This window comes from Mycobacterium interjectum, from assembly GCF_900078675.2.
GTDB lineage: Bacteria > Actinomycetota > Actinomycetes > Mycobacteriales > Mycobacteriaceae > Mycobacterium > Mycobacterium interjectum.
On record NZ_LT546236.1, the window covers coordinates 540123 to 595362 of the forward strand.

General features: G+C 69.0%; 50 protein-coding genes, 2 tRNA genes and 19 pseudogenes (1 of these 71 running past the window's edge). 49 read left to right on the plus strand and 22 right to left on the minus strand.

Features of this window, described 5'->3' with window-relative positions; all coding sequences use genetic code 11:
• The 3 genes from BN4348_RS32475 to BN4348_RS32480 form a co-directional block, all read left to right on the plus strand.
• Positions 1–339 (plus strand): HRDC domain-containing protein (locus BN4348_RS32475; protein WP_211145647.1); only part of this gene is annotated, 339 nt, incomplete at its 5' end.
• A gap of 98 nt (positions 340–437) precedes the next feature.
• The gene (locus BN4348_RS60315; RefSeq protein ID WP_167670436.1) at positions 438–578 is read left to right on the plus strand and encodes a hypothetical protein; all 141 of its coding nucleotides are present in this window, start codon (positions 438–440) and stop codon (positions 576–578) included.
• Positions 579–712: 134 nt separating this feature from the next.
• Positions 713–982 carry a WhiB family transcriptional regulator gene (locus tag BN4348_RS32480; RefSeq protein ID WP_066908385.1) on the plus strand — a complete coding sequence of 90 codons (270 nt, stop codon included), beginning with the start codon at positions 713–715 and terminating at the stop codon, positions 980–982.
• Positions 983–1079: 97 nt separating this feature from the next.
• Here BN4348_RS32480 and BN4348_RS32485 read toward each other — a convergent pair whose 3' ends face one another.
• Positions 1080–2423, minus strand: a complete 1344-nt coding sequence (locus BN4348_RS32485; RefSeq protein ID WP_066908388.1) for a macrolide-binding ATPase MABP-1 — start codon at positions 2421–2423, stop codon at positions 1080–1082.
• Positions 2424–2509: 86 nt separating this feature from the next.
• Between BN4348_RS32485 and BN4348_RS60320 the strand changes: the two genes are divergently transcribed.
• Complete coding sequence (locus tag BN4348_RS60320) at positions 2510–2683, plus strand: hypothetical protein (protein WP_096866053.1); 174 nt, start codon at positions 2510–2512, stop codon at positions 2681–2683.
• A 1-nt stretch (position 2684) separates the two neighbouring features.
• On the opposite strand, the pseudogene BN4348_RS32495 reads toward BN4348_RS60320, so the two are convergent.
• Positions 2685–3386, minus strand: a pseudogene (locus BN4348_RS32495) (TOMM precursor leader peptide-binding protein); the annotation flags it as partial.
• 2 nt (positions 3387–3388) lie between these two features.
• Positions 3389–4423: pseudogene (locus tag BN4348_RS32500) on the minus strand (zinc-dependent metalloprotease); the annotation flags it as partial.
• Between the two features lie 97 nt (positions 4424–4520).
• On the opposite strand from BN4348_RS32500, the gene BN4348_RS32505 reads away from it, so the two are divergent.
• The gene (locus BN4348_RS32505) at positions 4521–5543 is read left to right on the plus strand and encodes a YlbL family protein (protein WP_066908391.1); all 1023 of its coding nucleotides are present in this window, start codon (positions 4521–4523) and stop codon (positions 5541–5543) included.
• A 93-nt stretch (positions 5544–5636) separates the two neighbouring features.
• Positions 5637–8387, plus strand: a pseudogene (locus BN4348_RS32510) (UPF0182 family protein); the annotation flags it as partial.
• A gap of 187 nt (positions 8388–8574) precedes the next feature.
• Here BN4348_RS32510 and BN4348_RS32515 read toward each other — a convergent pair.
• A pseudogene (locus BN4348_RS32515) lies at positions 8575–9453 on the minus strand (TIGR03617 family F420-dependent LLM class oxidoreductase); the annotation flags it as partial.
• A gap of 147 nt (positions 9454–9600) precedes the next feature.
• Here BN4348_RS32515 and BN4348_RS32520 point away from each other — a divergent pair.
• Positions 9601–9677 (plus strand) — tRNA-Met (locus BN4348_RS32520).
• Positions 9678–9721: 44 nt separating this feature from the next.
• On the opposite strand, the gene BN4348_RS32525 is transcribed toward BN4348_RS32520, so the two are convergent.
• Complete coding sequence (locus tag BN4348_RS32525) at positions 9722–10303, minus strand: TetR/AcrR family transcriptional regulator (protein WP_066908397.1); 582 nt, start codon at positions 10301–10303, stop codon at positions 9722–9724.
• A gap of 99 nt (positions 10304–10402) precedes the next feature.
• Between BN4348_RS32525 and BN4348_RS62660 the strand changes: the two are divergent.
• Positions 10403–10684, plus strand: a pseudogene (locus BN4348_RS62660) (DUF1772 domain-containing protein); the annotation flags it as partial.
• Positions 10685–10789: 105 nt separating this feature from the next.
• Here BN4348_RS62660 and BN4348_RS61040 read toward each other — a convergent pair.
• Positions 10790–10891, minus strand: a pseudogene (locus BN4348_RS61040) (AraC family transcriptional regulator); the annotation flags it as partial.
• A 95-nt stretch (positions 10892–10986) separates the two neighbouring features.
• Between BN4348_RS61040 and BN4348_RS32540 the strand changes: the two are divergent.
• The 3 genes and pseudogenes from BN4348_RS32540 to BN4348_RS32550 form a co-directional block, all read left to right on the plus strand.
• A pseudogene (locus BN4348_RS32540) lies at positions 10987–11118 on the plus strand (nitroreductase family protein); the annotation flags it as partial.
• A gap of 83 nt (positions 11119–11201) precedes the next feature.
• Positions 11202–11852 (plus strand): HD domain-containing protein, encoded by a 651-nt coding sequence (locus BN4348_RS32545; protein ID WP_066908404.1) that lies wholly within the window; start codon positions 11202–11204, stop codon positions 11850–11852.
• 83 nt (positions 11853–11935) lie between these two features.
• On the plus strand, positions 11936–12076 hold the full coding sequence (locus tag BN4348_RS32550; protein WP_235852623.1) for a hypothetical protein: 141 nt from the start codon (positions 11936–11938) through the stop codon (positions 12074–12076).
• 9 nt (positions 12077–12085) lie between these two features.
• On the opposite strand, the gene BN4348_RS62665 is transcribed toward BN4348_RS32550, so the two are convergent.
• Positions 12086–12379: a hypothetical protein gene (locus tag BN4348_RS62665; RefSeq protein WP_066908407.1), complete on the minus strand. Its 294-nt coding sequence runs from the start codon at positions 12377–12379 to the stop codon at positions 12086–12088.
• 41 nt (positions 12380–12420) lie between these two features.
• On the opposite strand from BN4348_RS62665, the gene BN4348_RS62110 reads away from it, so the two are divergent.
• Positions 12421–12546, plus strand: coding sequence for a hypothetical protein (locus tag BN4348_RS62110; RefSeq protein WP_264034237.1), 126 nt, complete (start codon positions 12421–12423; stop codon positions 12544–12546).
• A gap of 66 nt (positions 12547–12612) precedes the next feature.
• Positions 12613–12689 (plus strand) — tRNA-Met (locus tag BN4348_RS32560).
• A 44-nt stretch (positions 12690–12733) separates the two neighbouring features.
• Here BN4348_RS32560 and BN4348_RS32565 read toward each other — a convergent pair.
• Positions 12734–13315, minus strand: coding sequence for a TetR/AcrR family transcriptional regulator (locus BN4348_RS32565; protein WP_066908397.1), 582 nt, complete (start codon positions 13313–13315; stop codon positions 12734–12736).
• A gap of 99 nt (positions 13316–13414) precedes the next feature.
• Between BN4348_RS32565 and BN4348_RS32570 the strand changes: the two genes are divergently transcribed.
• From BN4348_RS32570 to BN4348_RS32585, 4 genes are all read left to right on the plus strand, one after another.
• Positions 13415–13891 (plus strand): DUF1772 domain-containing protein, encoded by a 477-nt coding sequence (locus BN4348_RS32570; RefSeq protein WP_066908409.1) that lies wholly within the window; start codon positions 13415–13417, stop codon positions 13889–13891.
• 40 nt (positions 13892–13931) lie between these two features.
• On the plus strand, positions 13932–14249 hold the full coding sequence (locus BN4348_RS32575; protein WP_066908412.1) for an NIPSNAP family protein: 318 nt from the start codon (positions 13932–13934) through the stop codon (positions 14247–14249).
• 22 nt (positions 14250–14271) lie between these two features.
• Positions 14272–14658, plus strand: coding sequence for a DUF4267 domain-containing protein (locus BN4348_RS32580; protein WP_066908583.1), 387 nt, complete (start codon positions 14272–14274; stop codon positions 14656–14658).
• A gap of 254 nt (positions 14659–14912) precedes the next feature.
• Positions 14913–15203 carry a hypothetical protein gene (locus BN4348_RS32585; protein WP_066908415.1) on the plus strand — a complete coding sequence of 97 codons (291 nt, stop codon included), beginning with the start codon at positions 14913–14915 and terminating at the stop codon, positions 15201–15203.
• An 11-nt stretch (positions 15204–15214) separates the two neighbouring features.
• Here the strand turns inward: BN4348_RS32585 and BN4348_RS32590 are convergent, their stop codons facing one another.
• Complete coding sequence (locus BN4348_RS32590) at positions 15215–15514, minus strand: hypothetical protein (RefSeq protein WP_084453932.1); 300 nt, start codon at positions 15512–15514, stop codon at positions 15215–15217.
• Positions 15515–15542: 28 nt separating this feature from the next.
• Positions 15543–15929 (minus strand): heme-binding protein, encoded by a 387-nt coding sequence (locus BN4348_RS32595; RefSeq protein ID WP_066908421.1) that lies wholly within the window; start codon positions 15927–15929, stop codon positions 15543–15545.
• Between the two features lie 189 nt (positions 15930–16118).
• Between BN4348_RS32595 and BN4348_RS32600 the strand changes: the two are divergent.
• The 13 genes and pseudogenes from BN4348_RS32600 to BN4348_RS32655 all read left to right on the plus strand — a co-directional run.
• Positions 16119–16577 (plus strand): annotated as a pseudogene (locus BN4348_RS32600) (cation:proton antiporter domain-containing protein); the annotation flags it as partial.
• 5 nt (positions 16578–16582) lie between these two features.
• Positions 16583–16840, plus strand: a pseudogene (locus tag BN4348_RS32605) (Acg family FMN-binding oxidoreductase); the annotation flags it as partial.
• Position 16841: 1 nt separating this feature from the next.
• Positions 16842–17975 (plus strand): 4Fe-4S dicluster domain-containing protein, encoded by a 1134-nt coding sequence (locus tag BN4348_RS32610; RefSeq protein ID WP_084453927.1) that lies wholly within the window; start codon positions 16842–16844, stop codon positions 17973–17975.
• Positions 17968–18357 (plus strand): annotated as a pseudogene (locus BN4348_RS61050) (oxidoreductase); the annotation flags it as partial. The gene BN4348_RS32610 and the pseudogene BN4348_RS61050, both read left to right, overlap by 8 nt.
• Positions 18297–18599: pseudogene (locus BN4348_RS32620) on the plus strand (Ni/Fe hydrogenase subunit alpha); the annotation flags it as partial. The pseudogenes BN4348_RS61050 and BN4348_RS32620, both read left to right, overlap by 61 nt.
• A gap of 205 nt (positions 18600–18804) precedes the next feature.
• Positions 18805–19500 (plus strand): annotated as a pseudogene (locus BN4348_RS32625) (cation:proton antiporter); the annotation flags it as partial.
• Between the two features lie 105 nt (positions 19501–19605).
• The gene (locus tag BN4348_RS32630) at positions 19606–20616 is read left to right on the plus strand and encodes an Acg family FMN-binding oxidoreductase (RefSeq protein WP_066908589.1); all 1011 of its coding nucleotides are present in this window, start codon (positions 19606–19608) and stop codon (positions 20614–20616) included.
• Between the two features lies 1 nt (position 20617).
• Positions 20618–21604, plus strand: a pseudogene (locus tag BN4348_RS60685) (4Fe-4S dicluster domain-containing protein); the annotation flags it as partial.
• 24 nt (positions 21605–21628) lie between these two features.
• A pseudogene (locus BN4348_RS32635) lies at positions 21629–22663 on the plus strand (Ni/Fe hydrogenase subunit alpha); the annotation flags it as partial.
• Between the two features lie 13 nt (positions 22664–22676).
• Positions 22677–23000 (plus strand): annotated as a pseudogene (locus BN4348_RS32640) (iron-sulfur cluster-binding protein); the annotation flags it as partial.
• The gene (locus BN4348_RS32645) at positions 23001–23759 is read left to right on the plus strand and encodes an NADH-quinone oxidoreductase subunit B family protein (RefSeq protein ID WP_066908430.1); all 759 of its coding nucleotides are present in this window, start codon (positions 23001–23003) and stop codon (positions 23757–23759) included. It abuts the pseudogene before it with no gap.
• A pseudogene (locus BN4348_RS32650) lies at positions 23756–24187 on the plus strand (nickel-dependent hydrogenase large subunit); the annotation flags it as partial. The gene BN4348_RS32645 and the pseudogene BN4348_RS32650, both read left to right, overlap by 4 nt.
• A 32-nt stretch (positions 24188–24219) precedes the next feature.
• Positions 24220–25461 (plus strand): annotated as a pseudogene (locus BN4348_RS32655) (bifunctional lysylphosphatidylglycerol flippase/synthetase MprF); the annotation flags it as partial.
• A 1-nt stretch (position 25462) separates the two neighbouring features.
• Here the strand turns inward: BN4348_RS32655 and BN4348_RS32660 are convergent.
• Positions 25463–25897: a pyridoxamine 5'-phosphate oxidase family protein gene (locus tag BN4348_RS32660; RefSeq protein ID WP_066908437.1), complete on the minus strand. Its 435-nt coding sequence runs from the start codon at positions 25895–25897 to the stop codon at positions 25463–25465.
• Positions 25898–25958: 61 nt separating this feature from the next.
• Positions 25959–26087, minus strand: coding sequence for a hypothetical protein (locus tag BN4348_RS61055; protein ID WP_407937887.1), 129 nt, complete (start codon positions 26085–26087; stop codon positions 25959–25961).
• Between the two features lie 178 nt (positions 26088–26265).
• On the opposite strand from BN4348_RS61055, the gene BN4348_RS32665 reads away from it, so the two are divergent.
• The 3 genes and pseudogenes from BN4348_RS32665 to BN4348_RS61060 all read left to right on the plus strand — a co-directional run.
• Positions 26266–27117 carry a slipin family protein gene (locus tag BN4348_RS32665; RefSeq protein WP_066908440.1) on the plus strand — a complete coding sequence of 284 codons (852 nt, stop codon included), beginning with the start codon at positions 26266–26268 and terminating at the stop codon, positions 27115–27117.
• A gap of 1 nt (position 27118) precedes the next feature.
• Positions 27119–27601, plus strand: coding sequence for a TspO/MBR family protein (locus BN4348_RS32670; protein WP_066908443.1), 483 nt, complete (start codon positions 27119–27121; stop codon positions 27599–27601).
• Positions 27602–27943: 342 nt separating this feature from the next.
• A pseudogene (locus BN4348_RS61060) lies at positions 27944–28294 on the plus strand (phosphatidylglycerol lysyltransferase domain-containing protein); the annotation flags it as partial.
• Between the two features lies 1 nt (position 28295).
• On the opposite strand, the gene BN4348_RS32680 reads toward BN4348_RS61060, so the two are convergent.
• The 8 genes and pseudogenes from BN4348_RS32680 to acsA all read right to left on the minus strand — a co-directional run bounded on the left by BN4348_RS32680 (position 28296) and on the right by acsA (position 35189).
• Positions 28296–28730 (minus strand): pyridoxamine 5'-phosphate oxidase family protein, encoded by a 435-nt coding sequence (locus BN4348_RS32680; RefSeq protein WP_066908437.1) that lies wholly within the window; start codon positions 28728–28730, stop codon positions 28296–28298.
• A 61-nt stretch (positions 28731–28791) separates the two neighbouring features.
• Positions 28792–29769: an Acg family FMN-binding oxidoreductase gene (locus tag BN4348_RS32685; protein WP_066908454.1), complete on the minus strand. Its 978-nt coding sequence runs from the start codon at positions 29767–29769 to the stop codon at positions 28792–28794.
• An 82-nt stretch (positions 29770–29851) separates the two neighbouring features.
• On the minus strand, positions 29852–30106 hold the full coding sequence (locus tag BN4348_RS32690) for an acyl carrier protein (RefSeq protein ID WP_066908457.1): 255 nt from the start codon (positions 30104–30106) through the stop codon (positions 29852–29854).
• Between the two features lie 7 nt (positions 30107–30113).
• Positions 30114–31349 carry a dihydrolipoamide acetyltransferase family protein gene (locus BN4348_RS32695; RefSeq protein WP_066908460.1) on the minus strand — a complete coding sequence of 412 codons (1236 nt, stop codon included), beginning with the start codon at positions 31347–31349 and terminating at the stop codon, positions 30114–30116.
• On the minus strand, positions 31346–32323 hold the full coding sequence (locus BN4348_RS32700; RefSeq protein WP_066908592.1) for an alpha-ketoacid dehydrogenase subunit beta: 978 nt from the start codon (positions 32321–32323) through the stop codon (positions 31346–31348). The genes BN4348_RS32695 and BN4348_RS32700 overlap by 4 nt, the downstream gene beginning before the upstream one ends.
• A gap of 5 nt (positions 32324–32328) precedes the next feature.
• Positions 32329–33291 carry a pyruvate dehydrogenase (acetyl-transferring) E1 component subunit alpha gene (gene pdhA, locus BN4348_RS32705; RefSeq protein WP_084453933.1) on the minus strand — a complete coding sequence of 321 codons (963 nt, stop codon included), beginning with the start codon at positions 33289–33291 and terminating at the stop codon, positions 32329–32331.
• Between the two features lie 18 nt (positions 33292–33309).
• A pseudogene (locus tag BN4348_RS62670) lies at positions 33310–33387 on the minus strand (hypothetical protein); the annotation flags it as partial.
• A gap of 2 nt (positions 33388–33389) precedes the next feature.
• Positions 33390–35189 carry an acetate--CoA ligase gene (acsA, locus tag BN4348_RS32710; protein WP_066908463.1) on the minus strand — a complete coding sequence of 600 codons (1800 nt, stop codon included), beginning with the start codon at positions 35187–35189 and terminating at the stop codon, positions 33390–33392.
• 180 nt (positions 35190–35369) lie between these two features.
• Here acsA and BN4348_RS32715 point away from each other — a divergent pair, with 180 nt between their 5' ends.
• The 12 genes from BN4348_RS32715 (at position 35370) to BN4348_RS32770 (ending at position 46237) form a co-directional block, all read left to right on the plus strand.
• Entirely contained in the window at positions 35370–36359 is a 990-nt protein-coding gene (locus BN4348_RS32715) for an Acg family FMN-binding oxidoreductase (protein ID WP_066908466.1), read from the plus strand.
• On the plus strand, positions 36356–36628 hold the full coding sequence (locus tag BN4348_RS32720) for a DUF1918 domain-containing protein (RefSeq protein ID WP_066908470.1): 273 nt from the start codon (positions 36356–36358) through the stop codon (positions 36626–36628). Before BN4348_RS32715 ends, BN4348_RS32720 begins: the two co-directional genes overlap by 4 nt.
• The gene (locus BN4348_RS32725) at positions 36625–36867 is read left to right on the plus strand and encodes a hypothetical protein (RefSeq protein WP_066908473.1); all 243 of its coding nucleotides are present in this window, start codon (positions 36625–36627) and stop codon (positions 36865–36867) included. The genes BN4348_RS32720 and BN4348_RS32725 overlap by 4 nt, the downstream gene beginning before the upstream one ends.
• Positions 36868–36946: 79 nt before the next feature.
• The gene (locus BN4348_RS32730; RefSeq protein WP_066908476.1) at positions 36947–38986 is read left to right on the plus strand and encodes an erythromycin esterase family protein; all 2040 of its coding nucleotides are present in this window, start codon (positions 36947–36949) and stop codon (positions 38984–38986) included.
• A gap of 24 nt (positions 38987–39010) precedes the next feature.
• Positions 39011–40003 carry a 1-phosphofructokinase family hexose kinase gene (locus BN4348_RS32735; protein WP_066908598.1) on the plus strand — a complete coding sequence of 331 codons (993 nt, stop codon included), beginning with the start codon at positions 39011–39013 and terminating at the stop codon, positions 40001–40003.
• 76 nt (positions 40004–40079) lie between these two features.
• Positions 40080–40844, plus strand: coding sequence for a universal stress protein (locus BN4348_RS32740; RefSeq protein ID WP_066908479.1), 765 nt, complete (start codon positions 40080–40082; stop codon positions 40842–40844).
• 15 nt (positions 40845–40859) lie between these two features.
• Entirely contained in the window at positions 40860–41690 is an 831-nt protein-coding gene (locus tag BN4348_RS32745) for a universal stress protein (RefSeq protein ID WP_066908483.1), read from the plus strand.
• Between the two features lie 82 nt (positions 41691–41772).
• On the plus strand, positions 41773–42435 hold the full coding sequence (dosR, locus tag BN4348_RS32750; RefSeq protein ID WP_066908486.1) for a hypoxia response regulator transcription factor DosR/DevR: 663 nt from the start codon (positions 41773–41775) through the stop codon (positions 42433–42435).
• Positions 42436–42706: 271 nt separating this feature from the next.
• Entirely contained in the window at positions 42707–44359 is a 1653-nt protein-coding gene (locus BN4348_RS32755; RefSeq protein ID WP_211145665.1) for a sensor histidine kinase, read from the plus strand.
• Between the two features lie 85 nt (positions 44360–44444).
• Positions 44445–44993, plus strand: a complete 549-nt coding sequence (locus BN4348_RS32760) for a GNAT family N-acetyltransferase (RefSeq protein WP_066908492.1) — start codon at positions 44445–44447, stop codon at positions 44991–44993.
• On the plus strand, positions 44981–45859 hold the full coding sequence (locus tag BN4348_RS32765) for a universal stress protein (RefSeq protein WP_066908495.1): 879 nt from the start codon (positions 44981–44983) through the stop codon (positions 45857–45859). Before BN4348_RS32760 ends, BN4348_RS32765 begins: the two co-directional genes overlap by 13 nt.
• Positions 45860–45868: 9 nt before the next feature.
• Positions 45869–46237 (plus strand): SpoIIAA family protein, encoded by a 369-nt coding sequence (locus BN4348_RS32770; RefSeq protein WP_066908498.1) that lies wholly within the window; start codon positions 45869–45871, stop codon positions 46235–46237.
• A 10-nt stretch (positions 46238–46247) separates the two neighbouring features.
• Here BN4348_RS32770 and BN4348_RS32775 read toward each other — a convergent pair whose 3' ends face one another.
• Both BN4348_RS32775 and otsB read right to left on the minus strand, forming a co-directional pair.
• The gene (locus tag BN4348_RS32775; protein WP_066908501.1) at positions 46248–47066 is read right to left on the minus strand and encodes a universal stress protein; all 819 of its coding nucleotides are present in this window, start codon (positions 47064–47066) and stop codon (positions 46248–46250) included.
• A gap of 150 nt (positions 47067–47216) precedes the next feature.
• A complete protein-coding gene (otsB, locus tag BN4348_RS32780; protein WP_066908504.1) occupies positions 47217–50876 on the minus strand; it encodes a trehalose-phosphatase in 3660 nt (1219 codons plus the stop codon).
• Positions 50877–51002: 126 nt separating this feature from the next.
• Between otsB and BN4348_RS32785 the strand changes: the two genes are divergently transcribed.
• The 4 genes from BN4348_RS32785 to BN4348_RS32800 form a co-directional block, all read left to right on the plus strand.
• Positions 51003–51890, plus strand: coding sequence for a universal stress protein (locus BN4348_RS32785; protein ID WP_066908507.1), 888 nt, complete (start codon positions 51003–51005; stop codon positions 51888–51890).
• A 90-nt stretch (positions 51891–51980) separates the two neighbouring features.
• Positions 51981–53390 carry a bifunctional aminoglycoside phosphotransferase/ATP-binding protein gene (locus tag BN4348_RS32790; RefSeq protein WP_066908601.1) on the plus strand — a complete coding sequence of 470 codons (1410 nt, stop codon included), beginning with the start codon at positions 51981–51983 and terminating at the stop codon, positions 53388–53390.
• 95 nt (positions 53391–53485) lie between these two features.
• Positions 53486–54475, plus strand: coding sequence for an Acg family FMN-binding oxidoreductase (locus BN4348_RS32795; protein ID WP_066908510.1), 990 nt, complete (start codon positions 53486–53488; stop codon positions 54473–54475).
• Between the two features lie 28 nt (positions 54476–54503).
• On the plus strand, positions 54504–55240 hold the 5' portion of the coding sequence (locus BN4348_RS32800; protein ID WP_066908604.1) for a 3-oxoacyl-ACP synthase III family protein. The gene runs 367 nt beyond the window's last position; the window shows 737 of its 1104 coding nt (coding positions 1–737); it begins with the start codon at positions 54504–54506; its stop codon lies beyond the right edge, outside the window.

The window sequence follows — 55240 nt, forward strand, 5'->3', positions numbered from 1 at the left end:
GCGCCGGCCAAGTCCCGGCGCGCCCGGGGCGCCGCGACGCGCTGCCGGATCTGCAACAACAGCCTGACCACCCCGGCGGCCATCATGCTGCGGCGGTGCGAGACGTGCGCGGCCGACATCGACGAGGAGTTGTTGCTGCGGCTCAAGGCCTGGCGGCTGGACGTGGCCAAGGAACAGAAGGTACCCGCGTACGTCGTCTTCAGCGACAACACCCTGATCGCGATCGCCGAGCTGCTGCCCGGCGACGAATCGGCGCTGATCGCGATCCCGGGCATCGGTGCGCGCAAGCTCGAACAGTACGGGCCCGACGTCCTGGAGCTGGTCCGCGCGGCCCGCTGAGTAAAAACCGCAGGTCAGAAAATCGGTTGTGGGGACGGGCCGCTACCCTTTACCCTCGAAACCGCACATTGCTGCCAGCTGAGAGAAGGGTCGCCACGATGATCACCAACGCGTTCGGTGTAGGCGTGGCCGCCGCGGTGCTCACCGCGGCCACCTCCCACGCCGCCGTGCCGGCGGCAGCGGTCAAGCACCGTGTCGCCGCCGCGACCGACGCGTCCGTGCCTGGGGGCCATACCTAGCTAGCCCCCGTTGAAGAGGGCCACGGACCCGAAGTCAGCAGGATCCGTGGCCACAGTTATTTGGGTCGAGCGCCTCCCAACCTGGTCTGGATCACGAAGGACAACCACCCGACCAGGAAGCAGGTGAGCAGGACATGTCGGCATTGCCCGTCCGAAGACCGACGCTGCCGGAGTTGCCTTGTCACGTCGACGATCCCGACCTGTGGTTCGCCGAGGCCCCGGCCGACCTCGAGCGCGCCAAGGCGCTGTGCGCGGCCTGCCCAGTGCGCCGGCAGTGCCTGGCCGCGGCGCTGGAACGGGCCGAACCGTGGGGCGTGTGGGGCGGCGAGATCTTCGAGCGCGGCTCGATCGTGAGCCGCAAGCGCCCGCGGGGGCGTCCCCGCAAGGACGCCGTCGCCGCCTAGAAAAAACTCGGAAACCTAAGCCGCGAAAGTGCAACTGCCGACGCGTCTGCCGAGAGGGACCGTCGGTAGTTGCACCCTCGCGGCGCCAGAGAGCCGCCTAGACGACCGCGGTGTCGGGCTCGGCGAAACCGGGGATCAGTTCCTCCGACAGCGCCTTGATCGGCACATGCGCGTCCAGCTGGCACAGGATCGCGGCCACCGAGGCGATGACGCGCATCGGGATCGCCAGCTTGGGCGGCAGGTCCATCTGCCGGGCCGTCTTGATCTGCGACACCGACCGATCGATCTGCACCACGGTCATCTTCTGCAGCCACTTGCGCGTGTAGTGGAAGACGTCGACCTCGATGGGCTCGACGTACTGGCGCAGCATCTCGTCGATGTCGCGCACCGAGACCTGCTGGCCCTTCTGGATGAAGCCGACCTTCTCCATCGTCGGCAACAGCAGGTCGTAGTTCTTGTCGCGGGCCAACCGGATCGTCATGCCCAGCTCGACGGGGTAGCCGCCGGGCAGGGGCGCGACGGCACCGAAGTCGATGACGCCCATCCGGCCGTCGGGCATCAGCATGAAGTTCCCGGGGTGGGCGTCGCCGTGCAGCATTTCCAGCCGGCGGGGCGCGTCGAAGGTGAGCTCGAGCAGGCGGGTGCCGATCAGGTCGCGCTGCTCGGTGGTTCCGTTGCGGATGATCTCCGCCATGTGGATCCCTTCGATCCACTCCTGGACCACCACCTTGGGCGCGCTGGCCACGACGTGCGGCACCAGGAAGTGCGGGCTGTCGTGATACGCCTTGGCGAACTTGCGCTGGTTGTCGGCCTCCAGCCGGTAGTCGAGTTCCATCTCGGTGCGCTCGACCAGTTCGTCGACCACGCCCTGGACGTCCGCGCCCGGCGAGAGCTGCTTGAGCACGCCGACCATGCGCTGCATGGTCTTGAGGTCGGCGCGCAGCGCCTCGTCGGCGCCCGGGTACTGGATCTTCACGGCGACCTCGCGGCCGTCGGCCCACACCGCCTTGTGCACCTGGCCGATGCTGGCCGACGCCACCGGGGTGTCGTCGAACGAGCTGAACCGCTCCCGCCACTTGGTGCCCAGCTGGGCGTCGAGCACGCGGTGCACCTTGGCCGCGGGCAGCGGCGGGGCGTCCTTCTGCAGCTTGGTCAGCGCCTCGCGGTAGGGCTCGCCGTAGTCCTCGGGGATGGCGGCCTCCATCACCGACAGGGCCTGGCCGACTTTCATCGCCCCGCCCTTGAGCTCACCGAGCACGGTGAACAACTGGTTGGCGGCCTTCTCCAGCATCTCGGCCTGGACTTCGTCCTTCGACTTGCCCGTCAACCGTTTGCCGAAGCCGAGCGCCGCCCGACCGGCGAAGCCGACGGGAATGCTGGCCAGCTTCGCGTTGCGCGCAGCACGGCCGCGCTTGATGTCTGACACACATCCATCATCCATGACGGTCGGCGCGCCGCGCGGTCGATCCGGCCATAGGTTGTCCCTGGCACCAAACACGCATCGGAAGGGTGGTACGGGAGAAAGCCATGGCAGCAAAGCAAGCGCAGCACGACGCCGCCGACGCCCTGTTCAGGGCGATCATCGAAACGCTGGATAAGAACCGCAAGGATGGCACCCTGACCGCCGAGATCCTGGAGGAACTCGCCAGGGCGTACGCGTCGGTCTCGGCGTGCGTCCCGGAACAGGGACGGCTCGGGTAGCTCAGCACGGGCACAGCGGGTGCTTGGTCCATTGCCGCGCGACGATCGTGCCCGCGTTGAGGTCGAACTCCAGCGTGGCGTTCAGCGCCGGCGGCGGCGTGGGATCGGGCACGGCCTGCTGCCCGCGCACCGCCGCGATCACCCGGTTCACCTGGCTGAGCGCCAGCGCCGCCGTCGCGAGCAGCGTGGCCCGGTCGGCCACCCCGACGGTGTCGCGCAGCTGGGCGGCGATGGCCGGCCACGAGGCGTCGCGGTCGCTGCGGTGCAGGTCGGCGCAGCCCAGGCAACTGGTCACGCCGGGGATGACCAGCGGGCCCACCAGGCCGGTACCGTCCCGCACCCGAACCGGAAGGTGCGGGACGCCCCGGCCGTGCAGGTCGCGCACCATGCGCGGGTCGGCGATCAGGTAATCCGACAGCACCACCAGGTCCACCGCGTCGGGCGACACCGCGGCGTGCGGCTGGCTGCTGTGCGCGATGCGGGCCCCCGAGCACCGCAACGCCTCCACGAGCAGCTCGGTCAGCGGACCCCGGCCGTGGATCCGGATCGACGCCGCCCGCCCGCGGGGCCGCCGGCATTCGGTCGCGACGCCCGCGCCCACCAGCTGCGCGACGAGGCTGGCCAGGCCCTGGCCGTCCTGCAAGCCGCGGTCGACGGCGTGCCGCCGCAACTCGGAGAGGGGCGTGGGAGACCGCATGGACCGCNGGGAATCCGATCGCCGAGGGCCGCGGTGACCACCACCTGCACCCAGCCGTCGATCAGTGCCAGCAGGGTCTCGAGCCGCTCCAGCGCCTGCTGCTGCTCCGGGGTGGCCTTCGGCTCGAAAACGCCCTGGCCGAGCAGGCTCTCGATGGCCGCCGGATCGGACAGCGACGCCGGATTGAAGTCGCGCGCCAGCTCCTCGATCCCGCTCATGTCGATCTTCATGCCCCGGGCGTAGGCCTCGACCGCCCCCAGCAATTGACTGGACAGCCACGGCACGTGGCTGAACAGCCGGTGGTGTGCGGCCTCGCGGGCGGCCAGGAAGGTCAGGATCTCGCTGCGCGGCTGCTCGAGCCCGGCGGCGAACGATTCGAGCGCGTCGGGCAGTATCGCGGCGATGCCCTTGGGGCCGAGCGGCAGCCCGATGTCGGTCGAGGTCAACACCTCACGCGACAGCCGGCCCAGCGCCTGGCCCAGCTGCGAGCCGAAGGCCATGCCGCCCATCTGCGACATCATCGCCAGCAGCGGACCCGCCATGCTCTTGGCCTCGTCCGGCAACGACGACGCCCACACCGTCGCGATCTGCTCGGCCATCGGATCGCAGAGCCGCTTCCAGGTCTGAAGCGTGTTGTCGACCCAGTCGGTGGGGGTCCACCCCATCGCCTTCGACGTGCCGGCGGGCAGCGCCGTCGCGCCGTCCAGCCAGGTCTCGGCGAGGTGGACCGCATCGGCGATCGCCTTGGTCGTCGAGGCGGGGATGGGTGCGACGAACCCGATCGAGCTGGACGCGACCCGTCGGGCCAGCTCGTAGTTGACCGGTCCCGACGCCTTGCCCCCGGTCGCGACGGTGCCCGCGCTGCTGAACATCTGGCCCAGCTGGGTGAAGATCTGGCCCAAATCGCCCATGCCGAAATCGCCGCTCAGGCCGAAGGCGCCCAACGGGTCGGACGCCCCCGAGCCGGAATCGGGGTCTTTCTTCCCGCGCTTCTCGTGCTCCGGGTCCTCGCCGGAGGAGAAGCCGAAAGGCACGTCAGGCATATCGCTAACGGTACTCACCGCTTCAACGCGGCGTGCGATCTCGGGTCACGCTCGTAGCTGAACGATGCAGCGCCGGGATCCGGTTAGGGTAAGCGGCGTGAACAGGCGGATCCTGACCCTGCTCGTCGCACTGGTGCCGATCGTCGTTTTCGGCGTGCTGCTCGCGGTGGTGACGGTGCCGTTCGTGTCGCTCGGGCCCGGTCCGACGTTCGACACGCTCGGTGAGGTCGACGGCAAGCAGGTGGTGGCGATCGAGGGCACGGTGACGCACCCGACGACCGGACACCTCAACATGACGACGGTGTCCCAGCGCGACGAGCTGAGCCTGGGCGAAGCGCTGACGCTGTGGCTGTCGGGGCAGGAACAGCTGGTACCGCGCGATCTCGTCTACCCGCCGGGCAAATCGCGGGACGAGGTCGATAAGGCCAACAACGCCGACTTCAAGCAGTCGGAGGACAGCGCCGAGTACGCCGCCCTGGGATACCTGAAGTACCCGGTCGCGGTGACGGTCGCGACGGTCACCGACCCCGGGCCGTCGGCGGGCAAGCTGAAGTCCGGTGACGCCATCGACGCGGTCAACGGCACGCCGGTCGCCAGCGTCGAGCAGTTCACGGGCTATCTGAAGAACACCAAACCCGGTCAGGTGGTGACGATCGACTATCGCCGCAAGAACGAGCCCGCCGGGGTGGCGCAAATCACGCTGGGAACGAACAAGGATCGTGACTACGGCTTCATGGGCGTGGCGGTGCTCGACGCGCCGTGGGCGCCGTTCACCGTCGACTTCAACCTTGCCAACGTGGGCGGTCCGTCGGCGGGGCTGATGTTCAGCCTGGCGGTCGTCGACAAGCTCACCACCGGTGACCTGGCCGGTTCGAAGTTCATCGCGGGAACCGGCACCATCTCCGTCGACGGCAAGGTGGGCCAGATCGGCGGGATCACCCACAAGATGGTCGCCGCACACGCGGCCGGGGCCACGGTGTTCCTGGTGCCGGCCAAGAATTGCTACGAGGCGACCTCGGACAATCCGTCCGGCCTGCGCTTGGTGAAGGTGGAGACCCTCAGCCAGGCGGTGGACGCGCTGCACGCGATCACGTCGGGGGGTCAGCCGCCCAGTTGCTAGCCCGGCCGGGCGGCCGCGCGAGATGCGTACAGTTGTGATCTAGAAATCCCAGAATTTCACCAGCCCAGCCATAACGATCAGGGAGCGTAGCCAGTGGGGATGCGGCCCACCGCACGGATGCCGAAGCTGACTCGGCGCAGCCGGATTCTGATCCTGATCGCACTGGGTGTGATCGTTTTGCTGCTCGCCGGCCCGCGGCTGATCGACGCCTACGTCGACTGGCTGTGGTTCGGTGAACTCGGCTACCGCTCGGTGTTCACCACCGTGCTGGTCACCCGCATGGTGGTCTTTCTGGTCGCCGGCCTGCTGGTGGGCGGGATCGTGTTCGCCGGGCTCGCGGTGGGCTATCGCACCCGGCCGGTGTTCGTGCCGAGCAACAACAACGATCCCGTGGCGCGCTACCGCGCCGTCGTGGTGTCGCGGCTGCGGGTGGTGGGCATCGGCATCCCGGTAGCGGTGGGCCTGCTGGCGGGCATCATCGCGCAGAGCTACTGGGTGCGGGTCCAGCTCTTCCTGCACGGCGAAAACTTCGGCATCAGGGATCCGCAGTTCGGCAAGGATCTCGGCTTCTACGCGTTCGACCTGCCGTTCTACCGGCTGCTGCTCAGCTACATGTTCGTGGCGGTGTTCCTGGCCTTGCTGGCGAACGTGCTGTCGCACTACATCTTTGGCGGCATCCGGCTGTCCGGCCGCACCGGGGCGCTGAGCCGCTCGGCGCGGATCCAGCTGGTGACCCTGGTCGGGCTGCTGGTGCTGCTCAAGGCCGTCGCCTATTGGCTGGACCGCTACGAGCTGCTGTCGCACACCCGCGGCGGCAAGCCGTTCACCGGTGCCGGGTACACCGACATCAACGCGGTGCTGCCGGCGAAGCTGATCCTGATGGCGATCGCGGTGATCTGCGCGGCCGCGGTGTTCTCCGCAATCGCCCTGCGCGACTTGCGGATTCCGGCGATCGGCCTGGTGCTGTTGCTGCTGTCGTCGTTGATCGTGGGGGCCGGGTGGCCGTTGATCGTCGAGCAGATCAGCGTCAGACCGAATGCGGCGCAAAAGGAAAGCGAATACATCAGCCGCAGCATCGCCGCGACGCGGCAGGCCTACGGCCTGACGTCCGACCAGGTCAGCTACCGCAACTACAGCGGCGACGGGCAGGCCACCGCGCAGCAGGTCGCGGCCGACCGGGCAACCACCTCCAACATCCGGCTGCTGGACCCCACCATCGTCAGCCCGGCGTTCACCCAGTTCCAGCAGGGCAAGAACTTCTACTACTTCCCCGACCAGCTCTCCATCGACCGGTACCTGGACCGCAACGGGGCGCTGCGCGACTACGTCGTCGCCGCCCGGGAACTCAACCCCGACCGGCTGATCGACAACCAGCGGGACTGGATCAACCGGCACACCGTCTACACCCACGGCAACGGCTTCATCGCGTCGCCGGCCAACACGGTGCGCGGAATCGCCAACGACCCCAACCAAAACGGCGGCTATCCCGAATTCCTGGCCAACGTCGTCGGCGCCAACGGCAGCATCGTGTCCGACGGGCCCGCGCCGCTGGATCAGCCGCGCATCTACTACGGACCGGTCATCTCCAACACCTCCGCCGACTACGCGATCGTGGGCCGCAACGGCACCGACCGCGAATACGACTACGAGACCAGCACCGAAACCAAGAACTACACCTACACCGGGCTCGGGGGAGTGCCGGTCGGCGACTGGTTGTCCCGCAGCGTGTTCGCCGCCAAGTTCGCCGAGCGAAACTTCTTGTTCTCCAACGTGATCGGCTCCAACAGCAAGATCCTGTTCAACCGCGATCCGGCGCGTCGGGTGGAGGCGGTGGCGCCGTGGCTGACGACCGACAGTGCCGTGTACCCGGCGATCGTCAACAAGCGGCTGGTGTGGATCATCGACGGCTACACCACCCTGGACAACTACCCCTACTCGGAGTTGACGTCCCTGGAATCGGCCACCGCCGACTCCACCGAGGTGGCGTTCAACCGGCTGGCGCCGGACAAGAAGGTGTCCTACATCCGAAACTCGGTGAAGGCCACCGTGGATGCCTATGACGGGACCGTCACGCTGTATCAGCAGGACGAACAGGATCCGGTGCTGAAGGCGTGGATGAAGGTGTTCCCCGGAACCGTCAAGCCCAAGAGCGACATCACCCCCGAGCTTGCCGAGCACCTGCGTTACCCCGAGGACCTGTTCAAGGTTCAGCGGATGCTGCTGGCCAAGTACCACGTCAACGACCCGGTGACGTTCTTCTCCACGTCCGATTTCTGGGACGTGCCGCTTGACCCGAACCCCACCGCCAGCAGCTATCAGCCGCCCTATTACATCGTCGCGAAAAACATTGCAAAGAACGACAATTCGGCCTCATACCAGTTGATCAGCGCGATGAACAGGTTCAAGCGCGACTACCTGGCGGCCTACATCAGCGCCAGCTCGGACCCGGCGACGTACGGCCGGATCACCGTGCTGACCATCCCGGGTCAGGTCAACGGCCCGAAGCTGGCCAACAACGCCATCACCACCGACCCGGCGGTCTCCCAGGACCTCGGCGTGATCGGGCGCGACAACCAGAACCGGATCCGCTGGGGCAACCTGCTCACCCTGCCGGTGGGCCAGGGCGGCCTGCTCTACGTCGAGCCCGTCTACGCCTCGCCTGGGGCCAGCGACGCGGCGTCGTCGTACCCGCGGCTGATCCGGGTGGCGATGATGTACAACGACAAGATCGGCTACGGCCCCACCGTGAGCGACGCCCTCAACGGGCTGTTCGGGCCCGGTGCGGGCGCGACCGCGACCGGGATCCAGCCCACCGAGCCCGGCGCAGCCCCGGCCCCGGCCGCCANACGGCGCCGCGCTGCAGCGGCTGGACGACGCGATCAACAAGTACAACGCCACGAAGTAGCCTCCTTCGCCGCGAGCTGGGGGCACTCCCCCAGAGGGGGGACCCCCACCCGCTTGCGGGGGAGCGTGTCTGTACGGCGACACGCCGTAAACCTCGGCATTCTGCGCACGCTCGCCACGCGCGCACTCACCCCTGTAGCCGGCGGGCGACCTCGCCGTAGCGCTCGAAGCGCTCGCGGTCGCCCAGCGCTCCAAAAGCGTTGTACAGCACCAGCCGCGTCGCGACCCCCGCGTACTTCTTTTTCAGCGCGTCGGCCAACCCGTCCCACGTCGACTCCGTGGCGAAGGCGGCGATGTGCTCGTCGGTGATCTGGGCCGCCATGCCGGCGAAATCCCCGGCCTTCTGCTTTTCCCGGATGCGGGCCGTCGTGCCCTCGAATCCCGCCTCGTCCCAGATGAACGCGTAATTGGGTGTGCTGCCGTAAAAGGACATGCTGGCCCGCACCGACTCCCGTTCGCTGTCGCGCTCTTCGTCGCTGTCGCCGACGATCGTCATCGCCGGCACGATCATGGCGATCTCCGACGGGGAGCGCCCGGCCTTCGCGGCTCCCTTCGCGACGTTGGGCACGACGTGACGGGCCAGGTAGCCGGGCTCGCCGAGCGGGTGGACGTGCACGCCGTCGGCGACTTCGCCGGCCATCCGCAACATCCACGGATTCACCGCCGCCACATCGACTTTCGGGTCGGGCGCATCGATGGGTCCGGCGCTCCACTGCGGGGTGATGAAGTCCAGGTCGTAGAACTCGCCGTGATGCTCGAGCTTGCCCGTTCGGAACGCGGCGAAACACGACTTGACGGCGCGCACGTAGTCGCGCAGCCGCGGACCGGGCCGCTCGAAGGCCATCCCGTAGCGCCGCACCACGTGCGTACGCACCTGCGTGCCGAGGCCCAGCCGGAACTTCCCGCCGGTCGACTCCTGCAGTTCCCAGGCGGTGGCGGCCGTGACGAAGGGGCTGCGCGGGAAGGCCACCGCGACCCCGGTGGACAGCTCGAGGCCGGGCGCGGCNACGGGCGGTTGATGGTGGGCCTGCAACCCGTGGGCGACTTCCGGTGCCTCGGCGCACTGACCGCGCGCGTCCGCCGCTGAAAAAGGCACTGGTCAGGCGGCGATTTGGCCGCCGCGACGCGGGTTCGGTAACCTGTCATTTACCAACGCGGGGTGGAGCAGCTCGGTAGCTCGCTGGGCTCATAACCCAGAGGTCGCAGGTTCGAATCCTGTCCCCGCTACCAGGTGAAATGGCTCCCGGAGGAAACTCCGGGAGCCATTTTTCTGCCTACTTCGGTTTTCCGGTGAACTCGCTGACGAGCAGTCGGAGCCGCTCCGAGTCGTGGGTCGGGCGCAGGCGCCCGGTGCGGCCGAGGGTGACCAGCCCGTGCAGCGCCGCCCAGAAAACCTCGGTGAGGGTGTCGGTGTCCTGTTCGTCGGCGACCATGGCGACCGCTCGATGCAACGCCGCGAAGGCCGCCGTCAGCTGAGGCGGTGTGTCCTCGGCGGCGAACCGCAGGGTGGTCGCGCGGGTGAACATGGCGTCGTAGACGGCCGGGTTGTCGCGGGCGAAATCCAGGTAGGCGTGGGCAATCCGGGTCAGGGTGTCACCGGCCGCGGCGGTGTCGGCGTGGGCGGCGCGGATCGCCTCGGCGAGTTCGGCGAACCCGTCGAGCGCGACGGCGTCGGCGATTTGATCCATGCCGGCGAAGTGCTTGTACAACACCGGCTGGCTGTACTCGATCTCGGTGGACAACCGACGGGTGGTGACGGCCTCCCAGCCCTCGGCCTCGGCCAGCTTGCGCGCGGTTCCGATGATCAGCTGCCGGCGGGCGGCCCGTTCGCGTTCGCGACGATCCTCGATGGCCATGCCTAACGGTATCATGGCTAGAAAATCTAGCAACGCTATTGACGCGGGGCCGCCCCAGGGTTAGCGTTGCTAGCACTTGCGAGTGAGGGGAGTTGCAACATGGCTTTGGACGACGTCACCCGCGCCGCCGTACTGCTGGCGGTGTTGGGCACCGCGGTGGTCTACGGCACCGACGTGTTCTGCGCGATGGTGATGCGACCGGCGTTGGCGCTGGTGGACGACGATGCCCTGGTCGCGGTGACGGGACGCGTGCATCGCTACGGTGACCGGCGCATGCCGGTGCCGGGGGTCCTCGGGGTTGTCGCCGCCACGCTGACCACGGTGCTGGCCGCGGTCGGCGCGCACTGGGCGCAGGCCATCGCGGCGGGCGCGGNGCCCGGAGAACCCGGCGGCCTGGGTTCGACGGGCCAGACCACCGATCTTGTCCAGCGGTTGGGGGACCGTCATCACGTCGATGTGCATGGCGGAACAGTATGCCGGAAGGTCTCAACCGCGCGATGCCGTGCGGAATCTCGCCCGGTAGGCCTTCGGTGAGACGCCGAGGTGGTCGATGAACACCCGCCGCAGGCTTTCGGTGCTACCGAATCCGGGCCAGGCGCGCATCGACCCCGCCCTGACGCGGGGGAACCTCGTCGACAGCATTTCAACAGCGGTTGGCCCGAATAGCGGAAAGGAGCAGACTGATGGACATCCACGAGGAGTTGGACACCACCAGGATGATGCGGCGGTTGCGGCCGGACCCGGTTCCACCGGACGTGCAGGCGCGCATCCTCGATGCGGCCGTCCGCGCGCCCAACGGGGGAAACACCCAACGCGGTGCCGAGGTGCCGCAACCGCTGTGGTCTCCTCAAACCGAGACGGCCGGCCTGGCCGCCGTGGGCTGAAGGGAGACACCACCATGACCATCGGGTCAACGGAAACCATCGCCGGCATCGCGATACCCGACACCGACCTGGCGCGCGGGATCACCGACTACATCCGCGACGCCGAAGACGACCTGCTGTTCGACCATTCGCGCCGGGTCTTTTTGTTCGGCGCGCTGCAGGCTCGGCGCCGCGGACTGCAGCCGGACCTGGAGCTGCTCTACGCCGGGGCGATGTTCCACGACCTGGGTCTCACCCAGCGCTACCGCGGCTCGACCCTACGCTTCGAGGTCGACGGCGCCAATGCGGCGCGCGAGTTCCTGCTGCGGCATGGCGTCGATGAGGCCGGCGCCGACAAGGTGTGGCTGAGCATCGCCCTACACACCACACCCGGCGTGCCCGAGTTTCTGGCGCCCGAGATCGCCTGTGTCACCGCGGGTGTGGAGACCGACGTGCTGGGCATCGGCCGCGACGACCTTTCCCCCGAAGCGCTCGCCGCGGTCACCGCCGCCCACCCGCGACCGGATTTCAAGCGGCGGATCCTGGCTGCGTTCAACGACGGGATGAAGCACCGGCCGGACAGCACCTTCGGCACGGTGAATGCCGATGTGCTGCAACACTTCGACCCGACGTTCGCCCGCGCCGATTTCGTCGACATCATCATGGGCAACACCTGGCCCGAATAGCCGGCACCGCGAGGAGGTAGCGCACATGAGCGATGGCGCTAAGCAAATCGGGGTCACGGTCGTGCAGCCGGGTGAGGGCGACTATGTGGGACACCCCCGGCGGATTCGAGAACTACTTCCGCGAACTTGGTGAGCTGGCGGACAAATGCGGGCTGACCTACGGGTCACCGGACTGGATGGACGACATCGCCCGGCGCTACGGGCTGAACCCGTCTTCACACTGACGTCACCGGCTACCCGGCCGCCTCCTTGTCGAACTCCGAGGCGATGTCGCGGGCGACCCGCTTGAGCAGCGGGGCGACTTCCGTCGCGGATTTCAGCGTGACCCGGGCCGCGGGACCCGAGATCGAGATCGCCGTCAGCCGCGCTGGACCAGGCGGATACCGCAGAGCAGAAGGGCTTTGGCGGCCGCGGAGTGGGCGCGGCTCAATGACCCCGGCGCTTTCGCCGAGCCGCACCGCCGGCTGTTTGACGCGCACTTCGTTTTGGGCGAGGACATCGACGACCAGGCCGTCATCGACCGGCACGCCTTGCTCGCGGGCGTCGACGTGTCGGGCAGGCCGCGTGGGTGGCGCGCCACCGCGGCGTCGACGGCACACCGGCCTGGCTGGTCGACGGGCGGTTGATGGTGGGCCTGCAACCCGTGGGCGACTTCCGGTGCCTCGGCGCACTGACCGCGCGCGTCCGCCGCTGAAAAAGGCACTGGTCAGGCGGCGATTTGGCCGCCGCGACGCGGGTTCGGTAACCTGTCATTTACCAACGCGGGGTGGAGCAGCTCGGTAGCTCGCTGGGCTCATAACCCAGAGGTCGCAGGTTCGAATCCTGTCCCCGCTACCAGGTGAAATGGCTCCCGGAGGAAACTCCGGGAGCCATTTTTCTGCCTACTTCGGTTTTCCGGTGAACTCGCTGACGAGCAGTCGGAGCCGCTCCGAGTCGTGGGTCGGGCGCAGGCGCCCGGTGCGGCCGAGGGTGACCAGCCCGTGCAGCGCCGCCCAGAAAACCTCGGTGAGGGTGTCGGTGTCCTGTTCGTCGGCGACCATGGCGACCGCTCGATGCAACGCCGCGAAGGCCGCCGTCAGCTGAGGCGGTGTGTCCTCGGCGGCGAACCGCAGGGTGGTCGCGCGGGTGAACATGGCGTCGTAGACGGCCGGGTTGTCGCGGGCGAAATCCAGGTAGGCGTGGGCAATCCGGGTCAGGGTGTCACCGGCCGCGGCGGTGTCGGCGTGGGCGGCGCGGATCGCCTCGGCGAGTTCGGCGAACCCGTCGAGCGCGACGGCGTCGGCGATTTGATCCATGCCGGCGAAGTGCTTGTACAACACCGGCTGGCTGTACTCGATCTCGGTGGACAACCGACGGGTGGTGACGGCCTCCCAGCCCTCGGCCTCGGCCAGCTTGCGCGCGGTTCCGATGATCAGCTGCCGGCGGGCGGCCCGTTCGCGTTCGCGACGATCCTCGATGGCCATGCCTAACGGTATCATGGCTAGAAAATCTAGCAACGCTATTGACGCGGGGCCGCCCCAGGGTTAGCGTTGCTAGCACTTGCGAGTGAGGGGAGTTGCAACATGGCTTTGGACGACGTCACCCGCGCCGCCGTACTGCTGGCGGTGTTGGGCACCGCGGTGGTCTACGGCACCGACGTGTTCTGCGCGATGGTGATGCGACCGGCGTTGGCGCTGGTGGACGACGATGCCCTGGTCGCGGTGACGGGACGCGTGCATCGCTACGGTGACCGGCGCATGCCGGTGCCGGGGGTCCTCGGGGTTGTCGCCGCCACGCTGACCACGGTGCTGGCCGCGGTCGGCGCGCACTGGGCGCAGGCCATCGCGGCGGGCGCGGCCCTGGTCCCGCTGCTGATCTGGCTTGTGCTCTACACGCGGGTGAGCGCGCCCATCAATCGGCAACTGACCGCGGCCGCCGAAGCCGGACAACCGCTTGCGAACGGGCGTGCGCTGCAGGCGAAGTGGGACTCGATCATCGACGTTCGCGCGATACTGCAGGGCCTGGCGGTGGTCGCCCTCTGCGCGGCGCTGACGATCTGACACTGTACAGCCGAATCCGACTGCGAGGAGACAGATTTCAATGCTTCAGCTCAGGATCTATACCCTGCGCTCGCCGGAAGCTTTGCGGCAGTACACGACGGTGCACTGGGCGCGGCACCTGGCCACGTTTGAGGCGTTCGGGGTCACCACGCACGGCGTGTGGACCGAGCGCGGCGGCGACGCGAATCGACTCGTAGCGCTGATCGGCTACCCACCGGGCGCCGACCCCGACGATCTCACTCGGCACATCATGGCCAGCCCCGAATTCGCCGCGGACATGGCCGGCTTCGATGTCGACGCGATCGTCGACGTCGAGACGACATTGCTTGACCCGACGCCGTTTTCACCGATTCACTGACGACGCCTTAGGAGTGCTCGACATGACCATCACCACCACCATCGGCTACGTCCTCGCCGGCATCCTCGCCGCGGCCATCATCTTCATCGGCGCACGCTTCCTCGTCGGGCCGCGCGTCGCCGCCGCCGGCTACGGCGTGCTACCCGATCTGGACCGACCGGGTGAGGGCGCCTACTTGAGCGTCAAGGGCGTCCGCGACATCGCCACGGGGCTGTTCGTCATCATCCTGATGATCGCCGGCGCAACCCACTTGATCGGCTGGGTGATGTTGGCCGCCACGATCATTCCGCTCGCCGACGCCGCCATCGTGCTGCGCAACGGCGGCGCCAAGTCGACCGCCTGGGGCGTCCACGGCGGCACCGCGGTCGTCATGCTCGTCACCACCGCGCTCCTGCTGGTGTCCAGCTGAGAGCCGATCTGGTCGCACCGCCTCGCAGCGCCGGATACCGGGCCGCACCAGCGCCTCGCCCTCGGCGAGACGATGAGCCGCGCTCGCGACCGTATGCGTTCCCCACCGCCCCGCTGCGCTGTCCGAATCCGGAGCCGCGAGGCGGTATCCAAGACCCTCACGAAATTGTGTTCGTTGCGTCGACGGCGGAAATGGGTAACTAACGCAGTAGTCGGGCGGCTAACAGCAAGTCAGTGTCGGAAGGTGGGGATCGCATGGTTCGTCAAGAGGAGGGCCGGTGGGACGTCAGTGTCAAGAGCAACGCGGTTTGCGTCGAGCGCATCTCGGACGGTGACAAACAGTTATTCGAAGACTTGTTGGCGCCCCAGGAGGCCCGCGAACTGGCGGGGCTCTTGACGAAGTTCGCCGACAAGGTCGACGAGTCCGAGAAATCCGACGAGTCCGATGAATCCGACGAGTCCGAGGACGACTCCGACGGGTCTGAGGAGTCTGAGGAGCCTGACGACTCAGACGAGCCCGAGGACTCCGACGAGTCCGACGGCTAGTCTCGGGGGTGCTAGGTGCACCCGCTCACCTGGATTCGCCGGCCCGCGTTGACGCAGACGTTCACGTTCGGCGGGGGCGGCGGCGGAAAGTCCTGCGGCAGCGGCGCATAGTCGGCCGGCGGCGGGGCATAGGTGCCGACGGTGTCGGCGACGTTGGTGCACCCGCTCACCGAAACCCGTCGGCCGACGCTCGCGCACACGTCGGCGTGGGCCACACCGGACGGCTGCACCATGGCACAGATTTCCGGAATCGCCGTGAGAGCCAACGTCGTAATCCCCGCGGCAGCCCACGATCGCACCAACGGATTCATGGCCATGTCCTTTCGCAGTCGCCGTCGCCTAGGGAGTGGCACCGGGCTCCCCGACCAGTGGCGTCCACTGGCAGCGCTGCTTGATGTCGACCAGCGGCTGCCGGATGTTCTCCAAATCGGCTTGCTCCTGCGGGTTGGCGTTGAAGTAATTCTGGACTTCGTCGCGGATCTGGTCTTTGGGCCGGTCCTGCAGGCCGGTATAGAACCCGTTCACGTCCGGGTGCGTGAACAGGTAGGTCGAGAGCGACGCCGCAACGCCCGCCGCGACACCGGCCACGTCGGCGGCGGTGCAGTTGGCCGGCGGGGCGTCAGCCGCGGCGGTCGCCGCGGTGGCACACCACAGTGCGCCGGTCACTGCTCCAGCTCCGATGGCACCGACCGCTACGCGGCGCCGGCGGGAGGTTCGGGGGAACATAGCGGGCTCCTTCTTCCGATGATCAACTTGACGGCAACCGACGCGGGTTGCCGTCCAGGGCACGCTAAGCCAACGGCGGCCCCTGGCACCAGGGGAAATGGTCCCCAAGACTCTCCGGGCCACTTCCACACCTTTTGCGAACCTGCCTGCAGAATGACTTGGTGCTGACCGCGTGGAAGGGCCGCTGAGGTGCACGGGTTCGGCTTCCACACCCTGGCGCTGCTGACCGCGGTGGGTTTCGCCGGCCCGCTGCTGGCCTCGCTGCCGAGCTTGCGGATCCCGGTCATCATCGGGGAACTGGCGGCGGGGCTCATCGTCGGCAAAACCGGGTTCGGCGTCGTGGACGACTCCAACCCCACCTTTGGGTTGTTGGCGAACATCGGCTTCGCGCTGGTGATGTTCGTGGTCGGCACCCACGTCCCGGTTCGCGATCCCAAGCTGCGCTCGGCCGCACCGCGGGCGCTGGTGCGGGCGGTCGTGATCGGGGCCGTCGCGGCGGCCCTCGGTGCCTGCCTGGCGGCGGCGTTCGGCACCGGCCACGCCGCGTTGTACGCGGTCCTGATGGCCTCGTCGTCGGCGGCGCTGGCGCTGCCGGTGATCGATTCGCTGCGGTTGCAGGGGCCCGATGTGCTGTCGGTGACCGTGCAGNCACCAGCCTCGTGCTCCTGACCGCGACGTCGTTGGGGCTGGCCAGCTGCCCGGTCACCGAACCGCTGGAGATCGCCGAAACGCGCGAGTCGGTCCGGTCCGACATCTTCGGCGGGGGTGATTACCCGCAGATGCTGCTTCGGGTGGGCTGGGCGACGATCAACGCCGACCCGTTGCCGGCGACGCCGCGGCGCGACCTCTCGGACTTCGTCGAATGGGTGAATGGGCACGACGGCAGCGGCGCAAGCGATCTAGGCGGATGATGTGGCGGTGACCGGAAACGGCGTAGACCATCAGGCCGCGTCGTTGGATGCGGCCGGCCTGTACCGCCTCGTCGAGGTGCTGATCGAGCGGGGCTATCGGGTGGTCGGTCCGACGCTGCGGGACAACGCGATCGTGCTCGCAGAACTCGAGTCGGCAGACGACCTGCCACGCGGCTGGGGCGTCGACGTCAGCCCCGGGCATTACCGGGTGCGCCGCCGCGACGACGGCGCGGCGTTCGGGCACTCGGCCGGCCCGCAGTCGTGGAAACAATTCCTCCACCCACCGCGACAGCGGATATGGGCCGGCACCCGGGACGGGACCGGCGAGCCCGACATCGATGACCCCGGAAAGGAAGCCCCGCGCTACGCGTTCCTGGGAGTGCGCGGGTGTGACCTGGCAGCGATCGCCACCCTCGACGGCGTGCTCGGCCGCACCGACTATCCGGACAATTCCTATGTCGGGCGCCGGCGGCGGGCCTTCGTCGTCGCCGTGAACTGCACCGAACCGGGCGGACTGTGCTTCTGCGCATCGATGGGCACCGGCCCCGCGGCGGGGCCCGGTTACGACCTCGCCCTCACCGAGCGCCTCGCCGGTGCCGCCTACCTCGTCGACGTCGGCAGCCCGGAGGGCGCCGACGTGCTCGCCGCGGTGCCGCACCGGGCCGCCGGCGATGACGAAGTCGCTTCTGCGCGAGGCGAAGTCGAGGCCGCAGCCCAAAAGATGGGCCGCCAGATGCCGGAGACCGATCTGCGGGAGCTGCTGATCCGAAACCGCGAGTCGCCGCAGTGGGACGAGGTCGCGAGCCGCTGCCTGACCTGTGGCAACTGCACGATGGTCTGCCCGACCTGCTTTTGCACCAGCACCGAGGATGTCAGCGACCTCACCGGCGAGCACGCCGAGCGGTGGCGGGAGTGGTCGTCGTGCTTCGAATTCGATTTCACCTACGTGCACGGCGGCGGCAGCGTCCGCCAGTCCGGCGCCTCGCGCTACCGGCATTGGCTGACCCACAAGCTGGGCACCTGGCACGACCAGTTCGGCATGTCGGGCTGCGTGGGCTGCGGCCGCTGCATCGCGTGGTGCCCCACCGGCATCGACATCACCGCGGAGATGAACAAGATGGCCGGCGATGACTGAGCCGGCGTCGGCCATGGCGCCAGTTCCCTACCGGGTGCGCAGTCGCGTTGTGGAGAGCCCCGATTCGGCGACGCTGTGCCTGGAGCCCGTCGGCGAGGCACTGCGGACCCCCCAACCGGGGGAATTCATGATGCTCTACGCGTTCGGGGTGGGCGAGGCCGCGATCTCGATCAGCGGCGACCCGTCGGTGACCGATGGCTCGATCACCCACACCATCCGCGCGGTCGGCGCGGTGAGCCGCGCCCTGCACAACGCCGAGCCGGGCAGCGTCGTCGGGGTCCGGGGGCCATTCGGGACCACCTGGGGGCTGGACGAGGCCGCCGGTCGGGACCTGGTCATGGTCGCCGGCGGGGTCGGCCCGTGCCCGGTGCGGTCTCTTATCCGCNGCTGCTGTATCACGGGTACCGGATCGGCGAGGAGGGGCTGGTGTCCGCGGCGACGATCATCCCGCCGACCTCCCAGAATCAGGCGGCCATCGAAGCCGACCTGGCCCGCCTGGTGTCCGGCAACCTCTCCCTGGACGATGCCGAGCTGACCGCGTTGTGCGAGCAGTTGATTCGCAGCTACGACCCGTGCATCTCGTGCTCCGCGCACTTCCTGAAGCTGACCGTCGACCGGCAATGACCGGCCCCATCGTCGTTATCGGCCTCGGCAATCGCTACCGCCGAGACGACGGCGTCGGCATCGTGGCGGCCGACGAGCTGGACCGATTGGGGCTCAATGGGGTTCGGGTCGTCACCGACGTCGTGGAGCCCATGAGCCTGCTGGAGGCGTGGTCGGGCGCGGGGCTCGCCGTGGTGATCGACGGCGCGGCATCGACGCCGCCGGCGNGATCGCCATCGCCGACGCCGCGTGTATTGTGTTGCTGCCGTTGGTGATCGATTTAAAACGCGCCCCGATCGCCGCGCTCGGTGGGCTGGCGATCGCGGCCTGCGCGGTGGTGCTGTTCCTGCTGCTGCGCGGAGCCGACCGCAGGGGCTGGCGCCGGCGCCTGCATGTGTACTCCGAGGATCACCGGTTCGCGCTGGAATTGCGGACGAACCTGGTCGTGCTGTTCGGGCTCGCGGCGCTCGCCGCCGACACCCACGTGTCGATCATGCTGGCGGGCTTCGCGTTGGGTCTGGTGATCGCTTTGGTCGGCGAACCACACCGGCTGGCGCGCCAATTGTTCGGCATCACGGAGGGGTTCTTCAGCCCGCTGTTCTTCGTCTGGCTGGGTGCCTCGCTGCAAGTGCGGGAGCTGGGATCTCACCCGAAGCTGATCCTGCTCGGCATCGGGCTGGGACTGGGCGCCGTGCTGGCGCACTGCGCGGGAAGGCTGCTGGGACAGCCGCTGACGCTCGCGGTGCTGTCGGCGGGCCAGCTCGGGGTGCCGGTGGCCGCGGCCACCATCGGTACCCAAGAACACCTTCTCGTCGCGGGCGAAGCGTCGGCGCTGATGTTCGGCGCCCTGCTGACGGTCACCGCCACGTCGATCGCGGGCGCGCTGGCGGCACGCGGCCAGGCTCGGGTGAGCGCTCCCTAGGGATTGGCCCAAAGTCCTTTTGCCTAGTGCCGTCATGCTCTCGTTTCGCCCGGGGTGATTCCGCATTGTGGTGTGCAGGAGCTTTACCCGAAGGGAACCGCAGCCATGACCGCACGATTTCCGGACGCCGGCACGGTCCGGACCGTCCTGACGCTGGCATCCCGGGCACCCTCGGTGCACAACACGCAACCGTGGCGGTGGCGCGTCGACGCCGCGAGCCTGCACTTGTACGCCGACGCCGAACGGCAATTACCCAACACCGACCCGGACGGCCGCGACCTGATCCTGAGCTGCGGCACCGCGCTGCACCACTGCGTCGCCGCCTTCGCGGCCGTCGGGTGGCTGTCCAAGGTGACCCGGCTGCCGAACCCGGACGACCCCGACCACCTTGCCGCGATCGAATTGTCCCCGTACCCCGCCGACGCCGTCGACATCGCGCTTGCCGCGGCGATACCGCGGCGCCGCACCGACCGGCGCCACTACAGCTCCTGGCCCGTGCCGGTCGCCGACATCGCGCTGATGGCCGCGAGGGCGGCCCGAAACGGCGTGACTCTGTGCCAAGTCGAAGACCTCGACAAGCTGCACAAGATCGTCGCCGAATCCGTTGCGGAGCACATCAACCGCGATTACCTCGCCGAGCTCACCGCATGGAGCGGGCGTTACGCCTCGGTCGCGGGGGTTCCGGCCCACAGCACGCCGGCGTCGGACCCCGCGGCGAAAATACCGGGCCGATTTTTCGCCGGTCCCGCGCTGCCGATGCCGCGGGACTCGTCGCCCGGCGACGACAGTGCCGTCGTGCTCGCCCTGGGAACCCGGGCCGACGATCGGCTGGCGCGGCTGCGCGCCGGTGAGGCCACCAGCCTCGTGCTCCTGACCGCGACGTCGTTGGGGCTGGCCAGCTGCCCGGTCACCGAACCGCTGGAGATCGCCGAAACGCGCGAGTCGGTCCGGTCCGACATCTTCGGCGGGGGTGATTACCCGCAGATGCTGCTTCGGGTGGGCTGGGCGACGATCAACGCCGACCCGTTGCCGGCGACGCCGCGGCGCGACCTCTCGGACTTCGTCGAATGGGTGAATGGGCACGACGGCAGCGGCGCAAGCGATCTAGGCGGATGATGTGGCGGTGACCGGAAACGGCGTAGACCATCAGGCCGCGTCGTTGGATGCGGCCGGCCTGTACCGCCTCGTCGAGGTGCTGATCGAGCGGGGCTATCGGGTGGTCGGTCCGACGCTGCGGGACAACGCGATCGTGCTCGCAGAACTCGAGTCGGCAGACGACCTGCCACGCGGCTGGGGCGTCGACGTCAGCCCCGGGCATTACCGGGTGCGCCGCCGCGACGACGGCGCGGCGTTCGGGCACTCGGCCGGCCCGCAGTCGTGGAAACAATTCCTCCACCCACCGCGACAGCGGATATGGGCCGGCACCCGGGACGGGACCGGCGAGCCCGACATCGATGACCCCGGAAAGGAAGCCCCGCGCTACGCGTTCCTGGGAGTGCGCGGGTGTGACCTGGCAGCGATCGCCACCCTCGACGGCGTGCTCGGCCGCACCGACTATCCGGACAATTCCTATGTCGGGCGCCGGCGGCGGGCCTTCGTCGTCGCCGTGAACTGCACCGAACCGGGCGGACTGTGCTTCTGCGCATCGATGGGCACCGGCCCCGCGGCGGGGCCCGGTTACGACCTCGCCCTCACCGAGCGCCTCGCCGGTGCCGCCTACCTCGTCGACGTCGGCAGCCCGGAGGGCGCCGACGTGCTCGCCGCGGTGCCGCACCGGGCCGCCGGCGATGACGAAGTCGCTTCTGCGCGAGGCGAAGTCGAGGCCGCAGCCCAAAAGATGGGCCGCCAGATGCCGGAGACCGATCTGCGGGAGCTGCTGATCCGAAACCGCGAGTCGCCGCAGTGGGACGAGGTCGCGAGCCGCTGCCTGACCTGTGGCAACTGCACGATGGTCTGCCCGACCTGCTTTTGCACCAGCACCGAGGATGTCAGCGACCTCACCGGCGAGCACGCCGAGCGGTGGCGGGAGTGGTCGTCGTGCTTCGAATTCGATTTCACCTACGTGCACGGCGGCGGCAGCGTCCGCCAGTCCGGCGCCTCGCGCTANCACCGCCGAACGGAGCCAGCAGTGAATCAGTCCACCCGCACGCTGAGCGTCGGCACGCTGACGCGTGTGGAAGGCGAGGGCGCGCTGCACGTCACGCTGAAAGACGGCGCCCTGCAAAGCGTGCAGCTCAACATCTACGAGCCACCGCGATTTTTCGAGGCGTTCCTGCGCGGGCGCGCCCATACCGAGCCGCCCGACCTGACCGCGCGGGTCTGTGGCATCTGCCCGGTCGCCTATCAGGTCAGCGCCTGCAACGCGATCGAAGACGCCTGCGGCGTGCGGGTGGACGAGGAGCTCGTCGCGTTGCGGCGCCTGCTGTACTGCGGCGAATGGATCCACAGTCACGTCCTGCACATCTACCTGCTGCACGCGCCGGACTTCCTCGGCTATCCCGACATCATCGGCATGGCACGCGACCACGCGCGGGCCGTCGAGCGCGGGCTGGCGCTGAAGAAGGCGGGCAACCAGCTGATGGAGTTCGTCGGCGGGCGCGCGATACACCCCGTCAACGTGCGGCTAGGCGGATTCTATTCGGTGCCAACGCGTTCCGAGTTCGCGCCGATCGCCGAGCTGTTGCGCCGCGCGCTGGACAACGCGCTTGCGACCGTCGAGTGGGTGTCCGGCTTCGAGTTCCCCGACCTCGAGCTCGACCACGAGTTGCTCGCGCTCACGGCGCCCGGCCGGTACCCGATCGAGAACGGCGCCATCGGGCGCAGCGCGGGTCCGTCGTTTCCGGTGGCCGAGTTCACCGCGCACGTCGTCGAGTCGCAGGTGCCCTACTCCACCGCGCTGCACGCGACTCTCGACGGCGGTCGCTACCTGACCGGGCCCCTGGCCCGTTACTCGCTGAACTCGGCGGCGCTTTCGCCCGTCGCGGCGCAGGCCGCCGCCGGCGCCGGGCTTGCCGGCGAATGCCGAAACCCGTTCCGCAGCATCGTCGTCCGCGCCGTCGAGGTCGTCTACGCGGTCGAGGAGGCGCTGCGCATCATCGACGAATACCAGCGCCCGCCGCGCCCGTTCGTCGACGTCCCGGCGCGGGCCGNAGTGGGCCCAGGACCCGCAAATCGAGCTGCACGTCACGGTCGACGTCCCGGTCCAGGGCTGGCGGGGCGAGGTCGGACTGGTCACCGAGCCGCTGCGCCGGCTCAAACTCAACCCCGGCCGTACCACCGCGTTCCTGTGCGGGCCGGAGCCGATGCTGCGGTTCGGCGCGGAGGCCCTGCTCGCCAAAGGCCTCGCCGCCCAAGACATTCGGGTATCGCTGGAGCGCAACATGCAGTGCGGGGTCGGCTGGTGCGGTCACTGCCAGCTGGGACCGCTGCTGTTGTGCCGCGACGGCCCGGTCGTCGGCTACGACGTTGCCGGCCCGCTGCTGCAAGTGAAGGAGCTGTAGATGGGCCCAACCACGTTGGCCGTGTGGAAGTTTGCCTCCTGCGACGGCTGCCAGCTGACCCTGCTGGACTGCGAGGACGAACTGCTCACCCTCGCCGACCAGGTGCAGATCGCTACGTTCGCCGAGGCCTCCAGCGCGATGGTCGGCGGCCCCTACGACGTGTCGCTGGTCGAGGGCTCGGTCACCACCCGCCATGACGAGCAACGCATCCGCGAAATTCGCGAGCAGTCCAAGGTTCTGGTCACCATCGGCGCGTGCGCCACGGCCGGGGGAGTGCAGGCGCTGCGCAACTTCGCCGACGTCGCCGAGTTCGCGTCCGTCGTCTACGCCAAGCCCGAGTACGTCGACACGCTTGCCACCTCCACGCCGGCGTCGGCGCACGTCAAGGTCGACTACCAGCTGCCGGGCTGCCCGATCGACCGCGGTCAGCTGCTCGACACCCTCGCGGCGCTGCTGATCGGGCGCAAACCGCGGATCCCGGCCAAGACGGTGTGCACCGAGTGCAAGCAGCGCGGCGTCACGTGCGTCGTTGTCTCCGAGGGCATCCCGTGCCTCGGCCCGGTGACGCACGCGGGCTGCGGGGCGCTGTGCCCCCGGCACCATCGCGGCTGCTTCGGCTGTTTCGGGCCGTCCGCGGCGCCGGCAACCGCGACGCTGATCCCGCTGCTGCGCCGCGACGGCATGTCCGACGGCGACGTCGACCGGGTGTTCTCGACCTTCAACGTCACCGCTTTCACCGCCGAACGGAGCCAGCAGTGAATCAGTCCACCCGCACGCTGAGCGTCGGCACGCTGACGCGTGTGGAAGGCGAGGGCGCGCTGCACGTCACGCTGAAAGACGGCGCCCTGCAAAGCGTGCAGCTCAACATCTACGAGCCACCGCGATTTTTCGAGGCGTTCCTGCGCGGGCGCGCCCATACCGAGCCGCCCGACCTGACCGCGCGGGTCTGTGGCATCTGCCCGGTCGCCTATCAGGTCAGCGCCTGCAACGCGATCGAAGACGCCTGCGGCGTGCGGGTGGACGAGGAGCTCGTCGCGTTGCGGCGCCTGCTGTACTGCGGCGAATGGATCCACAGTCACGTCCTGCACATCTACCTGCTGCACGCGCCGGACTTCCTCGGCTATCCCGACATCATCGGCATGGCACGCGACCACGCGCGGGCCGTCGAGCGCGGGCTGGCGCTGAAGNGGAGGTGCGCGAACACCTGGGCTTGTATCGGGCCGCCCCCGGCAGGTTCGGCTGGTCGGTGGCGCTGCTTGTCGCCGCGGCCCTGATTGCGCGCGGCATCTTTCTGGGTCGGCCGGTCACCGCCGGGCACGCGACGATCGCCGCCGCCGCGGTGGGCGCGGCGCTGTCCGCGCACTTCCTTTCGTTCGGCGGGTTCGGCAACGTCCTCATCGCCGCCGGCGGGCTCGCGCTCATGTCGCCGACGACGGCCAAACCGCAACCGGAGCTGCTGGAGCGGGTGTGGGCGCTCGTCGACGCCACCCGCGAGGACGCGTTGGCGCCCTTCGCCATGCACTCGGGCAAGAGCTACCACTTCAACCCCGAGGGCTCCGCGGCGATCGCGTACCGCACCCGGCTCGGGTTCGCCGTCGTCAGCGGTGATCCGATCGGCGACGTCACCCAATTCGAGCGTCTGGTAACCGATTTCGTCCGCATGTGCCGAAGCAGGGGATGGCAGATCATCGTGTTGGCCGCCGGTGAACGGCACCTGGGGCTATGGCGCGACGGCGTGGTCGGGCAGAAGATGCTCGCGGTGCCGATCGGCCGCGACGTGGTCGTCGACGTTCGCCACTTCACGTTGCGGGGACGCCGCTTCCGCAACCTGCGCCAGGCCGTGCAACGCACCCGCAACTGCGGGGTCACCACCCAAATCGTCGACGAACAGGAACTCGATCAGGCGCTGACCGCCGAGCTGACCGACGTGCTGTACGCCGCACACCGCGCGGCGCGCACCGAACGGGGCTTCTGCATGAACCTCGACGGCGCCCTGCGGGGCCGCTACCCCGGGATCAAGCTGGCCGTCGCGCGCGATCGGCGCGGCCGGGTGGTGGCGTTTCACCGATACGCGACCGCGGACGGGGGAGCGGAGGTCAGCCTCGACGCGCCGTTCCGGCGCCCGGACGCCCCCAACGGCGTCGACGAACGACTTAGCGTTGACATGATCGCCGATGCGAAAAGCAAGGGCGCGCTTCGCCTTTCGCTGGCTTTCGCCGCCTTTCCGGAGATCTTCGATGCCGCCGATCCCACGCCGCTGCAGCGGATCGCGTATCGCCTGATCCACCTGCTCGACCCGCTGATCCGCCTGGAATCCCTGTACCGCTACCTGCGCAAGTTCCACGCCCTGGCCGAGCGGCGCTATGTGGTGCTCTGCGCTCACCACATTCCGGCGGCGCTGGTGGTGTTGCTGTCGCTGGAGTTCCTGCCGCGACCGCGCCGCCACCGGCTGGTGCGTTGACTCAGGCGCGATCGCGGCTGCCCAGCAGCGGCGGGCCGAACCGGAACCGGCGGCCCGTGACCACCTCGGGCATCACCCGCACGTAATGGGTCTTCTCGGTCGACGTCCACGGCAGCAGCTGGGCGCGTTCGGCTTCCTCGACCTGCTCGTCGGTGCGCAGCGAGCGCGCCCGGCCCTTGACGATGACGCTCCAGCCCTCCGCGACGTTGTGGTCGTCCACCTCGAACAGCACGCGGTTGTTGATCGCGGTGCTGACCAGCTTGGTGCCCTCGGCGGTGCGAAACAGCACGGTGCGGTTCTGGACGGCGTAGTTGACCGGAAAGATCTCGGGCTGGCCGTCCACGCTGGTGACCAATCGCCCCAGCGTGACGCCGGCCATCAGGTCCCAGCATTCGTGCACCGGCAGGATGGTCACCACATCATCGGTCCCGGACATCAGCCACCCTTCTTCGATGGGTCAAAGTTCTTCAACCACTTGCCGGTTCGTGCCAGTGTAGCTAGCGGATCTGCAGGACGTCGCCCGGCGCGCGCCGGGGGGTGGGCGGGGGAACGGCCTCCATCGGCGGCGCTATCCCGGCGCGGATCAGCACCTGCGGCTGGCCGCCGCCGGCGAGCATGCCCCGCACGATNCGTCGCCGACACCGGTCATGGCGCCGGTTTGACCCCTGCCGTGCAGCGCGCCGTCCCTGCGGTGGTCGGCATGGCGGTGGCCGAAATCAACCGCCGGCGAAAGGGTCCTTCGGTGGGGTGACGGGGGACTTTTGGCCGCTGACTGACGATCGCGGCGGCCCTAGCGTCAGTGGCATGAGTCAGAGTGCCATTGCGTGGATGGTTTCCGGATCGGTCGTCGTGGCGCTGCTGGCGATCGCCTCGATCAGGGTGGTGCAGCAGTATCAGCGCGGTGTGCACTTTCGGCTCGGCCGGGTGATCGCGGTGCGCGAACCCGGCCTGCGGTTCATCGTTCCGATCATCGACCGCCTGTTGCGGATTTCGATGCGCATCGTGACCATGCCGATCCAGTCGCAGGGCATCATCACCCGGGACAATGTGAGCGTCGACATCGCCGCGGTTGCCTACTTCCGGGTCGTCGATGCCCGCAAGGCCGTCGTCGTGATCGAGAACGTCAACGCCGCCATCGACCAAATCGCGCAAACCACGCTGCGCAACGTCGTCGGACAACATTCCCTCGACGAAGTGCTCGCCCAGACCGAGAAGATCAACGGCAGCATCCGCCAGATCCTCGACACCACCACCGTGGAATGGGGCGTCGAGGTCACCCTCGTCGAGCTCAAGGACATCCAGCTGCCGGACAGCATGAAGCGGGCGATGGCGCGGGAGGCCGAAGCCGAGCGCGAGAAGCGGGCCAAAATCATTGCCGCGGAAGGGGAAGCCCGCGCCGCCGCCGCCCTCGGCGACGCGTCCGACACCATGATGCGCCACCCGCTGGCCCTGCAACTGCGCAACCTGCAGACCCTGCTCGAACTCGGGGTGGAAAAGAACACCACCATCGTCTTCCCCGCCCCGCTGATGACCGCGATCGGGGAACTCACCACCTTCCTGACGCGCGAGTCGGACGCGTCGAGGTCCACCGAACAAACCGTCAGGCAGGCCGGGGACACGCTCGTCCACGCCGCGACACTGCGGACGGGAGCTTGATGTGCGGGCACGGACCCTGATCCCCACCACGGTGGCGGTGGCGGCGACCGGTGTCCTCGGCGGTCTGGCCAGTCGGCCGGCCGCTTCACCGTGGTATCGGTCGTTGCGCAAGCCGCCCTATCAGCCCCCGCCGCAAGCGTTTCCGATTGTCTGGCCGTTGCTCTACGGGGACATCGCGATCGTGTCGTCGAACGTCCTGGACGAGCTGGAGCGTCGCGGGCAGAAGCGCGAGCGACGCGAGTATGTGACCGCCCTGGCTGTGAACCTTGCGTTGAACGCCGGGTGGTCGTGGCTGTTCTTCAACCGGCGGCTGTTGGGCACCTCGGCAATCGCGGCGGCGGTACTCGCCGGCAGCAGCGCCGACTTGGCCAGACGCGGGGTGGCCGTTCAGGGCAAGCGTGCCGCACCGCTTGCGTTGTATCCACTCTGGTGTGCCTTCGCGACGCTGTTGTCCGGCCATGTCTGGTTTCTCAACCGACGCTGAGCCGCCGCCCCTACTCGGGAAACGGCGCGGGCGCGAACGGGTCCTGGTCAGCGCCGACGTGCCGGCGGCCCGCGTCGGCAGCGTCGCGATCCTGCTCTGCGCCCTGGGTTGGTTGGCACTGCTGGAGGTGCGCGAACACCTGGGCTTGTATCGGGCCGCCCCCGGCAGGTTCGGCTGGTCGGTGGCGCTGCTTGTCGCCGCGGCCCTGATTGCGCGCGGCATCTTTCTGGGTCGGCCGGTCACCGCCGGGCACGCGACGATCGCCGCCGCCGCGGTGGGCGCGGCGCTGTCCGCGCACTTCCTTTCGTTCGGCGGGTTCGGCAACGTCCTCATCGCCGCCNGCCGTTCCGGCGCCCGGACGCCCCCAACGGCGTCGACGAACGACTTAGCGTTGACATGATCGCCGATGCGAAAAGCAAGGGCGCGCTTCGCCTTTCGCTGGCTTTCGCCGCCTTTCCGGAGATCTTCGATGCCGCCGATCCCACGCCGCTGCAGCGGATCGCGTATCGCCTGATCCACCTGCTCGACCCGCTGATCCGCCTGGAATCCCTGTACCGCTACCTGCGCAAGTTCCACGCCCTGGCCGAGCGGCGCTATGTGGTGCTCTGCGCTCACCACATTCCGGCGGCGCTGGTGGTGTTGCTGTCGCTGGAGTTCCTGCCGCGACCGCGCCGCCACCGGCTGGTGCGTTGACTCAGGCGCGATCGCGGCTGCCCAGCAGCGGCGGGCCGAACCGGAACCGGCGGCCCGTGACCACCTCGGGCATCACCCGCACGTAATGGGTCTTCTCGGTCGACGTCCACGGCAGCAGCTGGGCGCGTTCGGCTTCCTCGACCTGCTCGTCGGTGCGCAGCGAGCGCGCCCGGCCCTTGACGATGACGCTCCAGCCCTCCGCGACGTTGTGGTCGTCCACCTCGAACAGCACGCGGTTGTTGATCGCGGTGCTGACCAGCTTGGTGCCCTCGGCGGTGCGAAACAGCACGGTGCGGTTCTGGACGGCGTAGTTGACCGGAAAGATCTCGGGCTGGCCGTCCACGCTGGTGACCAATCGCCCCAGCGTGACGCCGGCCATCAGGTCCCAGCATTCGTGCACCGGCAGGATGGTCACCACATCATCGGTCCCGGACATCAGCCACCCTTCTTCGATGGGTCAAAGTTCTTCAACCACTTGCCGGTTCGTGCCAGTGTAGCTAGCGGATCTGCAGGACGTCGCCCGGCGCGCGCCGGGGGGTGGGCGGGGGAACGGCCTCCATCGGCGGCGCTATCCCGGCGCGGATCAGCACCTGCGGCTGGCCGCCGCCGGCGAGCATGCCCCGCACGATGTCCCGGCTTTCGTCCAGCTCGATCAGGTGGGTCAGCGTGCAGGTCGCCAGGAAGGCCATCGTGCACTCCAGCAACACGTTCGACAAGGCTTCACCGCAACGCAACACGTCGGCCCGGGTGTCCCCCGGGGTGGACAGCACCATGATTTTCGACCAGTCCACCGCGACCTCGGGACGCCGATCCGCGTGGCCCCTGACCGGGAATTCGCGCGCCACGTCCACCCGGCCGCTTTCCTTGTCGGACAACAGCGCGCGCGGCGGCACGCCTGCGTTGCACGCGAACGGCGAAGTCCACCACTCGAGTTCGGCGTGATAGGACGCGTCGTCGCGACGCAGCGCTTCGGTGAGCCGGGAGGCCTGGGCCAGCCCGGGTCGCTGCCCGTCGCCGAGCACGTCGAGCGTCACGACGCTCTCGTCGAGCGTGCTGCGCACGACGGGCTCGAAGAGGCTCCAATAGGTGGGCTCCCCCATCGGAAGCCGGTCGGTTCGCCGGTGCAGGATCGCGTTGGCGCGGTCGCGCTGGGCGCGCGTGACGTGTTCGACCGGACTGAATTCGATCGTCGCGAGGTGGTTCGGGTCATTGGGGTTGGGAAATCGTTCGGTCTGCGCGCCCCAGCCCGCGGCGAGCATGGCGACCCGAACGTGATCGAGCGCGGCGCCACAGCTGAGGATGGCCTCCCGGCCGGAACGGTCGGTGCCCGGGACCGTTCGGTCGCGGTCGACGAAAAGTTGCAGCGCCCCGTCCTCGACCACCCACCGCCAGGGCTGGCTGTTGTGCACCGACGGAGCCCGGCACGCGAGTTGCACCGCCCTTTTCAGGGTCTCGGCGTCCGGGGTCGCGTCCATAACATCGACGGTAGGCGTCATCGGAGTGGCTGGCCAGGGTCGTTTGTCCCGGTCGGCGGGGGCCATTCGGACGGCAAAGGGCCTACGCCGAGGCGTTCTTCTCGACGTAGCCGACGACGTCGGCCAACGTCCGCAGCGATGCGTAGTCCGATTCGGGGATGTCCACGTGCAGCCGGCGGTGGATGCCGCGCAGAAAGCTCAGCCAGTCCATCGAATCGAGGTCGACCTGGTCGCGCAGCAGGACATCGTCGCGGATGTCGTCCGGCTCGACTTCGGGGGCGATGGTGGTCAGCACGGACAGCACCACCGAGCGGGTGTCTTCGTTCGTCGTCGTCATGATGAGCTCACTTCTCCAAGAGGTCGGGCTGCTGGAGCAGCTCGTTGATGGCTTTGAGGAACAACGCGCCCCGGTGACCGTCGCTGGCGCGATGGTCGGCGGCGAGCGTGGCTTGCACCGTGGTGACAACCCGGATCCCGCCGTCGATGACGCAGACTCGCTGGGCCGGCTGGCCGAAACCGACCAGCGCCACCTGCGGTGGGTAGATGACACCGAACACCGCGTCGACGCCTTGGTCGCCGAGGTTGGTGACAGTAATTGTCGGATCCGACATTTCGGAGCTTCGCAGCGAGAAGGAGCGCGCCCGCGCGACCAGATCGGTGAGATCGTCCATCAACTCGTCGAGCTTCTTCTCCGGGACGTCGTGGATGGCCGGCGCGACGAGACCGCCGCCGCGCAGCGAGATCCCGACCCCGACATGGACCCCGGTACCGGGTTGGAACCCGTCGTCCCGCCAAAACCCGTTGAACTCGCCGAATCGCTGCGCGGCGACGCCGACCGCCTTCAACAGCAGGACGGCCGGCAGTACGCGTTCGTCGATGGAGCGCTGCGCGTTGCGGGTGGTCAGCCAGGTGAGCGCGTTCTCCAGCACGATCTCGTCGGCGAGGTAATAGTGCGGGATCTCCCGCTTGGACCGGCTCATCGCCGCCGCGATCGACTTTCGCATCAGAGCCGCGCGGTCGGCCGGCTTGGTCTTGGCCGGGGTCTCGGTGGCCGGTTTCGCGGCGCGTTCCTCGGCGGCGGCGTGCGCGAGGCCGGCGGCGGCGTGCTCGACGTCGCTGATGGTGACGGCACCCTGCGGACCGGTGCCGCTGACCGCGCCGACGTCGACGTGCAGCGATTGGGCGAGGCGGCGCGCGGCCGGTGAGACCCAGCGACGGTGTTGCGGGGCGCCGGGCGCGGAGACGGCCAGGTGCGGCTCGGACGGCTGGGCAGGCGCCGCCGCCGGCTTGGTGACGTCGCTCGTCGCCGGACGGGGCTTCCCGGCCCGCTTTTGAGCCTTCTCGCCGGGGGCCAGCAGCGTCGCCAAAGGGGCGCCCACTTGGACGGTTTCACCGACCGGAACGAGCAGTTCGCTGACCGTCCCCTCCTGCCAGCATTCGACTTCCACCGCGGCCTTGGTGGTCTCCACGACCGCCACGATCTGGCCGCGTGTGACCTTGTCGCCGGGCTTGACCAGCCATTCGTTGAGCGTGCCCTCGTCCATGTCGGCGCCCAGCGCCGGCATCGTGAACTCGATCATTGCCGCTCACCGAAGAGGTTCTGCACGGCGGCGACGATCTGCGCGGGTTGCGGCAGCGCCGCCTGTTCCAGGTGCTTCGCGTACGGCATCGGGACCTCGGCGCTGCACACCCGGGCGATGGGGGCGTCAAGGTCGTAGAACGCGCCCTCCACCACCCGCGCGGTGATCTCCGCGGCCAGACTGCCGCTGCGCCAGGCCTCGTCGACGACGACGAGGCGATGCGTCTTGCGCACGGATTCGAGGATGGTGTCTTCGTCGAGGGGCCGCAGGATTCGCAGATCGATGACCTCGCAGTCGATTCCGGCCAGGGATAACTCGTTGGCGGCGTCCAGCGCCTTCCAGAGCGAGCCGCCGTAGGCCGCCACCGTCACGTCGGTGCCGCCGCGACGGACTGCCGCCCGGTAGATGTCGGTGGGCCCGAGGGCCTCGATATCGGACGAGGTGTTGTAGAGCTGGACGTGTTCGAAGATCACCACGGGGTCCGGATCGGCCAGCGCGGGACCCAGCATGCCGTAGGCGTCCTCGACGGTGGCCGGGGCTAGCACCTTGATGCCCGGAATGTGGGCGTACCAGGGCTCCAGGCTGTGCGAGTGCTGCGCGGCGAGCTGGCGCCCGGCGCCCGTTGCCATCCGGACGACGAGCGGAACCGAGAACTGCCCGCCCGACATATGGCGAAGGGCCGCAGCGGTATTGACGATCTGATCGAGCGCCAGCAGGCTGAAGTTCACCGTCATGACTTCGACGATCGGGCGTAACCCGCCCAGCGCCGCGCCTATTCCGATCCCGACGAAACCCAGTTCCGACAACGGGGTGTCGCGCACCCGCCCGGGACCGAATTCCTCCAGCAGGCCTTTGGACGCCGCGTACGTTCCGCCGTACCGACCGACGTCCTCTCCCATCAGCACGACGCGCGGGTCGTCGCGTAGCGCATCGCGCATCGCGTCGTGAACGGCGCTTCGGTAGGTGGTCTTCATCGTCTTCACCGCGTCGCCTCCGCTCGCGGGGTGAGGACGTCGCGTTCGAGATCCGCCACGTCCTCCCATGTTCCGGCCTCGGCGAACGCCACCGCGGCCTCGATCTCGGCGGCGGCCGCATCTTCGATATCCCGCACGTCGGCCTCCGCGAGCGTGCCGTCGCCGAGGCACTTCTCGGTGAACGACCGGATCGGGTCGCGCTCGCGCCACTTTTCGACCTCGGCCTTGTCCCGGTACAGCTCGGGGTCGAACATCGAATGCGCCCGGAACCGGTAGGTGCGGAACTCGATGAAGAAGGGCCCGCCGGTGTCGCGGACGTGATCGACACCCTGCTGCGCGGCGACGTGGCACGCCTCGACGTCCATCCCGTCGACGGCCATCGTGGGAACGCGGTACGACGCCGCCTTGACGGTGAGGTCGGTCTGCGACTGCGCCCGGTCCAGCGCGGTGCCCATCGCGTAAAGGTTGTTCTCGCAACAGAACAGCACCGGCAGGTGCCACAGCGCGGCCATGTTCAGCGACTCGTGGAACGCGCCCTCGGCCACCGCGCCGTCGCCGAAGTAGCAGGCCGTCACCCGCTTCTGTTGCAGCATGGCGTCGGCCAGCGCGATGCCCACGGCCAGCGGCAGGCCACCGGCGACGATCGCGTTGCCGCCGTAGAACCGCCGCGACGCGTCGAACAGGTGCATCGAGCCGCCGCGGCCGCGTGAGCAGCCCTCCTGCTTGCCGAACATCTCGGCCATGATCGAGGTCATCGGGATGCCGCGCAGCAGCGCGTGCGCGTGCTCACGGTAGGTCGCGACCACGGCGTCGTCGTCGGCCAGCGCGCGCAGCGAGCCGGCGGCGACGGCCTCCTCGCCGACGTAGAGGTGCAGGAACCCGCGAATCTTGGCCGCGCTGTACAGTTCCGCGCATTTCTCCTCCATGCGGCGCACCCGGACCATGTCCGACAGCAGCTCGTGGGCCAGCTTGACTCCGGCCTCCGGGCGCCGCTCCTTCTCATCGCTTCGTCCCCCTCGCCGCTGCGCGGCTGGGGGTACCCCCACTGCATCGTCGTCGGCGCGGGTCATGACGGCACTCCCTCGGCGCGGTGGTCCGGCTGTCTCTCGATCGTGGAGGTGTCGCCCTCGGGCAGGCCGAGTTCCCTCGCCTTGAGCAGCCGCCGCATGATCTTGCCGCTGCTGGTGTGCGGCAACGCCTCGACGAACTCGATGTCCTTGGGCGCCACGGCGGCTCCGAGCCGCTTGCGCGCGTGGCCCAGCAGCTCCAGGCGCAGGTCTTCGTCGCCGACCACGCCGTTCTTCAGCGTGACAAAGGCTTTCACCATCTCGCCGACCGTCGGGTCGGGGATGCCGATGACGGCGGCCTCGGCGACCGCCGGGTGATCGGTCAGCGCGCTCTCGACCTCGAACGGGCCGATCAGGTGCCCCGCGGACTTGATCACGTCGTCCTTGCGCCCGACGAACCAGAAGTAGCCGTCGGCGTCCTTCTTGGCGAGGTCTCCGGTGAGGTAGAGCCCGTCGGCGAAGCTGTTGCGGTACCGCTCCTCGGCGCCCAGGTAGCCGCGGAACATCGACGGCCAGCCCGGCCTGAGCGCCAGCTCACCCTCGACGTCCGGTTCGTCGACGACCTCCGTCGTCCCGTCGTCGTTGTGGCGCACGATGTAGGCGTCCACCCCGGGCAGGGGCCGGCCCATGGAGCCCGGCTTGATGTCGAACGCGGGGGTGTTGGCGATCATGATGCCGCCGGTCTCGGTCTGCCACCAGTTGTCGTGAATCGGCAAGCCCAGCACCCGCTTTCCCCACCAGACGGCTTCGGGATTGAGCGGCTCGCCGACGCTCGCGATGAAGCGCAGCCGGGGAAAGCGGTACTGCGCGGGCAGCTCCGGGCCCGCCTTGATCAGCATCCGTATCGCGGTCGGCGCCGTGTACCACACCGACACGCCCTGGTCCTGCAGGATCCGGTACCAGCGCTGGGCGTCGAACTCGGCCTCGTCGACGATCGAGGTGACCCCGTGCAGCAGCGGGCTGATGATGCCGTAGGACGTTCCGGTCACCCACCCGGGATCGGCTGTGCACCAGTAGGTGTCGTCGGGGTGCAGGTCCAGCGCGTACAAACCGGTGACGTAGTGCATCGCCACGGCGCCGTGCACGTGGATCGCGCCCTTGGGCGTGCCGGTGGTGCCGCTGGTGAAGTGCAGCAGCGCGGGGTCCTCGGCGGTGGTGGGCTCGATCGGCGCGTTCTCGTCGGCCGCGTCCAGCCAGTCCCAGAAGTTGAGCGTGCCGGGCGGCGCGCCGCCGGCCTTTCCGTCGTCGACGACGAAGACGTGCCGCACCGACGGCAGCCGATCGCGGATCTTGGCGATCTTGCGCTCGTAGAGCGCCCGGGTGGTCACCAGCACATCGGCCTGTCCGATGCTCACCCTGGTGGCGATCGGCTCTGGCCCGAAGGCGGAGAACAACGGGGAAACGACGCTGCCGCTGCGAAGCGCGCCCAGCATCGCGATGTAGAGCTCGGGGGAGCGGTTCATGATCGTGAACACGCGGTTGCCCCTGTTGATCCCGAGCGAGCGCAGCGCGCCGGAGAACCGCCTGACGAGCCGGCCGAGCTCGGAATAGCTGAGGTCGCGCGTGGTGATCGCGCCGTCCCAGCCCACGTCGGTGACAAACCGCAGCGCCGTGCGGGTCGCGGCCGGGCCGTCGGCGTGCCGGTCCACCGCGGCGTAGGCGATGTTGCACCTGCCGGGTCCCATGCCTTCGCACAACGCGGGCACGTCGGACCAGTGGAACTGCGCGCGCGTTTGTTCGTAGTCCGTGAGGTTGGGACGCACGGAGTAGTCGTCGGGCGTCTTGCGGATGACATCCATGGGGGGCCCTTTTCTTCTCGCCTGGGCATCCTCATCGTTTGCCCCGCGCCGATGCCGCGATAGAGACGAAAGTCATCAATGGCACGCGGGGTCCATCGACGTGGTGCAGGGGACCAAGGACCCTGGCGCGCGGTGCTCAGATGTCCGAAAGTCGACCTGGGACAGGAAGTGAGTGAGCGAATGACCCAAACGATGGTGGACATCGGTGTGATCACCGGCGCGGTGGAACTGGCCTGCCGGGCTCCCTCCCTGCACAACATCCAGCCCTGGCGCTGGGTTGCGGGTAACACCAGCGTCGATCTGTTCGTCGACCCCGATCGCAAGCTCACCGCGACCGACCGGTCGGGCCGCGAGGCGATCATCAGCTGTGGCGCCGCACTCGATCACTTTCGGGTCGCGATGGCCGCGGCGGGGTGGGACACCAAAGTCGATCCGTTTCCCAACCCGAACAACCTGGACCACCTCGCGTCGGCCGGCTTCGCCCCGGTCGACTTCGTGCCGCAAGCACGGCGGGATCGCGCCGACGCGATACTGCATCGCCGGACCAACCGGTTGCCGTTTGGCGCCCCCAAGCATTGGGGATCGTTCGAACCCGTACTGCGCAGCGCGTTCGACACGGATGCGGTTTTCCTCGACGTGCTGAGCGACAAAGCGCGACCGCAATTGGCCGATGCGTCGCGGCTCACCGATACGTTGCGCCGCTATGACGATTCGTACCAGCACGAATTGCTTTGGTGGACATCGCCTTTGCGGGAGGCGGAGGGCATACCCGACAACGCGCTGGTTTCTCAGTCGGACGCCCGACGGGTCGACGTCAACCGCCGGTTCCCCATCGACCCGGCCGACGAGCGCAGCTCCGCGGGTACCTACGACCAGGCGAAGGTCCTCGTGCTGTCAACGCCGCGGGATACTCGCGCCGACGCCCTGAACTGCGGCGAGGCGCTGTCGGCGATCCTGCTCGAGTGCACGATGGCCGGGCTGGCCACCTGCCCGGTCACGCACCTCACGGAGCTGGCGTCCAGTCGCGACGTCATTGCCGATCTCACGGGCCGTCCCGCGGCGGTGCCCCAGGTTCTGATCCGGGTAGGCATCGAACCCGAGGGCGAGTTGGCTCCCGAGCCCACCCCGCGGCGGCCGTTGAGCGACGTGTTGGAGATCCGCCGACCATGAAGGCCACGGTCGGGGACTGGCTGGTGATCAAGAGCGGCGCGATCGGCCGACGGGACGTGCGCGGGCTGATCACCGAGGTGCGTTCGCCGGAAGGTGAGCCGCCGTACCGGGTTCGGTGGCTTGACACGGATGAACAGGCGACGGTCTACCCGGGCCCGGACGCGATCGTCGTCACCGCGGCCGAGCAAAAGGCCGCCGACGAGCGGGCGCGGTCACGGTTTGCCGCGGTGCAGGCGGCCATCGCCGGATCGGGCCCGAGACTGAAATGACCCCTGCGCCAAGCGGTCCCCCGTTACTGACCGACAGCGACGTCGACGCCCTCGCGTGGCAATTCCTGCATTCGTCCTATGCCGACGACGCTTATGCCGATTGGCCGCTGGATCGACGCCTGGACGGCTTTCTGCGCCGGGAGGGACTGGTCCGCCTCGTGGAAGACGGCGACACCTACGACCTGATCCTCGACCGCGTCATGGCCTACATCGCCGCTCGGGCCCGGCTTTCCGACTAGCGAACGCGGCGACGAACGACCCGCGACGCCGGGACTTCCGTCCCTATCGCGACCGCCGGTCAACTGGTCGGATGGGACCATGACCAGAGCAGCCGACGCCACCCGGCGCTCGCCGCGGCGCGTGTTCCGCGACCGCCGCGAGGCCGGCCAAGTACTGGCAACCCTTCTCGGCGCGTATCGCGACCGGGGCGACGTCATCGTGTTGGGCCTGGCGCGGGGCGGGGTCCCCGTCGCGTGGGAGGTGGCGGCAGCGCTGCACGCACCGCTGGACGCCTTCATCGTGCGCAAGCTCGGCGCCCCCGGCCACGAGGAGTTCGCGGTCGGCGCCCTGGCGAGCGGCGGCCGCGTCGTCGTCAACGACGACGTCGTGCGGGGTCTGCGGATCACTCCGCAGGAGTTGCGCGCCATCGCCGAGCGCGAAGGCCGCGAGCTGGTCCGCCGCGAGGCCGCCTATCGCGACGGGCGGGCGCCCGTCGACGTGGCCGGCAAGACCGTGATCCTCGTCGACGACGGGTTGGCCACCGGCGCAAGCATGTTCGCGGCGGTGCAGGCGCTGCGGGAAGCCGAGCCCGCGCACATCGTGATCGCCGTGCCCGCGGCGCCCGAATCGACCTGCCGGGAACTCGCCGGCCTCGTCGACGACATGGTGTGCGCCTCGATGCCCACCCCGTTCCTGGCGGTGGGGGAGTCGTTCTGGGATTTCCGCCAGGTCACCGACGACGAGGTCCGCCGGCTGCTGTCCACCCCGACGACCGAGGCCCTGGCGAGCCGGGCCGCGGCGCGCACGCCGGCGGAGGTGATCCGCGGCGTGGCCATCGACGCGCCGCAGGGATTGCCGCCGGGCGAAACGCTGGAGGAGCTCATCGGCGACGCACGCGTCGTGCTGATTGGCGAAAGCTCCCACGGGACGCACGAGTTCTACCAGGCTCGGGCCGCCATCACGAAGTGGCTGATCGAGGAGAAGGGCTTCGGCGCCGTCGCGGCGGAGGCGGACTGGCCCGACGCCTACCGGGTCAATCGCTACGTGCGCGGCCTGGGGGACGACACGAGCGCCGACGAGGCGCTGAGCGGATTCGAACGCTTCCCGGCCTGGATGTGGCGCAACACCGTCGTCAGCGATTTCGTCGACTGGCTGCGCGCCCACAACCGGCTGCACGAGTCGGACGGCCGGCAGGCGGGTTTCTACGGCCTGGACCTGTACAGCCTGCACCGGTCGATGGGCGAGGTGATCGCGTACCTGGACAAGATCGACCCGAAGGCGGCCGCGCGGGCGCGGGAGCGCTACGGCTGTTTCGACCACACCTCGGCCGACGACGGTCAGGCGTACGGCTTTTCGGCGGCGTTCGGCGCCGGCCCCTCGTGCGAGAAGGAAGCGATCGAGCAGCTGGTCGAGATCCAGCGAAACGCGTTGGCCTATGCGCGCAGGGATGGGCTGCTGGCCGAGGACGAGCTGTTCTACGCCGAGCAGAATGCGCAGACGGTCCGCAACGCGGAGGTGTACTACCGCGCGATGTTCAGCGGGCGCGTCACCTCGTGGAACCTGCGCGACAAGCACATGGCGCAGACCCTCGAGGCGCTGCTGACGCACCTGGACCGCCACAGCGATGCGCCGTCGGCCCGAATAGTGTTGTGGGCGCACAACTCTCACGTCGGCGACGCGCGGGCGACCGAGGTGTGGGCCGACGGGCAGCTGACGCTCGGTCAGCTGGCGCGGCAGCGCTACGGCGACGACGCGCGCCTGATCGGGTTCAGCACGTACTCGGGTACGGTGACCGCCGCCAGCGACTGGGGCGGCGTTGCCGAGCGCAAGGTCGTGCGCCCGGCGCTGGGCGGGAGCATCGAGGAACTGTTGCACGAAACGGGCCGCAGCCAGTTCTTCGTGTCGCCGCTGATCAGCCCCGAAGCCACCGACCCGCTCAGCGCGGTTCGGTTGGGGCGCGCCATCGGCGTGATCTACCGGCCCGAAACGGAACGCCAAAGCCACTACTTCCACGTCCGGCCGGCCGATCAGTTCGACGCGATGATCCACATCGACCAGACCCGCGCGCTCGAGCCCCTCGAGGTGACCAGCCTGTGGATCGCCGGCGAAACGCCCGAGACGTATCCCACCGGCCTGTAGCCGCCGCCGACGACCGGAGTGATCATGCAGACGCCAGCACCGCCGCCTGCGGGCCGACCGCAAATTGTCACGCTGACCATGAACCCGGCGCTCGACATCACCACCAGCGTCGATGTGGTGCGCCCGACGGACAAATTGCGCTGCGCCGCCACCCGTTACGACCCGGGCGGCGGCGGCATCAACGTCGCGCACGTCGCGTACGTGCTGGGCGGGTCGGTGCTGGCGGTCTTCCCCGCGGGCGGGTCGACCGGCGGCCTGATCGCGAAGCTGCTCGGCGACGAAGGCGTGCCGTTCTGGCAGGTCCCGATCGCCGCGGCCACCCGGGAGAGCTTCACCGTCAACGAGAGCAGCAGCGGCCAGCAGTACCGGTTCGTCCTGCCGGGGCCGCAGCTGACCCTGCGCGAACAGGCGCACTGCCTCGAACAACTGCGCATGGCGGCGAAGTCGGCCGAGCTCGTGGTGGCCAGCGGCAGCCTTCCGCCGGGCGTCACCGCCGCCTTCTACCAGCGGGTCGCCGACATGTGCCGGCAGCTCGACGTCCGCCTCATCCTGGACACCTCCGGTGGCGGCCTGCAGCACGTCTCGTCCGGGGTGTTCCTGCTCAAGTGCAGCGTGCGGGAACTGCGGGAATGCGTCGGGCGCCCGCTGGAAACCGAAGCCGAACAGCTCGGCGCCGCGCACGAACTCGTCGACAGCGGCCGCGCGGAAGTGGTGTTGGTCTCCCTGGGGCATCACGGCGCGCTGCTCGCGACACGGCATGGCAGCCAGCGCTTCTCGGCGATTCCGATGCCCGGCGGCAGCGGCGTCGGGGCCGGCGACGCGATGGTCGCCGCGATCGCGGTGGGACTCTGTCGCGGCTGGCCGCTGGTCAAAGCCGTCCGGCTGGGCATCGCCGCGGGCGCGGCCATGCTGATGACGCCCGGAACGGCGGCCTGCGGCCGGGCCGATGTGGAGAAGCTCTTCGCGGCCACCGCCGAACCGTGCGACATCGCGATTGACGAACGGCTTCCCAGATAAGGCCTAACGACCCCTGTGTCCGGAGCGGCGGCGCAATAGCCTGACATTGAGCGAAGAAAGGTAGTCAGGAGCCGACATGAACCAGCTGGACGCGAAGTCGGTGGTCGTGGGCATCAACGGCTCACCAGCCGCGGTGAACGCCGCCAAGTGGACGATCGACGAGGCGCTGAGCCGGCAGTTGCCCTTGCGCCTCGTCTACGTCATCCCGCGCCGCGAGGGGCAATCGGCGCCCGCCTCCGAGTGGGAGCTCGAGCGCGCCGAAACGGCGCTGTCCCAAGCGGAGTGGGCCCTGCAGCGGGCAAAAAAGCCGGTCGAGATCGAAACGGCCGTCCTCTCAGGCGATCCCGGGCAGGTACTCATCGACGAATCACGGGACGCGGCGTTGATTTGCGTGGGCACCTCCCGGCGGGGCTGGGCGTCCGACGGGCTGCTGGGGCCGACTGCCACCGCGCTGGTGGCCGATGCGCAATGCCCGGTCGCGATCATCCGCACCAATCCCGACGGCTCGCCGACCGAGCTCGGGGTGATCGCCGTGGTGCTCAACGACGAGCCGGACAACGACGACGTCGTGCACGAGGCCATGGAGCAAGGCCGGCGGCGCCACGCCACCGTGCGCCAGATCGATCGGCGACTGAACAGCTGGGTCAGGCGCTACCCCGACGTGCACGTCCAGACCGTCGCAGCGGGCACCGGCGTGAGAACCGACGAGAAGCACAGTGGCCACATCGGATTGGCGGTGGTGGGCAGCGCCGACGCCGCCGAGATCGCCGGGCTGGCCACCCCGAACTGCCATCCGATCGTGGGTTACCCCGACTGTTCGGTCCTGGTGGTCCGGCACTAAAGTCCGGCAACGTCGATGAGCCAGTTGGCGACACCGCAGTCGATCGTGGTCGGTATCGATGGCTCGAAGGCGGCGATACGCGCGGCGCTCTGGGCGCTCGACGAGGCGGTAAGCCGTGACGCGCCGCTGCGCCTGCTGTACGCGGCCGAGCGGGGCGACATGGAGGCGGCCGCACCGCAAACCTCGATTCGCCACGCCGTCAACGCAATCGAAGCCACGGGGAAGCCCGTCAGAATCGAAACCGCAGTCGTCCCCGGACCGGCGATCGGAGCCCTGATCAGCGCATCGGCATCCGCGGTCATGGTGTGCGTCGGCGCGGTCGGATTGCGTCACTTCCAGCGGGGCCGGGTCGGCTCCACCGCCGCCGCCTTGGCCATATCGACGCGCTGCCCGGTGGCGATCGTTCGGGGCCGCGACGACCAGCCCGCCGCGGACTCGATCATCGTCGAGCTGGACGGCTCCCCCGACAACGGTGTCTTGTTGGGCGCCGCCATCGCGGAGGCCCGGCTGCGCAACGCCGCGATCCGGGCGATCATCTGCCGCCGATCCGCGCCGGACGACGAGGGGCCGGTCTCTATCGGGCCTGCCGAGGGCGATCGCCGGGCGCTGGCCGACCTCGATCGCCGGCTGGCCCGTTGGAAGCGGCGCTATCCGCAGCTGCGGGTCGAGTCGCTGGCGGTGCACGGCGGCCTGCTCGGATACCTGGCCCTGCGCCGGTCGGTCGGGTTGGTGGTGGTCGGCGCCCGCAACCGCCAGCAGGTGACCGAGCTCGTCGGGCCGGCCGGCAGTGCCGTGCTGCGGGACGCCGACTGCTCGGTGTTGGTCGTCAATCAGCAACACTTGTGAGCCCGGGCGGTTGTGAAACTATGGGATATTGGGTCGGCGGTTTCATGACCGTCGCCTCGCAACCCGGCAGAAAGAATTCGTCATGGTCAAGGTCTTCCTGGTCGATGACCACGAAGTCGTTCGGCGCGGTCTCGCCGACCTGCTCGCCTCGGACCCCGAGCTGGAAATCGTCGGCGAAGCCGGGTCCGTCTCGGAGGCGAAGGCGAGAATTCCGGCCCTGCGGCCCGACGTCGCCGTCCTTGACGTGCGCCTTCCCGACGGGAACGGAATCGAATTGTGCCGCGACCTGGTGTCCGACATTCCGGACCTGCGGTGCCTGATGCTGACGTCCTTCACCTCCGACGAGGCGATGCTCGAGGCGATTCTGGCCGGTGCCAGCGGTTACGTGGTCAAAGACATCAAAGGCATGGAGCTGGCCCACGCGATCAAGGAGGTGGGTGCCGGTAAATCCTTGCTGGACAACCGGGCCGCCGCGGCGTTGATGGCGAAGCTTCGCGGCACGGCGGAACGCGAAGACCCGTTGTCCGGGCTCACCGAACAGGAGCGGACGCTGCTCGGGCTGCTCAGTGAAGGTTTGACCAACAGGCAGATCGCCGCGCGGATGTTCCTGGCCGAGAAAACCGTGAAGAACTACGTCTCGCGTTTGCTCGCCAAATTGGGCATGGAGCGCCGGACGCAGGCGGCGGTGTTCGCCTCCAAGCTGGATCAGCGGTCCGGCCGGCCCACGGATTCGCCGCCCGGCTAGTCGGCGGCGCCCACACGAGCCTCCGGGGTTTGCTGTCGGCGCCGCGTCTGCGCGCCGGCGGCCAGCTGGCGTGCCGCGGTTGTCTTGGGCGCGTTTACCCCTAGGGGTTAAGCTGGCCGAAGGCATCTGGCGTCGCTGACTTCGTACACGTCGGTCTACCCGGCGCAAGTTGTCCCATCGCTGAGGGTGTCGTGGAGGTATCGGTCGGGTGACCAGCGACGAGCGCGGCTCGGCTTTTGCTGGGCTTGGCCAGCGCGGGCTTGTGACCAGAATGCATTCCCAGCTCGACGAGTTGCTGGCGGCGCGCGACCAGATGGAGCACCTGCTTCGCGTCTTCGTCGAGATCGGCGGGAGCGTCGGTGACCTCGACGCGACGCTGCACGGGATCATCGCCGCGGCCAGGGGGTTGACCGCCGCCCCCTACGGCGCGCTGGCCATCCGCGATCCCGAGGGCAATTTGCTCCGGTTCATCCACGAGGGGATGGACGCCGACACCGTCAAACGCATCGGCCACCTGCCGTTCGGCAAGGGGTTGTTGAGCCTGTCGCTGCTCGACACGCCCGCCCTGCGTGTGGATGACCTGAGCGCACACCCGGCCGCCGTGGGGTTTCCCGAGCACCACCCGCCCATGCGGGCCTTCCTCGCGGTGCCGATCAAAATCCGCGGGGTGGTCTTCGGCAACATCTACCTGACCCACGTCGACCCGGACCGGGTGTTCTCCGAGTCCGACGAGGTCGCCGCCCGCGCACTGGCTTTCGCGGCCGCGGCCACCATCGACAACGCGCAACTGTTCGAGCGCGAGCGGTTGTCGGTGAAGTGGATGGAGGCCAGCCGCGAGATCACGACGGCCCTGTTGTCCAGCGCCCAGCCGCACCGGCGCCCGATGCAGCTGATCGCCGAAAGCGCGCGGATCCTGACCGGCGCCGAACAGGCGATCGTGCTCGTCCCGGCAGACGCCGACCTGCCGGATGACGAAATCGACACCCTGGTGGTGTCCGCCGCGGTGGGGGTGCACGCCGACGAGGTCATGGGCCGGCGCGTTCCGGTGCAGGGGTCCAGCAGCGGCGAGGTTTTCCGTTCCGGCGAGCCGCTGATCACCGAGTCGTTGCGGTATCCGATCCAGGCGTTCACGGATGTGGGGCAGCGCCCCGCCATCCTGATGCCGCTGCGCGCCGACGATCAGGTTGCGGGGGTCATCGCGATCGCGCGCGCCGCGGACCAGCCGCCGTTCGACGAGAGTTACCTCGACCTGGTGAGTGACTTCGCCACCCACGCCGCGATGGCCCTGGTCCTGGCGGCGGCGCGGGACGATTCGCGCCAGCTGACCATCCTCGCCGAGCGCGAGCGCATCGCGCACGATCTGCACGACCATGTCATCCAGCGGCTGTTCGCCGCCGGGATGAACCTGCAGGGCACGCTCGCCCGGGCGCGTTCGCCGGAGGTGGTCGAGCGGCTCAACCGCACCCTCGACGATCTGCAGACCATCATCGAGGAGATCCGGTCGACGATCTTCCAGCTCAAATCCCCATTGGGCAAGGGGCCCGATTTCCGCCAGCGGATCCAACAAGTGGTCGCCGACCTGACCGAAAGTCGCGAGATCGTCACCACGCTGCGCCTGCATGGGCCGATGACCGCCGTGGGCGGTGAGCTTGCCGAGCAGGCCGAGGCCGTCGCCACGGAGGCCGTCAGCAACGCGCTGCGCCACTCCGGCGGCTCGCGACTGACCGTCGAGGTGGACGTGGCCGACATGTTCGTCCTCGACGTGAGCGACAACGGCTGCGGCATCCCCGCCGGTAACACGCGCAACAGCGGGCTGGCCAATATCAAGCGCCGGGCCGAGCAGCTCGGCGGCACCTGCGAGATCAGCAATCCCCCGGAGGGTGGCACCCGGGTGCATTGGGTCGCCCCGCTCACCGACCAGTAACGCCGGCGGTGCGGGACCAAATCCCGCGGGGTGGGGTCCAACGGCCCCTGCCCAACCGCCCCGGGACGGAATAACGTCGTTCATCATGAGCGACCAGGCGGTGGAATTCGCGGTTACGGCTCCACTGCTGGACGGGCGCGTCGTGTCGATGCGCCGGCTCGGCGCCGACGACGCCGCCGCGGTCCTGGCGCTGCACCAACAACTCTCCGACCACGACCGCTACTTTCGCTTTTTCACGCTGCAGCCGGTCGAGCTGGCCGAACTCGTCGGCAGGCTGACCGAGCCCCCCGACGGGCTGTGCGCCCTCGGGGCGTTCGACGCCGGTCGGCTGATCGGCGTGGCCCATTATGTCGTCGTCCGTGAGACGCCGAAGGCCGCGGAGTTCGCCATCGTGGTCGCCCACGAAGACCATTCGGTCGGCGTCGGAACGGCCTTGCTGAAGCATCTGGCCCGCGTCGCCCGAGTTCACGGAATCGGGCGCTTCGTCGCCGACGTGCTGGGCGAGAACCACCTGATGCTCATGGTGGTCTTCGACCTGGGCTGGCGTTGCGAGCCGGCGGATTACGGATCGGTGCGTCACCTGGAGATCGAGCTGCCCGATTTGACCGACGAGGATGCGAAATGTCCGACATGACAAAGAAATTCGGAGTGCTGGTGTGCGTCGACGGATCGTCGGCGTCCGACGCCGCCGTCGCCTGGGGCAGCCGCGAGGCCGTCATGCGCAAGCTGCCCATCACGTTGATGCACGCCGTGCCACCGGTGGTCGTCGGCTGGCCGGAGGGTCAACTGTATGCCGACATGCCGCAGTGGCAGCACGACGACGCGCATCACGTCATCGATCAGGCCCGCAAGACGCTCAGCGCCGGCCTGGCGGGGGCGCAGCCACCCGAAATCCGCACGGAGGTCGTCTATTCCGGCGTGGTGCCGGCGCTGGCGGAGGCCTCGAAGGACGCGTGGGTGATCGTCGCCGGCAGCCAGGGCCTGGGTGCGCTGGGCCGCCTGCTGCTGGGTTCGGTCACGACGGGGCTGATTCACTACGCGCACTGCCCGGTCGCGGTCATTCACGCCGGCGAGGGCGCCGCTCCTGACGCCAACGCGCCCGTCCTGCTGGGCGTCGACGGATCGCCCGCGTCGGAAGCCGCGACCGCCCTGGCCTTCGACGAGGCCTCGCGCCGCCGGGTGGGGCTGCGCGCGCTGCACGTCTGGAGCGACGTCGGGGTGTTCCCCGTCCTCGGGATGGACTGGCGCGACCGCGAGCGCGAGGGGCAGGAGATTCTCGCCGAACGCCTGGCCGGCTGGCAAGAACGGTATCCGGATGTGCATGTCGAGCGGTTGTTGTTCTGCGACAAGCCATCCCGCTGGCTGCTCGAGGAGTCCGAGCGCGCGCAGCTCGTCGTGGTCGGCAGCCGCGGTCGCGGGGGTTTTCCCGGGATGCTGCTCGGGTCGGTGAGTTCGGCCGTGGCGCAATCGGCGAAAGTTCCCGTGATTGTTGTTCGTTAGGAGGACGCGATGATCGAGCTACTACCGGACATGCCGCAAGGGGTGAGCGGCATCCGCGTGTCGGGCCGGCTGCGCGGTGACGAATTGCGCGACTTCAAACCCGCGATGGAAGAGATGCTGAACACCGGCGAGGTCAGGATCGTGGAGGTCATCGCCCCCGATTACGAGGGCTTCGGGCCCGGCGGCTTCGTCGAGGACATCAGGCTGGGGTTCGGCATGGTCTTCGCGCATCATTCGGCCTTCAAGCGGATCGCGATCGTTTCCGACAAGGACTGGGTCGGCCATGTCCTGCACGCCGTGGCGTGGATGATCCCCGGCGAGCTCGCCGTGTTCGGGCTCGATGAGCTCGACCGCGCCAAGGAGTGGGCCGCCGGCTAGGTCCCGCCGGCTAGATCGTGCGACCGCGAGCGACCAACACCGAGCACCCGGCGGGGCCGGTCAGGTGCGGACCAGCCGGGCCGACCATCCGGGCCAGCTTGTCGGCGTCCTCGTTGCCCACCACGGTGAGCTGGACGGATTCCTGCGTGTGGGCGAGGAACTCCGCCGGTCCGCGCCGTGCGGCGGCCGGCATGACATGGACCTCCGGATACCTCGACACCCACCGGCCCAGCCGATGCTCCAGCTGGCGGTAGGGGACCTCGCCCAGCCCCCACCGCCACACCCCCAGCGCCAAGATGGGTGCCCGGCGCAGCCGCGCTTCGCGGAAACCCTCCTCGAGCACCGCGTCGTTGGCCGGCGAATCGTCGACCACGACGGCGACCCATCCGGCGTCCGACTTATGGCCGTTGCTCCGAACGACCGCCACCGGACATTGCGCTTTGCGGGCGACGGCGTCGGCGGTCGAGCCGAGGAGCTTGCGCGCGATGCGGCCGATCCCCACCGATCCCACGCAAATCATTGCCGCGCTGCGTGATTCGTCGACCAGGATGCCCTCCGGGCACCCGCGCACGATGTCGCATTCGACCTGGACCGGCTTGCCCGTGGCCTGCAGCGCGGCGTCGGCGGCGCGCAGGGATGCTTGGGCATACTCGACCTCCATGCCGTCATCGCCCGTCGCATCGGCGGGTCGGTCCTGGATGGCGTGGACCAGCCGCAGCGGGACGTTGCGGCTGACGGCCTCGGCGACCGCCCACAGCGCCGCGTTGATCGCCGCCTGTGAGCCGTCGATACCGACGACGACCCGTGCCGTTGCTTGCGGATGGTTCATGTTTCCTCCCGATCTGATTGGCCTCCCCCGAAGGACAGTCCCGGGAAACCGCTCTTGTGACACGTTATTGGCCCGCTGCGGCGTGTCAGCAGGGCCGTTCGACCCCCATTTCGGGGCATTGGTCCATCGCGGAGGTCGGCTGCCCGCCGCTCACGCCACCTCGATGCTGTGTCCGGGCAAGAGGCGCTGGACCCGGCCGCGACATTCGACCGTTATCGCTCCGCCGTTGCCGGATTCGGACGTCAGAACGCCGGTCCGTCCGCTGATCCGGAGATGGACCCGCTGACCGCGATAGACGAAAGGGAACTCGATGGGGCCGAGCGCCTCGGGCCAGTGCGGGCCGAGCACCAACCGGTCGTCGCGCGTCTCCAGCCCGGTGAAACATCGCTGTAGCAGATCGACGCTGCCGGCCATCGCCGCCAGGTGTATTCCCTCCGAGGTGGTACCGCCCTGGATGTCGACGACATCGGAACCCAGCACCTGGACGAAGTACCGCATCGCGTGGTGCCGGTGGGCACGGGTGAGAACCCACGAATGGACGATCGCGCTCAGCGTCGATCCGTCGGAGGTCCGCGACAGGTAATACTCGATCGTCTTCGGAATCTGCTCGGGCGCGAAGCGGTAGCCGAGCCGGCCGAACAGACCCAGCAACTCCTCGGACGACAGCAGGTAGAACAGCATCAGCGCATCGGCTTGCTTGGACGCCTTGTAGTTGTTCACGCTGTCGTTTTCGGCTTCCAGAATCCGATCGAGCCGCTGGATGTTGCCGTAACGCCGCCGGTAGTCGTCCCAATCCAATTCGTCGAGTTCCGAATAGCCTTCGAACTGGCTGATCACGTCGTCGTGGAACGGGACGAACATGCGCCGCGTGACGTGATCCCACCGATCGAGCTCGTCGGTCGTCAGGTCGACCTTCCCGACGAGATCGAGCCGGTCGCGCAGCGGCAACAGGTCCAGTGCGTCCATCGCGCGCATGATCACCCAGACCGCCATCACGTTGGTGTACGCGTTGTTGTCGATCCCGTCGTACTCCTTGCCCGGATAGCCCGAATGAAACTCGTCGGGCCCGATGATTCCCCGGATCGTATAGCGGCCGCGGGTGTCGTCGAAGGTGGCCAGGCCCACCCAGAATCGCGCGATCTCGACCAGCATCTCGGCGCCGTAGTCAACGAGCCACTGGCGGTCGCCGGTCACCTGGTAGTGCTGCCAGGCGTTGTAGGCGATCGCGAGGCCGACGTGATGCGCCCGTGCGCTGGCGTCCGGATTCCACCGTCCGGACTGCGGATTGAGGTGCACCTCCTGGCTCACCTCGCGCCCGTCGCTGCCCGATTGCCAGGGGTACATCGCGCCGAGGTACCCCGCGCGCCGCGCGGCGCGGCGCGCCTCGTGCAGCCGCCGGTAGCGGTAGAGCAGCAGCGACCGCGCCACGTTGGGCAGGCGCAGGCTCAGCACCGGGGAGACGAACAGCGCGTCCCAGAAGACGTGCCCGCGGTAGGCCTCGCCGTGCAGCCCGCGCGCCGGGACTCCGGCGTCGAGTTCGGCGGTGTGCGGCGAAATGGTCTGCAGCACATGCAACAAATGCAGCCGCAGGACCCGCAGCGCCGGTGTGCCGTCGGCGAGGCCGACGTTGCACTGCTCCCACAACCGGTCCCACGCCCGGGCGTGCTGCTGGTGCAGCTCGTCGTATCGCCCGGCCGCGTCGAGGTATTGCTGGGCGGCGCTGGCCGGTTCCGAGATGGCGGTGTCCCGGCCGGTGAAGATGGTCGCGACCTTCTCGCACGTGACCGACTGGCCCGCGGAGAGGGTGACGGCGATGTTGTGACCGCCGCGGTCGCCCTCGGCCACGGCGCCATACCGGGCGTCGGCCCGGGCGTCCCCGCACCACACGGTGGTGCGGGCCGCGACGGCGATCGAGATGTGCGACTGCGAGGTTTCGGTCCGCAAGAGCACCGAATCGGGTGTCAATGCGTCTATCGCCGGCGCGCTGAGATGTGTGCTGGACAACGACCGATAGCGCTCGACCATGGTATTTTGCACGCCACCATCCAGCAGCGAGCTGAACTCGACTGTGCCCGACCAGTTCTCGGCGCAGATGGTGGTCCGCATGGCGAGCAGGTGGGGCTGATGCATGGACGCGAAGCGCTGCTGGGTGAGTGTTGTGATCTGGCCCGAGCCGTCCCGGAATCGCAGGCTGCGGGTCAACGTCGCATGACGCAGGTCGAATGTCTGGCGATAGGACAGTATTTCGGCGTCGTCGACGTGGAACCACGCCCCGCCGTCGACGCGGAACGTCAGCGAGAGCCAGTTGGGCAGGTTGACGAGGCTCTCGTTCTCGATGGTCCGGCCCGCGACCCGGTCGGCCAGCGTGTTGTACACGCCGCTGGCATACGTGCCCGGGTAATGTGCCTCGGACGCGGCCGCCTCCGGTGCGCAACCGCGGCTGGCGACATAGCCGTTGCCGACGGTGCACAGTGCCTCGCGGAGCCGCTCATACGTCGGGTCGTAGCCCTCGTAGACGAGTTCCCAATCGTCGTCCGCTCTCGACCCCGCGGTGCCCAGGTCTTCGGCCAGCCGGCGAACGAAGTCGGTTACCGCGGACGGGTTTTCGAGGCTGAACAGCGCGGCGGAGGTGCGGTCCCCGTCCTCGTCGTCGCGCACCACGATGCCCAGGCCGTCGAATTGGACCGCGTCGAACGCATCCTCGTCGGTGATGTCGTCCCCGATGTAGACCGGCAACACGGTGCCGGGGTCGGGGGCGTCGCTGCCCACGATCCGTTGCAGGAGCCAACTGAGCGTCGTGCCCTTGTCCCAGTCCATGATTGGACGCAGCTCGATGGCCTTGCGGCCCGGGGTGGCCCGCAGGCCCTCGGAGCGGCCGAGTTCGCGGGCCGCCACGATCACCCGGTCGACGACGTCGGGATCGACATGGCGGTAGTGAATCGCGATCCCGAAGCGCTTGCGCTCCACCACTGTTCCCGGGACATCGCTGAGCGTCTCCGCCAGGCGGTCGGCGGCCCGGGCCAGCGCGCCGACGACGCCGGAGGCGGCCGCGTTCTGGTGGGTGGTGCCGTCCGGCGCCACCAATTCAAGCCCGTGGCTGCCCGCGTACCACACCCCGTCGACCCCGACCCGGCCGCGGAGATCGCCGACATCGCGGCCGCTGACCACCGCCACCGGACACTGCGCGGCCAGCGCGCGCAGCGCCTCGGCGGCGCCCTCGACGAGTGACGCCGAGCCGGGGTGCGCCACGATCTCGGACAGTGTGCCGTCGAAGTCGAGGAAGACCACCGGGAGCCGGTTCGCGGCCAATTCCTTCACCTGGTCGTAGGCCTGCAGGGCGTCGGTGATCCGCGACATGGCCGCCCCACCGCTTTTCACCGAGATCCCGGCGAGGTCGGCGACCACGGTGTCGGCCCCGCACGACAGCAGCTCGTCGGCGTCTCCGTTGCGCGTCAGCCCGATGACGAGGCCGAAGCCGGAGTCCCTGGCGGCCTTGAGACCGGCGGGGTCGCGGTCGATGACCACGCAGCGGACGGGGCGTACCCCCAGGCGGTTCGCGGTTTCGGCCGGGTCGCCGTCCACAACGCCCACCAGGTCGTCAATTCCGGCGGCGCGCAGGAGTTGCGCGCAATCGCGGCCGGGGGAGTAGACGGCCGTCGCGACCCCGGCATCCCGCAGCCGCCGCAGCAACGGGACGGTCGAATCGCGCGCCTCGGCGCGATCGGGCTCGGTCTCGGCGACGCTGCTGTCCAGGCCGAGGATCACAGCGTCGTGGTAGCGCCGGTCGACGGTGGCGGGCCATTCGGTCACATCTGTGACGATGCCACTTGGCGGCCCCGGTCAACGGGGCCTCATGTCCATGGGTTTGGGGACTAAAGCCTCATGATCGAGGACCGTTCGGCCAATAGCGTTTTCACCAGACTAGGGAGGAAAACGATGGCTACACCCATGAACCGCCACGGCATCGTCGTCGGCGTCGACGGATCGCCGGCTTCCAACGCCGCCGTCTGCTGGGCGGCCCGCGATGCGGCGATGCGGCACGTCCCGCTGACGCTGGTCCACATGTACAGCACCTACGTGCCGACGTTCCCCCAGATTCCGCTTCCGGCCGGGGTCACGGTATGGCAGGAACAGGACGGCCGGCAGGCCCTCGAGCAGGCGGTCAAGATCGCCGAGGACGCCGTCCAGGGCGACCACAAGCCGGCGATCAGCAGCGAACTGAAGTGTTCACCCCCGGTGGCCACGTTGGTCGAGCTGTCCGAGCAGGCAGAGATGGTCGTCGTCGGCAGCAACGGGCGCGGGGCGGTGGGCCGGCTGTTGCTCGGTTCGGTCAGTTCGGGCGTGGTCCAACACGCGAAGTGCCCGGTCGCGGTCATTCGGGACGAAGACCCGTTGATGCCTCACCCGCAGCAAGCCCCCGTGCTGGTGGGAATCGACGGATCGCCCGCCTCCGAGCTTGCGACGGCCATCGCCTTCGACGAGGCCTCGCGCCGCGGGGTCGACCTGCAGGCGCTGCATGCCTGGAGTGACGTCCAGGTGCTCGAACTTCCCGGATTCGACTGGGCCGTGGTGAAGGCCGAAGCCGAGCGCAGCCTGGCCGAACGCCTGGCCGGCTGGCAGGAACGCTACCCCGACGTCACGGTGCACCGGCTGCTCGTCTGTGACCGGCCGGCTCGCCAGTTGATCGAAAAATCGGAGTCCGCGCAGCTGGTCGTCCTCGGCAGCCACGGCCGGGGCGGCATCGCGCGGACGCTGCTGGGTTCGGTCAGCAACGCCGTCGTGCACTCGGTCCGGATGCCGGTGATCGTCGCGCGGTCGTCCTAGGACTTGGCAGTGACGCGCCCGGCGACGGACGCTGGGTCGGTGACCACAACCGCGGTGCCCTACATCGACGTGCACGAAACCCACACGGGCATGGTCGTGCTGGTGGGCGAGCGGGCGTTGAAGGCCAAGAAGCCGGTGCTGACCGACTTTCTCGACTTTCGCGCGCCCGAGCAGCGCGAGCGGGCGTGCCGGCGTGAAGTCGAGCTGAACAGCCGGCTGTCGCCGGACAGCTACCTCGGCGTGGCGTACCTCAGCGACCCCGGCGGCGGGCCGGCCGAACCGATCGTCGTCATGCGCCGCTACCGCGACGAGGACCGGCTGGCGTCCATGGTGAGCCGCGGTACCGGCGATTCCGTTCGGAGCGTGCTGGATGCCATCGCCGCGGCGTTGGCGCGGTTTCACGACGGCGCCGAGCGGAGCCCGGTGATCAGCGCCGAGGGCGAGGCCCCCGCGATCGACCGACGCTGGCGGGACAACCTGGCCGAACTCGACCGCTACGCCGGCACGCTGCCGCCCGAGTCCTTGTCGCGGGTGCGGCGCCTGGCCGCCGAATTCGTCGCCGGCCGTGGGCCCCTGTTCGGGCGGCGCCTCGACGAAGGGCTCATCGTCGACGGTCACGGCGATCTGCTCGCCGACGACATCTTCTGCGTGCGGGGCAAACCCGCGTTGCTGGACTGCCTGGAGTTCGACGACAAGCTCCGCTACGTCGACTGCGTCGACGACGCCGCCTTCCTCGCGATGGATCTGGAGTTCTTGGGCCGCAGGGACCTTGGCGAGCATTTCTTGCAGCGCTACGCCGCGCACTCGGGGCGTGCGGTGCCGCCGGCGCTGGCGCACTTCTACATCGCCTATCGCGCGGGCGTCCGGGCGAAGGTCGATTGCGTGCGGCTGTCACAGGGCAAGCCGGGGGCCGCCGGGGACGCCACCCGGCACCTCGCCATCGCCGTCGAGCACCTGGAAACCGGTCGCGTGCGCCTGGCGCTCGTCGGCGGCAACCCGGGCACCGGCAAGTCCACCGTCGCCCGCGCGCTCGCCGAACGGACCGGGGCGCAGGTGATCTCCACCGACGACGTGCGGCGCGAGCTGCGGGATTCGGGCGCGATCACCGGGGACGCCGGCGTCCTCGATCAGGGGCTCTATCACCCCGGCAACGTCGCGACCGTCTACGCGGCCGCCCTGCGGCGGGCGCGCCCGCTGCTGGGCGACGGGCAATCGGTGATTCTCGACGGCACCTGGCGGGATCCGCAGATGCGCGCCCGGGCCCACCGGCTGGCCGCCGAAACGCACTCGGCGACGGTGGAACTCAGGTGCGTGGCGGGGACCGACACGGCGGCCGCCCGGATCACCACCAGGGCACCGGGCAACTCGGAGGTGACCCCGGAGATCGCGGCCGCCATGGCCGCCCAGCAAGCCGACTGGGGCACCGCGCACCGGATCGACACCTCGGGGCCGCCCGGGGACGCGGCGCGCCAGGCCGTCGGCGTCTGGCGCTCCCCCTAGGAGCCGAACGCCCCGGTCGTTCGGGACTTACGGCCCTGTCAGCACGGCGAACCCCATTCTTAGTGTCGAACTCAGAGCTAAGTGGGGTGGTTGACATGCTGGTGAAGGCGCCGGACTCCGAGGTAATCCGGGACGCGGTCATGTTGGCCGGCCGCGCACCGTCGCTGCACAACAGCCAGCCCTGGCGGTGGGTCGTCCAGGGTGCGGGGCTGCAGCTGTGGGCGGACCCCCGCCGGATGATGCACGCGACCGACCGCACCGGCCGCGAATTGATCTTGAGTTGCGGCGCGGTGCTCGACCACCTCCGGGTCGCCATGGCCGCCGCCGGCTGGGACTGCGCGACCACCCGCCTCCCCGATCCGTCCGAACCTGACCTGCTCGCCACCGTCGAGTTCCGGCCCAGTGAGGCCGTGACGGAGGCGCAGCGACAGCGCGCCGCCGCGATCGGGCGGCGGCGCACCGATCGGTTGCCGTTCGCGGCACCCCCCGCGTGGCCGTCGCTGGAGCCGGCGCTGCGCCGCGCGGTTCTTCCCTACGACGTGATGCTGGACGTGGTGGCTGACGATGCGCGACCGGCGCTGGCGGAGGCGTCTGCGCTCACCGAGCAGCTGCGTCGCTTCGACACGTCCTACGTGTCCGAACTGCGCTGGTGGACATCGCCATTCGAGTCGGACGCCAGCCATGTGCCCGACAGCGCGCTGGTCTCCGGCCCGGAGGCCGCCGCGGTGGACGTCGCCCGCGCCTTCCCGCCGGCCGCCGAGGACCCGCACCGCTGTAGCGTCGACCACGACCGTTCCAAGATCCTCGTGCTGTCCACCCGCCACGACGACGCCCCGCTGGACGTGTTGCGCTGCGGTGAGGCGCTGTCGGCGGTGCTGCTCGAGTGCACCGTCGCCGGCGTCGCCACCTGCACCTTGACGCACATGACCGAGATGGCGATGAGCCGCGACACCATCGCCCAGCTCACCGGTACCGCCGGAACGCCGCAGCTGCTGATCCGGGTCGGCGCGTCGACGCTCAACGGCCGGCACATCGAATCCACCGCTCGGCGCCTGGTGACCGAGGTCCTCGAGTTCCGCGGATGACGGGCGGCCGAGACAGGAGGTATGGATGATGACTCGGCATTGGCTGGTGATGGAGACCGCCGGGGAGGGCGCTCCCGCCCCGTTCGTCGCCCGGCTGGCCGGCGCCGGCCGGCAGCTGCCCGAAACCCGGCTCACGACGGACGAATTGATGGCGACCACCCGCCACCGCACCCATATCGATCTGGAGCGGTTGACCGGGATCCGCGAGCGCCGCGTCTCCGTGGGCGACGAGGATTCCTACAGTCTGGCCACCTCGGCGGCGCTGAATTGCTTGGCCAAGGCGCGGCAGGATCCGGCCTCGCTCGACGTCGTGATCAGCTGCAGCATCACGAAATTCCGCGGCGGGCTCACCCAGTGGCTGGAGCCGACGATGAGCGCCGCCGTGGCCCACGCGATCGGCGCCACGCAGGCGATGACCTTCGACGTGTCGAACGCATGCGCCGGAATGCTCACCGGGGTAACGATTCTGAACAACTGGATCCGGCAGGGGATCGTCGAGCGGGGTCTGGTCGTCAGCGGCGAGTACATCTCGCAACTGAGCCACAACGCGGCCCGCCACATTCGCAACATCATGAGCAAGGAACTGGCCTGCCTGACGCTCGGCGACGCCGGCGCCGCGCTCCTGCTCGAGCGGGCGCCCGCGGGTTCCGCGGGGATCAGCCTCGCCGGCTTCACCACGGTGGCGGACTACAGCCGGCTCTGCCTGGCCTACCCGGAGGGCCACGACCCGGGTGCGCGGATGTTCACCAACTCCCGCGCCATCCA

Bases quoted from the DNA above. Each gene is read 5' to 3' on its own strand.
- BN4348_RS60315 (WP_167670436.1), top strand. From the start codon at position 438: ATGATCACCAACGCGTTCGGTGTAGGCGTGGCCGCCGCGGTGCTCACC.
- BN4348_RS32480 (WP_066908385.1), top strand. From the start codon at position 713: ATGTCGGCATTGCCCGTCCGAAGACCGACGCTGCCGGAGTTGCCTTGT.
- BN4348_RS32485 (WP_066908388.1), bottom strand. From the start codon at position 2,423: ATGGATGATGGATGTGTGTCAGACATCAAGCGCGGCCGTGCTGCGCGC.
- BN4348_RS60320 (WP_096866053.1), top strand. From the start codon at position 2,510: ATGGCAGCAAAGCAAGCGCAGCACGACGCCGCCGACGCCCTGTTCAGG.
- BN4348_RS32525 (WP_066908397.1), bottom strand. From the start codon at position 10,303: ATGGCCATCGAGGATCGTCGCGAACGCGAACGGGCCGCCCGCCGGCAG.
- BN4348_RS32545 (WP_066908404.1), top strand. From the start codon at position 11,202: ATGACCATCGGGTCAACGGAAACCATCGCCGGCATCGCGATACCCGAC.
- BN4348_RS32550 (WP_235852623.1), top strand. From the start codon at position 11,936: ATGTGGGACACCCCCGGCGGATTCGAGAACTACTTCCGCGAACTTGGT.
- BN4348_RS32565 (WP_066908397.1), bottom strand. From the start codon at position 13,315: ATGGCCATCGAGGATCGTCGCGAACGCGAACGGGCCGCCCGCCGGCAG.
- BN4348_RS32570 (WP_066908409.1), top strand. From the start codon at position 13,415: ATGGCTTTGGACGACGTCACCCGCGCCGCCGTACTGCTGGCGGTGTTG.
- BN4348_RS32575 (WP_066908412.1), top strand. From the start codon at position 13,932: ATGCTTCAGCTCAGGATCTATACCCTGCGCTCGCCGGAAGCTTTGCGG.
- BN4348_RS32580 (WP_066908583.1), top strand. From the start codon at position 14,272: ATGACCATCACCACCACCATCGGCTACGTCCTCGCCGGCATCCTCGCC.
- BN4348_RS32585 (WP_066908415.1), top strand. From the start codon at position 14,913: ATGGTTCGTCAAGAGGAGGGCCGGTGGGACGTCAGTGTCAAGAGCAAC.
- BN4348_RS32590 (WP_084453932.1), bottom strand. From the start codon at position 15,514: ATGAATCCGTTGGTGCGATCGTGGGCTGCCGCGGGGATTACGACGTTG.
- BN4348_RS32595 (WP_066908421.1), bottom strand. From the start codon at position 15,929: ATGTTCCCCCGAACCTCCCGCCGGCGCCGCGTAGCGGTCGGTGCCATC.
- BN4348_RS32630 (WP_066908589.1), top strand. From the start codon at position 19,606: ATGACCGCACGATTTCCGGACGCCGGCACGGTCCGGACCGTCCTGACG.
- BN4348_RS32645 (WP_066908430.1), top strand. From the start codon at position 23,001: ATGGGCCCAACCACGTTGGCCGTGTGGAAGTTTGCCTCCTGCGACGGC.
- BN4348_RS32660 (WP_066908437.1), bottom strand. From the start codon at position 25,897: ATGTCCGGGACCGATGATGTGGTGACCATCCTGCCGGTGCACGAATGC.
- BN4348_RS32665 (WP_066908440.1), top strand. From the start codon at position 26,266: ATGAGTCAGAGTGCCATTGCGTGGATGGTTTCCGGATCGGTCGTCGTG.
- BN4348_RS32680 (WP_066908437.1), bottom strand. From the start codon at position 28,730: ATGTCCGGGACCGATGATGTGGTGACCATCCTGCCGGTGCACGAATGC.
- BN4348_RS32685 (WP_066908454.1), bottom strand. From the start codon at position 29,769: ATGGACGCGACCCCGGACGCCGAGACCCTGAAAAGGGCGGTGCAACTC.
- BN4348_RS32690 (WP_066908457.1), bottom strand. From the start codon at position 30,106: ATGACGACGACGAACGAAGACACCCGCTCGGTGGTGCTGTCCGTGCTG.
- BN4348_RS32695 (WP_066908460.1), bottom strand. From the start codon at position 31,349: ATGATCGAGTTCACGATGCCGGCGCTGGGCGCCGACATGGACGAGGGC.
- BN4348_RS32700 (WP_066908592.1), bottom strand. From the start codon at position 32,323: ATGAAGACCACCTACCGAAGCGCCGTTCACGACGCGATGCGCGATGCG.
- acsA (WP_066908463.1), bottom strand. From the start codon at position 35,189: ATGGATGTCATCCGCAAGACGCCCGACGACTACTCCGTGCGTCCCAAC.
- BN4348_RS32715 (WP_066908466.1), top strand. From the start codon at position 35,370: ATGACCCAAACGATGGTGGACATCGGTGTGATCACCGGCGCGGTGGAA.
- BN4348_RS32720 (WP_066908470.1), top strand. From the start codon at position 36,356: ATGAAGGCCACGGTCGGGGACTGGCTGGTGATCAAGAGCGGCGCGATC.
- BN4348_RS32725 (WP_066908473.1), top strand. From the start codon at position 36,625: ATGACCCCTGCGCCAAGCGGTCCCCCGTTACTGACCGACAGCGACGTC.
- BN4348_RS32730 (WP_066908476.1), top strand. From the start codon at position 36,947: ATGACCAGAGCAGCCGACGCCACCCGGCGCTCGCCGCGGCGCGTGTTC.
- BN4348_RS32735 (WP_066908598.1), top strand. From the start codon at position 39,011: ATGCAGACGCCAGCACCGCCGCCTGCGGGCCGACCGCAAATTGTCACG.
- BN4348_RS32740 (WP_066908479.1), top strand. From the start codon at position 40,080: ATGAACCAGCTGGACGCGAAGTCGGTGGTCGTGGGCATCAACGGCTCA.
- BN4348_RS32745 (WP_066908483.1), top strand. From the start codon at position 40,860: ATGAGCCAGTTGGCGACACCGCAGTCGATCGTGGTCGGTATCGATGGC.
- dosR (WP_066908486.1), top strand. From the start codon at position 41,773: ATGGTCAAGGTCTTCCTGGTCGATGACCACGAAGTCGTTCGGCGCGGT.
- BN4348_RS32755 (WP_211145665.1), top strand. From the start codon at position 42,707: ATGCATTCCCAGCTCGACGAGTTGCTGGCGGCGCGCGACCAGATGGAG.
- BN4348_RS32760 (WP_066908492.1), top strand. From the start codon at position 44,445: ATGAGCGACCAGGCGGTGGAATTCGCGGTTACGGCTCCACTGCTGGAC.
- BN4348_RS32765 (WP_066908495.1), top strand. From the start codon at position 44,981: ATGTCCGACATGACAAAGAAATTCGGAGTGCTGGTGTGCGTCGACGGA.
- BN4348_RS32770 (WP_066908498.1), top strand. From the start codon at position 45,869: ATGATCGAGCTACTACCGGACATGCCGCAAGGGGTGAGCGGCATCCGC.
- BN4348_RS32775 (WP_066908501.1), bottom strand. From the start codon at position 47,066: ATGAACCATCCGCAAGCAACGGCACGGGTCGTCGTCGGTATCGACGGC.
- BN4348_RS32785 (WP_066908507.1), top strand. From the start codon at position 51,003: ATGGCTACACCCATGAACCGCCACGGCATCGTCGTCGGCGTCGACGGA.
- BN4348_RS32790 (WP_066908601.1), top strand. From the start codon at position 51,981: ATGGTCGTGCTGGTGGGCGAGCGGGCGTTGAAGGCCAAGAAGCCGGTG.
- BN4348_RS32795 (WP_066908510.1), top strand. From the start codon at position 53,486: ATGCTGGTGAAGGCGCCGGACTCCGAGGTAATCCGGGACGCGGTCATG.